Origin of the sequence: Mesorhizobium sp. B2-9-1 (assembly GCF_006439455.1) — a bacterium.
GTDB lineage: Bacteria > Pseudomonadota > Alphaproteobacteria > Rhizobiales > Rhizobiaceae > Mesorhizobium.
The window spans coordinates 167,388-221,910 of the sequence record NZ_VFTP01000006.1 but is presented as its reverse complement, the minus strand read 5'-3'; the positions used below and the strand labels follow the sequence as shown (position 1 = coordinate 221,910).

The following is a 54,523-nucleotide window of genomic DNA, read 5'->3' as shown; positions in this document are numbered from 1 at the left end:
TGGTCGGTGTTGTCGGCCAGCGAGACCGGACCGTCGATCGAGATGTTGTTGTTGTCCCAGAAGACGATCAGCTTATTGAGCTTCAGATGCCCGGCCAGTGCGATGGCTTCGTGGGAGACGCCTTCCATCAGGCAGCCGTCGCCGGCCAGCACATAGGTGTAGTGGTTGACGAGGTCGTTGCCGAAGGCGGCGTTCATGATGCGCTCGCCGAGCGCAAAGCCGACCGAATTGGCGAGGCCCTGGCCGAGCGGGCCGGTGGTGGTCTCGATGCCGGCGGCATGGCCGTATTCGGGATGGCCGGCGGTCTTGGAGCCGAGCTGGCGGAAATTCTTGATCTGGTCGATCGTCATGTCCTCATAGCCGGTGAGGTAGAGGAGCGAATAGAGCAGCATCGAGCCGTGGCCGGCCGACAGAATGAAGCGGTCGCGGTCGGCCCAGTGCGGCGCCTTGGCGTCGAATTTCAGGAAACGGCTGAACAGAACCGTGGCGATGTCGGCGCAGCCCATGGGCAGGCCGGGGTGACCGGAATTCGCCTTCTCGACGGCGTCCATGGAAAGGAAACGGATCGCGTTGGCCATCCGATCATGTTGTTCACGCGAGGTCATGCTTCCTCCGGAAGTGAGTTGGAGCCTGGGGAGAACCCTTGGAAAAGGATGCCGCGACACATAGCAGGCGCGGTCTTTTAGTCAACAAATCGGGATGGATTTTGCCGGGCTTGTGATGGCACCCGGCGCCTACATTAGCGATAGCGGGGGACAGTCGCGAGAGCTTTGTTGACGCGCCCTTCACCCGGCGCCTAATCTTTCGCAGGTAACGCATTCTGAACGCGTGCGATTCGGTGATGGGCAGGGCATAGGACGAGGCCATGACCGGGGAAACGACCCTCAAGGAAGTCATCGCCAGGCTGGGCAAGGCCATGGAAGGGCTGGAAAACGCCGTGGCGGCGAAGCTCGAGCATGAGCGCGATTATTCGGAAGCCGAGGCCGAGGTGCAGCGCATGAACGCCGACCGTTCGCGCCTGGCGCAGGAGCTCGACAATTCCGAAGCGCGCGCCGAGCGGCTGGAGGACGCCAACAAGGAAGTGTCGCGGCGGCTGGTGACCGCCATGGAAACCATCCGCGCGGTCCTGGACAGGTAAGGCAATGGCACAGGTCACGGTTTCCATCGACGGCAAACAGTATCGCATGGCCTGCGACGAAGGCCAGGAAGAGCATCTGATCGACCTTGCCGAGCGCTTCGACCGCTATGTTTCGCACCTGAAGGATTCCTTCGGCGAGATCGGCGACCAGCGGCTCACCGTCATGGCCGGCATCATGGTGATGGACGAGCTCTCGGAGCTCACCAAGCGTGTCAAAGGCATGGAGAGCGAAGTGCTGACCTTGCGCAAGACGCGCGACGAGGCGCTGACCAAGGCCGACAAGAGCGACAGCGTGCTCACGACCGCGCTCGGCGCGCTCGCGCAGCGCATGGAAGACCTCACGGCGACGCTCGCGATAAGGAAAGCCTGAGCGGCCCCACCTCTCGCAAAAAGTGGAAGAATCCTGCCGAGGATCGCCGCGCCCGCGAAAAAAATTCGGCTGCAGCGGGCTTGGGTACGGTTCCCGGCGTTTGACCGATGCCGCGATGGTGGTAGCTTAGAATGCGTGCCGGCCGCGCCGGCCACCGTTTCAAAACAGGGTAGGGATAGGTCATGAGTCTTCGTATCAACGATGTCGCGCCGGATTTCACGGCCGAGACCACGCAGGGCACCATCAAGTTCCACGACTGGATCGGCGACGGCTGGGCGGTGCTGTTCAGCCATCCGAAGAATTTTACGCCGGTCTGCACCACCGAGCTCGGCACCATGGCCGGCCTCGAAGGCGACTTCAAAAAGCGCAATGTCAAGATTATCGGCATCTCGGTCGATCCGGTATCGAGCCACGAAAAGTGGCAGGCCGACATCAAGACCGCTACCGGCCAGACGGTGAACTATCCGCTGATCGGCGATAAGGACCTCCATGTCGCAAAGCTTTACGAGATGCTGCCGGCGGGTGCCGGCGAGAGCTCGGAGGGTCGCACGCCGGCCGACAACGCCACCGTGCGTTCGGTCTATGTCATCGGGCCGGACAAGAAGATCAAGCTGGCGCTGACCTACCCGATGACCACGGGCCGCAACTTCGACGAGATCCTGCGCGTCATCGATTCCATCCAGCTGACGGCCAAGCACCAGGTGGCGACGCCGGCCAACTGGAAGCAGGGCGACGACGTCATCATCACCGCCGCCGTCTCCAACGAAGACGCGATCAAGCGTTTTGGGGCGTATGAGACGGTTCTTCCTTACCTCAGGAAGACCAAGCAGCCGACGGCATGAGCCTTTTTTCCTTCTCCCCGTTCAACGGGGAGAAGATGCCCGAAGGGCGGATGAGGGGCGGCGCGGCGTTCGAAGATAAGCGCGCCGGCCCTTTGAAGCGATTGTTGCCCGGACGATGACCTTGCAGCCTCGGCGCTGCCCCTCATTGTCCTGCCGGACATTTCTCCCCGTATAGCGACGGGGAGAAAGGGCTGGTCCGCCGCTTTCGCCAAATAAAACGGCGGCGCCAGAATCTGGCGTCGCCGTTTTGTTGTTGCTCAGTGCGCGGGTGGCTTTACGCCGCCGGCTGCGCCTCGATGGTACGCAGCGCCTGGGTCTGGCGCTTGGCGGCCGCCTTGACCGCGTCCTGCACCTTCTCGAAGGCGCGCACCTCGATCTGGCGCACGCGCTCGCGGCTGATGTCGAACTCGGCCGACAGTTCTTCCAGCGTCAGCGGCTCCTCGGCCAGGCGACGCGCCTCGAAGATGCGCCGCTCGCGGTCGTTGAGGACCGACAGGGCGCCGGACAGCATGGAGCGCCGGTTTTCCAGCTCGTCCTGCTCGATCAGCATCTCTTCCTGGCTTTCGTGATCGTCGACCAGCCAGTCCTGCCATTCGCCGGATTCGCCTTCGCTGGCCCGGATCGGAGCGTTGAGCGAAGCGTCGCCCGACAGGCGGCGGTTCATCGACACCACTTCGGCCTCGGAAACGTTGAGGCGGGTGGCGATCTCGGCGATCTGGTCGGGCTTCAGGTCGCCATCGTCGAGCGCCTGGATCTTGCCCTTCACCTTGCGCAGGTTAAAGAACAGACGCTTCTGATTGGCGGTGGTGCCCATCTTGACTAGGCTCCACGAGCGCAGGATGTATTCCTGGATCGAGGCCTTGATCCACCACATGGCATAGGTGGCGAGCCGGAAACCACGCTCCGGCTCGAATTTCTTCACGGCCTGCATGAGGCCGACATTGCCTTCCGAGATCACCTCGCCGATCGGCAGGCCGTAGCCGCGATAGCCCATGGCGATCTTGGCGACGAGCCGCAAATGGCTGGTGACGAGCTTGTGGGCAGCCGTAGTGTCCTGATGCTCGGCATAACGCTTTGCGAGCATGTACTCTTCCTGCGGCTGAAGCATCGGAAAGCGACGGATTTCTTCCAGGTAACGGGCGAGACCGCCTTCACCGGAAACGATACTGGGTAATGATTGGGCCATGATAGCGCCCCTCTCTCTTTGGAGTGGATGCCCCCGAAACGCGGCGGGCATGCGTCACGGATGCCAAAGGCTCATCCGCGACAACCTGTGTATATAGGAACAAAACCAGAAAAGACAGGCATTTGTTCAACGCTAAACAGTCTGTCACGTTGAAGTGAACAACGCCGGTCAGGTTTTTGGCTGGTTTGCAGCTTGTTCGTGGCGGGTCGGTTCAGAGTTTCCGGAAGTCGCCGACGAGTTCCTCCATGTCTCCCGGTATCGGCGCTTCGAACCTCATCGTTAGATGGGTGGTCGGATGCCGGAATTCAAGGAGCCAGGCATGCAGGGCCTGCCGCGGAAAGGCGTTGACCTTGGCTTTCAAGGGTTCGGGCAGCCGATTGGCCTTGGTACGGAACGCCTGCCCGTAATCCGGGTCGCCGATCACGGGGTGGCCGATATGAGCCATGTGGACGCGGATCTGGTGGGTCCGGCCGGTCTCCAGCCGGCATTCGACCAGGCTTGCCGTGGCGAAAGCCTGCTGTCCTTCGCCAAAACGTTCGACGACGCTGAAATGTGTAACGGCATGGCGGGCGTCGTCGCGGCTTTCAGGCACCACCGCGCGGCGGACGCGGTCGGCGGCGCGGCCCAGGGCAGTCTCGATGGTGCCGGTCGGTCGCTGTGGAATGCCCCAGACCAGCGCCAGATAGGCGCGTTCGAGGTCGCCGGTGCGGCCGTGATCGGCAAAGGCTTCCGACAGCGCCTTGTGGGCGCGATCGGTCTTGGCCACGACCATGACGCCGCTGGTTTCCTTGTCGAGGCGATGGACGATGCCAGGACGCCTAACGCCGCCGATGCCGGACAGGCTGTCGCCGCAGTGATGGATTAGCGCGTTGACCAGCGTGCCGGTCCAGTTGCCGGCGCCGGGATGGACGACCAGTCCCGCCGGCTTGTTGATGACGATCAGCTCGTCGTCCTCGTAAAGAATGTCGAGGGGAATGTCCTCGCCCTGCGGCTCTGCCGGCTCCGGCGCGGGCACCAGGATCTCGATCGTCTCACCGACCGTCAGCTTGCGCTTGGCTTCCAGCACCTTCCTGCCGGCGATGGAGACCGCGCCTTGCTTGATCAGCGCCTGCACCCGGCTGCGCGAGAGCTCCGGACCGAGCTTGGCGGCAAGCCACTGGTCGAGGCGCTGGCCGGCGGCATCGGCGCCGGCTTCCAGCACGGTGGCTTCGCCTGCGGCCAACTCATCGTCCGTCAGTTCCTCCCCTATCAATGTCGAACTCTCTTCGTTATGAGCGCTCATCGAAACCCGTTGCGGATTGTTTAGCCATGGCCCGGCCGATCGCCGAAGAAGATGAGGAAAAGCCGCTCGACCCCGCGGCCGAGAACGTGCGCCGCAAGCTCGTCCGCTTCATGATCGTCAATCTCGGCCTTCTGTTCCTCGCCCTTATGGTGGTGATCGGGGCGCTTGTCTACAAAGCCCGCAACGCGCCGGTGACCGGATCGGCGCCCGCGGGCGATGTCCAGGCTCCGGCCGGTGCGCCGCTCGCGGGCGACATCGTGCTTCCCGTCGGCGCCAAGGTGATCAGCCAGTCGCTCTCCGGCAACCGCCTGTCGATCGACGCCGAGCTTGCCGATGGCGGCCGTTCGATCTTCGTCTACGACATCGCCGAGCACCGCATCATCGGCCAATTCGCGGTTCGCAACAAATGAGCGGCTTTGCCGAGCAGCGCAGCATTGCGACCGTCGCGCTCGTCGTTGCCAATTACGACGAGGCGATCGCCTGGTATGTCGAGCGGCTCGGTTTCCTGCTCATCGAGGATGTCGATCTCGGCGGCGGCAAGCGCTGGGTCACCGTCGCGCCGGCGAAGGGCAAGGGAGCGCGCTTGCTTCTGGCAGAAGCTTCCGGCGAAGAGCAGGCAAGCCGCATCGGCAATCAGACCGGCGGCCGGGTCTTTCTCTTCCTCGAGACCGACGATTTTTCCCGCGATCACCAGGCGATGCTCGCCAAGGGCGTCGAGTTCCGCGAAGCGCCGCGCTTCGAGGTCTATGGCACGGTGGCGGTCTTTGCCGATCTCTACGGCAATCTCTGGGACCTGATCGAGCCGAAACGGCAGGGCTGACCCGTGACGTCCGGCAAAGCGCGCGAAGCGGTCGAAACCCCAAGCGGAGCACTCGTTTGGCAAACCAATGAATGCTCCGCTTAGGCTTCTTGTTTTGTCGGAATTCTTGTCGGAAAACCGTACGACACTTTTCCGGAATCTGCTCGGTTGCTTTTTCGCGGCCGCCAGCCTATGTAGCCGGTTCTTGAGCGCGCCCATCGTCTAGCGGTCAGGACACCGCCCTCTCACGGCGGGAACAGGGGTTCGATTCCCCTTGGGCGTACCAAGCTTTTAAGCGTTTAGCTGTTTAATAACGGTCTAATAAAGACCATTGCCGCCCTCATTTTCGGAGAGCCACAAGGCGCGCACAACCCTGTCTGCACCTGACCGGCCGAATTGCGCAAAGTTCTATAGCGTCGGATGTTGCCCCCTAGTTAAGCGCCCAGACGCTCCTCCGTATAATTATTGTCATCATTCTTTGTCTCGGTGGTGATTTTGGAGCGAACGGGCTTGCCGTGACTAAGGGGAATTTCGGCGTATGTTCCATCAGGGAATTCAGCTACGATTTTCATGTCGCCGCCAAGCCCTCGCACGTAGCGTTCCATAGTCTTGATCTGGACCGATGCGGGAGACTTCTCGATACGCGACACCTCGGCTTGCTTCAGACCTGTTCTAGCAGCTACGGTCATTTGCGTTACGGACATAGCCTTTCGAAGCTCGGAAAGATGTACAGCCCTTAGGATTTCGGCAGCGCCCTTTTCGATCTTGGCCCGACGCTCTGCTGGTAGAGCGTCAATGCGTTCGCGAACGGGGCGAAAATCTGATCGCTTTGCCATTAGTCTACTCCTTTTCTGCCTCAAGCCATTCATCAAACCGTTCGTCTGCGGTCGCGATGAGCTTCTTGTAAAACTTGCGCTGCGCCTTGCCTTCCTTGTTTCCACCACACAGGACAACGGCTTGACGGTCTTCGTCGAACGCGAAAGCAAAGCGCCAAACACCGCTCGCATTGAATCGGATTTCTTTCATTTTCTTGTGCTTGGACCCATTCAGCGTATCAACGAGAGGGCGCCCGAGATTGGGACCAACTTCCTCCAGAGCCAGCATCACTTCATCGAGCTTGTCCGAGACCTCATCATTGAGGTCTTCACGCTCCCGGACAAAGTCCGGATGTTCGAGAACCGTCCAAGCCATTGGCGGAATATAGGTTTAAACTGATATAGCGTCAATCTGATAATTTTTCGCTCCGCTCTTTAGTGGTTGCCCCCTCTATCCCGTGGGTGGCCCCGTGCTATTCATACCGCAACAACAGCGCGTACCCCAGGCGGGGGCTCTTTTGGTTTTTAGCTGACACCGCCAATTCCATTCGCGAAGCGAGCAGCAGAGGAAGATCAGAGCGGATCGGACAGCGGTGGCGGTTCCTACAGAGGGGTTTCCGAATGAGAAGTCACCAATGCTGGACGCGAGGCGGTGCATGTGATCGGAAAAACGCCGTACGGGGAGAACGCACATTTCGCGCTGATCCGGCAATCGCGAAAAAGCCTTTCCGCCTCCTAAAATCTCATCGTGAAAGAGATGGTCTCAGCCAAGGCATGTCGATGAGGTCTATGCCGCTCTTCCGCCGAAAGGATTTGCCACAGCGCAGCCCTCAAATCTTTGGAGGCAACCCGCTCCCTATCACTCTCCAACCCTGGTCGTGCTCGTTGCTTCTGGCGTGCGGCTGTCGAATGAATTAGCTTCGGAGCATGGATCCAAAGCGCGGCCGTGCGCAGGGCACAAGGGCGAGAAACTGCAAATAGTCATAAGCTCTCGGGGAGGAGTCCAATGCGGAAGCTGCAGTCGCAAGGCGTTCATCACATCACGCTGGTCGGCGCCGGGCGCCAGACCTCGATCGACTTCTGGGAGGGCGTGCTCGGCATGCCTTTCATCTTCGAGCAGCCCAATCTCGACAAGGCGAGCGAAAGCCATCTCTACTTCGATCCCGGCGACGGGCGGCTGATCACCGTGTTCACCGACGAGACCCGGGTCCCGGTCAAGCGGCGGACACCGACCGATATCGGCTGCGTCCATCACATCGCGTTCTCTGTGTCGCGGGTTACCTTCCTGCAGGCTGTCGCGCGGCTCGACGAGCGCGGCATCAAGCACAGCGGTGTCAAGGATCGCGGCTTCATGGATTCGATCTATTTTGAAGATCCGATCGGGCTGTTGATCGAGCTCGCGTCCTACCGCTTCGACCCGCCGGCCGGCTTCGCCCATGCCGACGTGCTGATGGAGGCGCACAAGATCCGCGTGGCGCGAGGCGACTACAACATCGCCGAATTGCATCTTGCCGACGCTATCCAGGCGCTGGCCGAGCGGTCGCGCGAAACACTGTCGGAAAACAGGGCGCCGAAGAATCCGTACTGAGCAAGCAAAGGGAGGGACATGAAATGGCAAAAGCTGCAACAAAGAGCGCGAAGAAAGCCGCTACCAAGGCCGCGCCGAAAGCAGCGGTAAAAGCCGCCGCGAAATCGGGCGCCAAGGCATCGGCGAAGGCGGCGGCCAAAGCGGCCGCGAAGGCGACCTCGAAAATGGCGAAGCCAGCTAAGAAGCCTGGCATAAAACTCAGTATGCTGAGGCCGAGCGTCAACAACATGACGGTGAGGGTGTTCGCGCGCGCGGCCGGGCTCGATCCGGCGGAGACCGATGCCTGGGGCCATACGCGCTCGCCCGAATTCCTGGCGCGCAATCCGGCGCATCTGACGCCGATGATCGAGGACAAGGGCCTGCCGCGCGGCGTGCTGTGGGAAAGCTGCGCCATCATGCAGTATCTCGCCAACAAGCACGGGCTGGACAAATTCTATCCGAAGGCGCCGGCCAAGCGGGCGATGATCGACAGCGCCATGTTCTATCTGGTCGGCACGCTCTATCCTTATGTCGCGCGCGCGACCTATCCGGCGCTCGGCTTCCCGCAATATGCCGGCGAAGTCGGCCACAGCGATGCCCATCCCGACAAGAAATCGGACGCGCAGAAGGCGGCGATGGCCGCGATCGCCGAGCCGCTCGAGGTGTTTCACTCCTTCTTTCGCAACGGCAAACCGTTCATCGGCGGCAACAACCCGTCGATCGCCGATATAAGGCTGGCGGCGACGCTGGAATTCCTGGCGGTCATCGACTACCCGCTGCCCAAATGGGCGAAGGAGTACGTGGCGGCGCTGGAGAAGAAGCTCGGCAAGGCCTATGCGGAGCCGGCCGGCGACGTGCGCGGCTACATCGCGCATGTGAAATCGCAGGCCAGGGCGTAACAGCCGGCTCAGGTTAAGGTTTCGTTTACCCAACGCCTGTCTACTGGTCACAGTCCTCGCCGCGACCACGGATGTACTGGCGCGAAGCGGAGGCGAAGGGAAAGGTCGGCCCAGCGCCGACCTTTTGCTTTTCCGGCGGTTGTATCGCCTCCCACGGCAATCACGACATACGACTTATCCGGTGCCAGACCGGTTGAAGTCCTATTGTCATCGGCGTGATTGATCCTACCATTATCTTGGGTTGCCAAGTGCGAGCCGGGCAAAAAGCGATGAGGACGGCGATGACAAGAATGATGAAACTTTCCGCGGTCGCGAGCGCGCTCCTGGCGAGCGCCACCATCACGGCCGAAGTCGCGCCGCTCAACGGTATGAACGAGGTTGGCGCCGCCCTGCTCGCCTGCTGGACACCGCCGGCCAATTCCGACAATTCCTCGGTGACGCTCAGCTTCAGCTTCAAACGCGACGGCACGCTGATCGGGCCGCCGAAGACGACCGCTATTCATGTCGGCGGCGACGACAAGGCGCGCAAGGCCTATGTCGACGCTGCGACCAAGGCCCTGAACGATTGTCTGCCGCTCAGCCTTTCGCCCACACTGGCGCAAGGCATTGCCGGAAACGTCTTTACGCTGCAGTTCAACTCGCCGAAGAAGTAAGCCACGGCGAAGGCGCCGAGCCTAAGGCGCGTCGCGATCTTTTTAGGTTCGCTCCATGCGCTTTAGGTTTTGATTTTAGGCATGTCTTTATCCCGAAACCGGTTCCCACTTTCGGGAGAGTCCCACTTTTCCCGGAATTGCTTTCAGGTTAAACCGCGTGCGCGCCTGATCTGGGCGTGCTTTTCCAACTCCGGCATCTCGAAGACATAATCGTTCCAGGCGGAGTCCGGGATCTGCCCGGCCAGGTAGCAATCCAGCAGAAGGCTTTGTTCGGGGGTAAGGGCTCTCGGCGCATGCTCATGATCCAGCCCAAGCGAATGGATCAGGTTTCTGGTCAGGCCAGAGACGGTGAAGTGAATGGACATCTTCAGTCTCCTCTGCGCTGCGCGCGTCACATCAACGCCAACAACGCCCGTCACCGGGCAAAGGTTTCATCAGCGATCCGTGATCGCACCGCGGTCGAGGCCGGGCTGAATCTGTCGGGTTGTCTTTCTGCATCCGGGCAGTGGATCGAGCCGGCATCGACCGGCAGATTGAGGCAAAGCTACTCGCAGACGACGCGGTAGCGCTTGCCGGTTTCGCCGACATTCCTGCAGGTAAGGGGGGGCCGCTCGCCCGAAGACTGATCAGCCAGATTCTGGTTATAGGAAGGCCTTGCCGGAAACCTGGAATAGCGCCGGACCGGCGGGCCTTGCGGCGCGCCCGGCGGCGGCAAGGGGAACACGTCCGACGCGATCTGCCGCGACGCGGTCGTTCCCGGCGGCGCCTTGTCCCAGACACGCCTGACGTCCATCCGGCTCGGGACGATCACCGTGCCGTCGTCGCTGCGCGCGCAACCGCCCGCCGCAAGCAGCGCCGGGCACAGGATGAAAGCCGCGATTCGACCAAACATTAGCAACACCTCAGTCACCTTATAATGCGTTGTTGCCATGATCGCCAACGGGCGGATTACCGCAGCCGGCGCCAGGGTCGGAATCTGGCTCAACGTCACCGGGCGGCAGGCGGTTGCAATCATTATGGTTAGCGGATCGTTAATGCTTGTCGGGCACATTCCGCCGATGGACCGGCACAGTTCGGCCTTGGGGGTAGGAATGGCGGATACGGACGGGACTGTCGAGGCGGACAACAAGGCGGACAGGCGCGGCAACGAGGCCTTTCTCGGCGACGTCCACGATATGGCCGGGACCTCGGAAGCGCTCGCCAATCTCAGGCTGATGGTCGATTCGATGCCGATCGGCGTCATCGTTCTCGATGCCGAATTGCGGGCGGAGGTGGTCAACCGGGCATTTTACGACTTCTGGCAGATCGATCCGCGGCGCGCTCCGGCCGGCAGTCGCTTTCGCGACCTCATGGAAGCCAGTCGTGATGCCGATCCGTTCGGCGCCGAGGAACAGGCGTGGCAAAGCCATGTGGCCGAACGGGAGGCCGAAATCCGGGCTGGAAGCGCAGGATCCAGGCAGTTGCCGCGCAAGGACGGCCGCACGCTGATCGCCTCGCTGGCGCCTCTTCCAGGCGGCAAGCGGCTGATCTCCTATGTCGACATCACCGACATGAAACAGCGCGAGACCGAGGCAGAGGACGCGCGCAAGAACCTCGTCACCGTGCTGGAGTCGCTGCCGGCAGGGGTCATCATCTACGATCGCGACGACCGCTTCGTCTTCGCCAACCGTAAGCTGCAGGATACGCTGCCGGCGCTGAAGCCGGCCTGGCAGCCTGGCCGCACGTTCCGCGAGGCGTTGGCGCTTGGCCACTCCGTCGGCTACTTCCGCTCGAGCGGCGACCCCGGAATCGACGGCCTGTATGGCGTCGACACAGAGCGCTGGCTTGACGCCATGCTCAAGCGGTACCGTTTGCCGAGCTCGGCCTACGAACGCCTCAACGCCGACGGCCGCTGGTACCAGGTCTATGACATGCGCACCGACGACGGCACATTCATCGGCGTGCGCGTCGATATCACCGACATCAAGGCGCGCGAGAAGGCGTTGCGCGATTCCATGCGCCAGATCGACCTTTATCGGCATGTGATGGACGAACTGCCCGTGGCAGCCTTCATCAAGGCCGACGATCTCAGCATAGAATTCGTCAACAAGGCCTGGTGCGCGCTGACTGGACTGCCCAAGGACGAGGTGCTCGGCAAGACCGATCGCGAGCTTTTCGCGGCGCAAGAGGCGGACGGTTTCAGCAATGACGACAACGAGGTCGTGGCGACCGGCGCGGGGCGCGAGGTCGAGGAGGCCGTCACCCATCGCGACGGCACGGTGCGCCAGCTGATGACGCGCAAGAGCCGGCTGGTGGCGATCGACGGGTCGGTGCATCTGGTCGGCTCCAGCACCGACATCACCGACGTCAAGGCGCGCGAGCAGGCGCTGCGGCAGAGCATGAGCGAGAACGAGGTGTTCCGCAGCCTCATCGACAATGTGCCGGTGTCGATCTATGCCAAGCGTTCGGACCTCAGGCAATTCTACGTCAACAAGGGCTGGTGCGATCTCACCGGCTTCAGCAAGGAAGAAGCCGTCGGCAGGACCGATGTCGAGATTTTCGGCGCGGACGGCGAAGCCTTCGTCGCCGGCGACCTTGCCGTGCTGCGCACCGGCGAGACGCAGGAGATCGAAGAGACGGTGACGATGCCGGACGGCAGCGTCAGGCACCAGTTCGCGCGCAAGGGCGCGATGATCGCGTCGGACGGCTCGCTCTATCTCATCGGCTCCACCACCGACATCACCGAGCTCAAGCAGCGCGAGGCCGAGCTCAGCGAGGCGCGCCGGCGCGCCGTGCTTGCCGACCGGGCCAAGTCGGAATTCCTCGCCAATATGAGCCATGAGATCCGCACGCCGATGAACGGGGTTCTTGGTATGGCAGAGCTGCTGGCAAAGTCGGACCTCGATCCGAAGCAGAAGACGTTCACCGATATCATCGTCAAATCCGGCAATGCGCTGCTCACCATCATCAACGACATCCTCGACTTCTCGAAGATCGATGCCGGCCAGCTGGTGCTCGACCCTGCACCCTTCAATCTCGCCGAGGCGATCGAGGATGTGGCGACGCTGGTGTCGACGCGCGCCAAGGAGAAGGACCTCGAGCTCATCGTTCGCATCCAGCCGGGCCTCGACGGCCAGTTCGTCGGCGATGTCGGCCGTGTCAGGCAGATCGTCACCAATCTGCTCGGCAACGCGGTGAAATTCACCGACAAGGGTCATGTCCTGGTCGACGTGACGGGTGAGCGGGTTCCGGCGGGAACGAGGCTCACCATTTCCGTGACCGATACCGGCATCGGCATTCCGGAAGACAAGCTGAAGCAGGTTTTCGAAAAATTCAGCCAGGTCGACACCTCCTCGACCAGGCGGCATGAGGGCACCGGGCTTGGCCTTGCCATCACCTCGCGGCTGGTCGAGATGATGGCCGGCGAGATCGGTGTCGACAGCGCCGAAGGCAAGGGTTCGACCTTCTGGTTCACGATCACGCTGCCCAAGGCCGAGCAGGGCGGTCAGCGCATCATGCCGGTCGACGTCACCGGCGCGCGCGTGCTCATCGTCGACGACAATGCCGTCAACCGCTCGATCCTCAGCGAGCAGATGGCGTCATGGACGTTCGATTCCTGCGCGGCCGAAAGCGGCGCCGAAGGGTTGAAGGTGCTGATTGCCGCCGCCGCCTACGGCGTGCCGGTCGACTGCGTCGTGCTTGACTACCAGATGCCGGGCATGACCGGCGCCGAGATGGCGCGCATCGTGCGCAATACGGCGGGCCTGGCGCATACGCCCATCATCATGCTGACCTCGGTCGACCAGTCGCTTGCCGGCACGGCCTATCGCGACCTCGGCATCGATGCGCAGCTGATCAAACCGGCGCGCTCCTCCATTCTCCTGGAAACGCTGGTCTCGACCATCCAGCGCCACCGCCACAGCAGCGCGGCGGCGCAACCCGCCATTGGCGCCGGCAGCCCTCCGCAAGCCGCTCCGGCGCAGACGGCGGCATCGGAGCGCGCCATGCTGCAACCGCCGCCGGCGCGGGCGCGTCCGCGCCCCGCCGATGCCGAGCGCGAGCTCGACATCCTCGTCGCCGAGGACAATGAGGTGAACCAGATGGTGTTCACCCAGATCCTTGGCGAGACCGGTTACCGCTTCGAGATCGTCGGTAACGGCCGCAAGGCGCTCGACGCCTTCGGCAGGCTCAATCCGCGCATGATCCTGATGGATGTATCGATGCCGGAAATGAACGGGCTGGAGGCGACGGGCGCCATCCGCCGGCTCGAGCAGGACATGGGCACGCATGTGCCGATCGTCGGCGTGACCGCGCATGCCCTGAAGGGCGACCGCGAACGCTGCCTGGAAGCCGGCATGGACGATTACCTGCCGAAGCCGATCAGTCCGCGGGCGCTGCTCGAAAAGCTCGAGCGCTGGCTGGGCTCCGACGTCGAGACCCGGCGCAACGCCGGTTAAAACGAATTTGGCGGGCAAGAACGGCGGCAAGAGGCTGACGCATGCGTATGGTGCGATCGCACCATACCAAAGCAAGCGCCAAGTTCGGACAATCGTGACATTGATTCCGCTCTTCGGTTACGGGCGGGAGCAGCGACCGCCAACAAGAAACAGCGTCGACTCTACCCCAACGGACCCTGTTTTCGGCGATGGCCAGGCCATGATCCGCTCTGGCTTACAGGCAACGCACTCTCGTCCGGCTTTTATTTCCCGGCGGCCGTCATCCGGCCGCCGGGGATAAATTTTGTTTCAAAAGTCAGACAAGTTGCTGATTTCCGCGGCAAACTCCGGCCGGCCCTGCGAGGCTGACGCGGACCCTTCCGTGCATCCCCCTTCAGGCGTTACCGGGCTGACACGAAACTGTCATGCGACTGTAATAATCGAGGGCTATTGCGCTGACCGGGCGCCGATACACGGGTGCCGAAAGACCATCTTCCGAACAGGAGCAGGCCACATGAGACATTTCATCCGCTCGGCGGCCGTTGCAATTGCAATGGCTGCGGCATCAACCCTTAGCATGGCCGCCGCGATGGCAGCCGACATTTCCGGCGCCGGCGCCACCTTCCCCTATCCGATCTATGCGAAGTGGGCCGACACCTACAAGAAGGAGACCGGCATCGGTCTCAACTACCAGTCGATCGGCTCCGGCGGCGGCATCAAGCAGATCAAGGCCAAGACCGTGACCTTCGGCGCTTCCGACGCGCCGCTGAAGGGCGAGGATCTCACCTCCACCGGCCTCGCGCAGTTCCCGATGGTGATGGGCGGCATCGTGCCGGTCGTCAACCTCGAAGGCGTCAAGCCGGGCGAGCTGGTTCTGGACGGCCCGACGCTGGCCGACATCTTCGCCGGCAAGATCACCAACTGGAACGATGCGGCAATCAAGAAGCTCAACCCCAAGATCAAGCTGCCCGACCAGGCGATCGCGGTCGTGCATCGTTCGGACGGCTCGGGCACCACATTCAACTTCAGCTATTACCTGGCCGACGTCAGCGCCGACTGGAAGTCGAAGGTCGGTGTCAACACCGCGCTCGAATGGCCGGTGGGCATCGGCGCCAAGGGCAATGAAGGCGTCGCCAACAACGTCTCGCAGACCGGCGGCGCGATCGGCTATGTCGAATATGCCTATGCCAAGCAGAACAAGCTCACCTATACCGACATGGTGAACAAGGACGGCAAGAAGGTCGAGCCGACCGCGAAGGCGTTCTCGGCCGCCGCGGCCAATGCCGACTGGAACTCGCAGCCGGGCTACGGCGTCATCCTGGCCAACCAGGCGGGAGCCGAATCCTGGCCGATGACTTCCGCCACCTGGATCCTCGTCTACCAGAAGCCCGATGATGCGGCAGCCACGGCCGAAGCGCTCAAGTTCTTCGCCTGGTCCTATGCCAAGGGCGACAAGATGGCTGCTGAGCTTGACTACGTTCCGATGCCCGACAAGGTCGTGAAGAGCGTCGAGGAAATGTGGGGCAAGGACATCGTCGACAAGGACGGCAAGCCGGTCTACTCCGGCATGTAATTCCCGCTGAATGAGGAGGGCGTCTACGGCGCCCTCCTGTCTCTTTCGAAATGCGAGGGGCTAAATGACAGCCGTTTCCGAAGCCGCGACATCGTCCGCCATGCGGACCAGAGAAGCGACAGTGCGCCGCTTCGCCGTCACCGACATGGTCTTCCGGACGGCGACGCGCCTTTCCGCCATGCTCGTGCTCGTTCTGCTCGGCGGGGTCGCGATATCGCTGGTCGCCGGATCGTGGGAGGCGCTGTCGAAGTTCGGCTTCTCCTTCCTGACCACCGAATCCTGGAACCCGGTCACCGAGAACTTCGGCGCGCTTGCGCCCATCTACGGCACCATCGTCACCTCGGCCATCGCCATTCTCATCGCCGTGCCGATCGGCATCGGCATCGCCGTCTTCCTGACCGAGCTTTGCCCGCGCCCGCTCAGGCGCCCGATCGGCATCGCGGTCGAACTGCTCGCCGGCATTCCCTCGATCATCTACGGCATCTGGGGCCTGTTCGTCTTCGCGCCGTTCCTGCAGACGACGGTCCAGCCCTTCATCATCTGGCTGTTCAAAGGCATCCCCGGTCTCGACAGCCTGTTTGCCGGTCCGCCCTACGGCATCGGCCTGCTGACCTCGTCGCTGATCCTCGCCATCATGGTGCTGCCCTTCATCACGTCGATCACCAAGGACGTGTTCGACACGGTGCCGGCGGTCCTGAAGGAATCGGCCTACGGTATCGGCTGCACGACGTGGGAAGTGACCCGGCGCGTGACCATCCCCTACACCCGCGTCGGCATCATGGGCGGCGTCATGCTGGGCCTCGGCCGCGCGCTCGGCGAGACGATGGCCGTCACCTTCGTCATCGGCAACGCGCACCGCATCAGCGCCTCGCTGTTTGCGCCGGGCACGACGATCTCGGCGACTATCGCCAACGAATTCACCGAAGCCGACGGCAACCTCTATACATCCTCGCTGGTATCGCTCGGCCTGATCCTGTTCATCATCACCTTCATCATCCTCGCGCTCGCACGCTACATGCTCTTGCGCATCGATAGCCGCACGGGAGCCTGACCGATGTCGACTGCCCAATCGCTTCACCAAAGCCGCAAGCGCAAGAATGGCGTGATGATGACGCTGTGCGTCGTCGCGGCGGGCATCGGGCTGGCCTGGCTGGCGCTGATCCTCGGTGCCCTGCTCTACAAGGGACTTTCCGGGGTGTCGCTTTCGGTGTTCACGGAAATGACGCCGCCGCCCGGCGATGCCGGCGGCCTGCTCAACGCCATCTACGGCAGCATCGTCATGACGATCATCGGTATCTTCGTCGGCACGCCGATCGGCGTGCTGGCCGGCACCTACATGGCCGAATACGGGCGCTTCTCGAAGCTCACGACGGTGGTGCGCTTCATCAACGACATCCTCTTGTCGGCGCCGTCGATCATCATCGGCCTTTTCGTCTACGAGCTGATGGTGCGGCCGATGGGGCACTTCTCGGCGATCGCCGGCGCGGTCGCGCTGTCGATCCTGGTGATCCCCGTCGTGGTGCGCACCACCGAGGACATGCTGAACCTTGTGCCCAACGCGCTGCGCGAAGCAGGCACCGCCATCGGCGCGCCGCGCTGGGTGGTGATCCGCTCGGTTGCCTATCGCGCGGCGCTCTCCGGCATCGTCACCGGCATCCTTTTGGCGATCGCCCGCATCTCCGGCGAGACGGCGCCGCTTCTCTTCACCGCGCTCAACAACCAGTTCTGGTCGAGCAATCTCAATGCGCCGATGGCCAGCCTGCCGGTAACCATCTTCCAGTTCGCTCTCAGCCCCTACGAGGAATGGCAGCAACTGGCCTGGACGGGCGCACTCATAATCACCCTGACGGTTCTCGGGCTGAGCATCATCGCCCGCAGCCTAACCGGACGCAGAGAGGACAGATGAAACCGATGTTGTCCACCGACCTGAACGCAGCCGATACGACCGTCGAGAAGGCCAAGATCGAGGTCAAGAACCTTAATTTCTACTATGGCCAGTCGAAGGCGCTGAAGGACATCAACCTGTCCCTGCCCGAGCGCAGCGTGACCGCCTTCATCGGCCCGTCGGGCTGCGGGAAGTCGACGCTGCTGCGCGTGCTCAACCGCATCTACGAGCTCTATCCGAAGCAGAGCGCCGAGGGCCAGGTGCTGCTCGACGGCAAGAACATCCTCGACCGTTCGCAGGACCTCAACCTGCTCAGGACCAAGATCGGCATGGTGTTCCAGAAGCCGACGCCGTTCCCGATGTCGATCTACGAGAACATCGCTTTCGGCGTCAGGCTCTATGAGAAGATCAGCAAGGCCGAGATGGACGGCCGCGTCGAGCAGGCGCTGAAGCGCGCCGCACTCTGGAACGAGGTCAAGGACAAGCTCAACGCCAGCGGCCTCAGCCTCTCGGGCGGCCAGCAGCAGCGCCTGTGCATCGCCCGTACCGTGGCGGTGAAGCCGGAGGTCATCCTGCTCGACGAGCCGGCCTCGGCGCTCGATCCGCTGTCGACCGCCAAGATCGAGGAATTGATCGACGAGTTGCAGGCCGACTACACGATCGTCATCGTCACCCACAACATGCAGCAGGCGGCGCGCGTGTCGCGGCAGACGGCGTTCATGTATCTGGGCGAGCTGGTGGAGTTCGACCGGACCGAGAAGATCTTCACCTCGCCCCGCGAAAAGCGCACGCAGGACTACATCACCGGCCGCTTCGGCTGAGCTCATACGAGGACATCATCATGGCCGAACATACCGTCGCTTCTTTCGACGAGGATCTGAGACAGATCAGCCGGCTCATAAACGACATGGGCGATCTCGCCAGCTCGATGGTCGGCGCTTCGACCAGAGCCCTGCTCGAGACCGACAATGCCATGGCGCAGCGCGTCGTTTCCGACGATGCCATCATGGACGCGCGCCAGCGCGAGCTCGACGACCGCGCCATCACGCTGATCGCCAAGCGCCAGCCGATGGCCGATGATCTGCGCAACGTGGTCGGCTCGATCCGCATGGCGGGCGACCTCGAACGCATCGGCGATCTCGCCAAGAACATCGCCAAGCGCGTCGGTTCGGTCGGCGTCAGCGCCGCGCCGCGCGATCTCACGCATTCGATCGATTCCATGGCGCAGCTGGTACTGATCCAGGTCCAGGCTGTGATCCAGGAATATACGGTGGGCGACGCCACGGCGCTGGCCAAGCTTCGCAACGACGACGAGCGCATCGACGTCAAATACACATCCGTCTTCCGCGAGCTCCTGACCTACATGATGGAAGACCCGCGCAACATCACCGCTTGCACGCATCTTCTGTTCTGCGCCAAGAATCTCGAGCGCATCGGCGACCATGTGACCAACATCGCCGAGAACGCCTATTATGTGCTGACCGGCACGCAATTGCCCGCGAATCGTCCCAAGCAGGACGAGACGACAATGTCGGCGCCGGCGGCCTGACGAAGGGTATCTGCCAATGATCGCGCCACGCATCATGGTGGTGGAGGACGAGGAGCCGCTTGGGGTGCTGCTCCGCTACAATCTCGAATCCGAGGGTTACCAGGTCGAAGTGGTGACCCGCGGCGACGAGGCCGAAATCCGCCTTCAGGAAAACGTTCCCGATCTGCTCGTGCTCGACTGGATGGTGCCGGCAGTTTCCGGCATCGAGCTCTGCCGGCGCCTCAGGATGCGGCCCGAGACCGAGCGGCTGCCGATCATCATGCTGACCGCGCGGGGCGAAGAAAGCGACCGTGTTCGCGGCCTCTCGACCGGCGCCGACGACTATCTGGTCAAGCCGTTCTCGACGCCGGAGTTCATGGCGCGCGTCAAGGCGCTGCTGCGCCGCGCCAAGCCGGAGGTGCTGTCCAGCGTGCTCAAGGTCGGCGACATCGTGCTCGACCGCGAATCGCATCGCGTCTACCGCAAGAAGAGCGAGATCAGGCTCGGCCCGACCGAGTTCCGCCTGCTCGAATTCATGATGCGCCACCCCGGCCGGGTTTTCTCGCGTAGCCAGCTGCTCGACAATGTCTGGGGCGAGACGATCTATATCGACGAGCGCACCGTCGACGTCCATGTCGGCCGCCTGCGCAAGGCCGTCAACAACGGCCGCATGCCGGATGTCATCCGCACCATCCGCGGCGCGGGTTACGCGATCAGGGAAGATTAGGCCCAGGGCGCCGCAGTCCTGACGGGCCATGCACTTCCAGCATCCACGCTGGTGAGTAGCCGAGACGCTTGTGCCTCGTCATCCACGGGCGGAGCAAGGAGCGAAGCGACGCAGCGCAGACCCGAGGATCCATTCCGTGACGTCGACGCGCCGCGGCGGTCCAGAATTTTGCACCGCTGCGCTCGACGCGTGAGGTAACGGCATGGATTCCAGGGTCTCCGCGACGGAGCTTCGCTCCTGCTCCGCCCTGGAATGACGAAGCTGTGGGGCCTTCGCTAATTTCAAGCGTCTGCTGCTGTCCCCGGACCTCTTCAAGGCTGCCTCAGGCCACGTTCTTGCCTGCGGCACCCGCTCTCGCCTGGCCTCCCGGCGCGAAAATTTCCTGGTCGACGAAAGTCAGCGCGCGCATGGCGCAGCCTTCGCGGATCAGCGGCAACTCGTTCGGCTCGGTGTCGAAGGAGATCGATTCCGAGTGCTGGCCGCCGGCGGTCTGGGCGATCGCCTCGCGCAGCGCCGGCTCGATCAGGTCGAAGGCGGCCGCGCTGACGCCGACCATGGCGACGGGCGCCGGATCGATGAGGGCGAACAGGCTGCCGAGACCGAAACCAAGCGCTTCGCCGGCCCGGCGATAAGCCTCCCGTTCGGGGCCGTCCCTCTCGCGCGCCTTCGCGGCAAGGGCCCGCATGTCGGCGTCGCCGACGTCGACCGGCTCGGCGTCCTCGCTCATTTTCATGGCGCTGCGCCAGATCGCATAGTTGCCGGCATAGGCCTCGACGCAGCCGCGGCGGCCGCAGCGGCAAAGCGCCCCGCCCGGGCGGTGAATCATGTGGCCGAACTCGCCGCCGGAGGAATGCGTGCCAGTGAACAGCGCACCCTTGAGCACGAGACCCATGCCGATGCCGTGCGACAACAGGATGGCGATGAAGTCGTCGCGATAGCGCTCCGGGTCGCGCCATTGCAGCGCCACCGCCATCATGTTGCAGTCGTTCTCCATGGTGGTGGAGATGCCGAATTCCTTCTCGAGGATGTCGGCGAAAGGAATGTCTGTCAGCGGCGTTATCGGCGACCAGAGCATGGCGCGAGCATTAGAATCGGTGATGCCCTGAATGCCCATGGCGATGCGGGCGACGCTGCCAATGTCGAGGTCGGGATCCTGCAGCCGGCGCCGCACGATCGCCACGCATTCGCCGATCAGCTCGTCGCGGGGCATGACAAGCGTGTCCAGGCGCTGCTGCTCCTCGGCAACAACCTGACCGGCATAATCGATCACGGCGACCGACAGAAAGTTCAGCGACAACACCACGGTCAGCACCGCGGCGGCTTCAGGGTTCAGCGCCAGGCCGATCTGAGGCCGACCGCGTTTCAACGCCGTCGGCTCGCTGGCCTTGCTTTCGGTGAGAATGCCCTCCTGGATCAGGTCGGCGGAGATCGCCGAAATGGTCGAGTGGCTGAGACCGGTGGTGGCGGCAATTTCGGTTCGTGATGGCTGACCGGCGCGGCGTACCGCCGAAATCACCATGGCGCGGTTGCGCCGGCGCAAATCGTCGTGGCGGATTCCGACCGACATCGTTTCGCACGTCCTCCCCGGTCATCGCGGCCTTGTGATAATGCCATGGCCTGTCGCTGACACGCTAGGGATTGTGGCAGAAGCCAGGGGCTATGTCATTATTTATTGCGGATGCCGAAAAAAATGCCTGAGCCCATCAAAACCCATCAGAATCTCGGTTGACAGCGTCGTTGTGCTGGACCACTATTTTTTTGAGGCTCGAAAAAAAGCCTCTATGCCGGCCTTCGGGCCAGTCTGGGTCGCGCCGCACGGGCGCAGGGAGGATATCATGAAGAAATTTGCAGCCGCCATTCTGGCGGGCGTTGCCATGTCGCTGACGCTGGCGTCCGTAGCCGAGGCGAAGGACAAGGTGATCGGCGTGTCGTGGTCGAATTTCCAGGAAGAGCGCTGGAAGACCGACGAAGCAGCGATGAAGGCCGCCATCGAGGCCGCCGGCGACAAGTATATTTCGGCCGACGCGCAGTCCAATCCGGGCAAGCAGCTGACCGACGTCGAAAGCCTGATCTCGCAGGGCGCCAACGCGCTGATCATCCTGGCGCAGGATGCCTCGGCAATCGGCCCGGCGGTGCAGAAGGCGCTCGATGAAGGAATCCCGGTCGTCGGCTACGACCGCCTGATCGAGAACAAGGACGTGTTCTACCTGACCTTCGACAACAAGGAAGTCGGGCGCATGCAGGCCCGCGGGGTGTTCCAGGCCAAGCCGGAAGGCAACTATGTCTTCATCAAGGGCTCGGGTTCCGATCCGAACGCCGACTTCCTGTTCGCGGGCTCCATGGAAGTCCTGAAGGACGCGATCGACAGCGGCAAGATCAAGAATGTCGGCGAGGCCTATACGGACGGCTGGCTGCCGGCCAACGCGCAGAAGAACATGGAGCAGTTCCTGACCGCCAACGACAACAAGGTCGACGCGGTCGTGGCTGCCAATGACGGCACCGCCGGCGGCGTTGTCGCGGCGCTGACGGCGCAGGGGCTGGCCGGCACCGTTCCGGTCTCGGGCCAGGACGGCGACCACGCGGCGCTCAACCGCATCGCGCTCGGCACGCAGACCGTGTCGGTGTGGAAAGACGCGCGCGAGCTCGGCAAGAACGCCGCCGAGATCGCCTCGCAACTCGCCGACGGCAAGAAGATGGGCGACATCGCCGGCGCCAAGGACTTCACGACGCCCGGCGGCAACACCGTCAAGTCGCTGTTCCTGACGCCGATCGCGATCACCAAGGACAATCTCAACGTCGTCATCGACGCCGGCTGGATCAAGAAGGACGAGGTCTGCGCTGGCGTGCCTGCCGGCAGCGTCAAGGTCTGCAACTGAGCCTTGCCGGCCTTCGATCAAAAATACCTGCGCCGCGGCCAGGAGCGGTTCAATGAACCGCTCCTGGTTTTTGTTGCCGCAATCCCGGACGGAAAACCGCTACGCACTTTTCCTGGGATTGCTTTAAAGCCGCGGCGTTTTCTCAAAAGATTTTGCCGTTCTGCCTCGGGCGGGTAGCTTCTAGGCTGAGTTCCGGCATCCGCACCAGACGGCAAGCCGGCGGGAGGAAATCATGACCGACACGACGTCTACCCAACCGGCGGACACCGCGCGCGCGTCGGAACTCGGCACTGTGGCCCGGTTCCTGAAGGCGACCGAGCTCGACACCCGCATGCTGGGCATGATCGGCGCGCTGCTCCTGATCTGGATCGGGCTGCATGTGATTTCCAGCCTGCGGCTTGGCGTCAACCCGCTCGACTTCGACAGCCGCACGTTCCTGACGCCGCGCAATCTCTGGAACCTGTCGGTTCAGTCTTCGGCCGTGGCGATCATGGCCTCCGGCATGGTGCTGGTCATCGTCATGCGCAACATCGACCTGTCGGTCGGGTCGGCCGAAGGGCTGATCGGCATGGTCATGGGCTTTGCCCAGGCGCATTTCCTGGTTCGCTTCGTCGGGCTTGAACTGGGAAATCCCTGGATCTGGGTTCTGGCGTTGCTGATCGGCCTGGCGCTCGGCCTCATCATCGGCGCCTTCCAGGGCTTCGTCATCGCCTATCTCGAAGTGCCGGCCTTCATCGTCACGCTGGGCGGATTGCTGGTATGGCGGGGCGCTGCCTGGTGGGTCACCAGCGGCCAGACCGTTGCGCCGCTCGACGCCACATTCCAGTTGATGGGCGGCGGCCCGGCGGGCTCGATCGGCGCCAAATGGAGCTGGGCCGTCGGCATCGTCGCCTGCCTGGCGGTCATCTTCATGCACTTCAACGGCCGCGTGCAGCGCAAGCGCTTCCGCTTCCCGCTGCGTCCTGTCTGGGCCGAGACGTTGCTTGCCACGGTCACCTGCGCGGTCATCCTGGGCGCGGTGTGGCTCGCCAATTCCTATCCGTGGCCGGTCGGCATCGTGAACCGCTACGCCGCCGCCAACAACATCACCGTGCCCGAAGGCGGGCTGTTCATCGCGCATGGCATCGCCATTCCGGTCCTGATGGCGGTCGCCGTCGGCCTGATCATGACCTTCGTCACCAAGCGCACGCGTTTCGGCCGCTACGTCTTTGCTATCGGCGGCAATCCGGAAGCCGCCAATCTTGCCGGCATCAACACGCGCTGGATCACCATGAAGGTGTTCATGATCATGGGCGTGTTGGCGACGATCGCGGCGGCGATCTCGTCGGCCAGGCAGAACTCCTCGACAAACGCGCTGGGGACGCTGGATGAGCTGCTGGTCATTGCCGCGGCGGTCATCGGCGGCACGTCGCTCGCAGGCGGTTCCGGAACCGTGCTCGGCGCCATGCTGGGCGCTTTGCTGATGCAGTCGCTGCAATCCGGCATGGTGCTGCTCGGCGTCGATTCGCCGCTGCAGAGCATCGTCGTGGGCGCCGTGCTGGTCGTCGCGGTGTGGCTCGACACCCTCTACCGCAAGCGCGTCTGATAGGAGGAGAAGGACCATGGCTGAAAAATCCGCTCCCGCCGGCGTTCCGCTGGTCGACATGCGCAACGTTTCGATCGCCTTCGGCGGCATCCGCGCCGTCGACGACGCATCCGTCGATCTTTTCCCCGGCGAAGTGATGGCGCTGCTCGGCCACAATGGCGCCGGCAAATCGACGCTGATCAAGATCTTGTCCGGCGCCTATAAGCGCGACAGCGGACAGATATTCATCAATGGCGAGGAGGCTTCGATCTCCAATCCGCGCGACGCCAAGAAATACGGCGTCGAGACGATCTATCAGACGCTGGCGCTGGCCGACAATGTCGATGCCGCGGCCAATCTCTTCCTCGGCCGCGAGCTGATGACGGGTTGGGGCACGCTCGACGACGTCGCCATGGAAGCCGAGGCGCGCAAGGTGATGGGCCGGCTCAATCCGCGTTTCCAGCGCTTCAAGGAGCCGGTGATCAAGCTGTCGGGCGGACAGCGGCAGTCGGTGGCGATCGCGCGCGCGATCCTGTTCAACGCCCGTATCCTGATCATGGACGAGCCGACGGCGGCACTCGGCCCGCAAGAGACGGCGCAGGTCGGCGAACTGGTCAAGCAGCTCAAGGCCGACGGCATCGGCATCTTCCTGATCAGCCACGACATCCACGACGTGTTCGAGCTCGCCGACCGGGTCTGCGTGATGAAGAACGGCCAAGTCGTCGGCACCGCGCGCACGAGCGACGTCACCCAGGACGAGGTGCTCGGCATGATCATCCTCGGCAGATGCCCGCCAGGCGCCATTCCGGGCCCGGGGGCGCTGAAGATCGCGGCATGAAGTCGAACTGGTAGCCGGCTAATTAACGGCTGCGTGATGTGCCAGCCGCGGTGATGGTTTGACCGCGCCATTGTGTTGGCGCCGAGACTTGCCCATAAAGATCGTCGACCGTCCACGGGCCGCATCCTTGATTTGAAGAAGCTCTTTCCGATCGTTGCCTTTGTCGCCGTCGCGCTGATCAGCCTGACCATGGCAGGGTTCGCCTATTTCGCGACGCAGGAAGCGGCGCGAATCAAGTTCGAGGGCACGGCCGACGACGCGCTCAACCGCATCGAGAGCCGCGTCGACCTGCATCTGTCGCTGCTGCGTTCGACGCAGGCGCTGTTCGATGCCCGCAACGGCGACATCTCGCGCGGCGAATTCAAGGCCTTCTTCAGCGCGCTCGACATCGACGACAATTTCGCCGGACTGCGCGGCATCGGCTTCCTGAGGCTCGCCAAGACCGGCGACGAGGCGGCGGTGGAACGCGACATCCTGCACGATCATGGGTCGGCGCATCCGATCTATCCGGCCACCAGCGAGCAGCAATGGCGAACGCCGATCGTGCTTTTCGAGCCGCTCGATACGTCCAACCAGTCGTTCATCGGCTTCGATATGTTCAGCGAGCCGGCACGGCGGACGGCTATCGAGAAAGCCATGGCCGACGACCAGCAACATGCCAGCGGCCTTATCCAACTCGGCCAGGCCATGGGCGCGAAGCAGACCTTTCCGGGGTTCCTGGTCTTCGTGCGGCTGAACGTGGAAACGGCGCCGGACGTCATCAATGCCAGCCGCTCCTCGACCGCTGGCTTTCTCTACGCCGCTTTCCGCGCGCACGACTTGTTCCAGGTCGCGCTCAGCCACGCACCGCTGCTGCCGGTCAATGTCGAGGTCTATGACGGCAAGCCCGAGGCCGGCAATTTGCTATTCCGGTCGGAAGCTCCTCCGGCGGAACGCATCGGCGCGAGGTTTCTGGCACGCCGCGATATCGTCGTGGCGGGCCAGCCGTGGACTTTGCTGTTCAGGCCGACAAGCGCCTTCGAACCGCCGTCCTCGCGCGCCATTCCGGTGATGCTCGGACTGTTCGGCCTGCTGCTTGCCGGTGCCATCGCGTTGGTGGCACGCTACCAGGAGCGCACCTATGAGGCGAAATCGGCGCTGCACGAGGCGACCGAAAAGAGCCTGCTGGAAAAGGATCTGATCCTGCAGGAGATGAAGCACCGCATCAAGAATTCGATCACCCGCGTGCTGGCGATCGCGCGGCAGACGGCCTCGCAAGCCACCGACGTGAAGGAGTTTTCGGCATCGTTCTCGGCGCGCCTGCAGGCCATGGCCGCATCGCAGGACATGCTGACGCGTTCGCGCTGGCAGAAAGCCGATCTCGGCGACCTGCTGCGCATCGAGCTCGGGCAGGTGTTCGGCAAGGACCTTCCCGACGGCGTGTTGTCAGGGCCGGAAGTGCTGCTGGACGAGACGACGACGCAGGCGCTCGGGCTGACCTTCCACGAACTTGCCACCAACGCGCTGAAATATGGCGAGGCCGGCAGTTCGATCAATTCGGCCAAGGGAAATTGGGCTCTCAAGGTCGACTGGAGAGTCGAGGGCCGCGGCCGCCAGCGGACGCTGGTTCTGAACTGGCGCGAGGCGGGTCAGAAGGAACTGGAAGCGCCAGTCAAGACCGGCTTCGGCACCAAGTTGATAGATCTCAACGTCACGCGCGAATTGCGCGGCACGATCGCGCGCGACTACCACGCCGACGGATTGAAGGTGGAGATCAGGATTCCGCTGGCCGCGTAAGGTAAATCAGCGAGTTTGAATTTGAATTCAAAACAAACCGGAGGCCGGCTGCCGGCCCCCGGTCTTTCCCGTGCTGAACTAGTTGCAGCGAGCCGTGTAGATCCGGCCGCGATGATCGCGATACTGGCAATAGCCGTTGCGCAGGTTGCGAACCAGAAGGCCCGACCCGGCGCCGACGGCCGCGCCGATCAGCGCACCCTTGCTGCCGCCGACCAAGCCGCCCACGCCGGCGCCGATCAGGCCGCCGCCGACGACGTCCTGCTCGGTCGTTGTGCAGCCGCTGACAGCGACCACGGCAACCATGGCAATCATCATCTTCCGCATAGAATTGCTCCTCACTTTTGTCCTCACTTTCGGCAGTGCCAGCAACCATTTAGCATGAAAAAAGGTGGTTTGCCTGCCCGATTTTACTGTTGCCTAACGTAGTCTTTTCGGGGCGCTCGCCGTTCGACACGACAAGTATGCCAGGCACCTCCAGCATTGCGAACTCAGTGCCGTCGGGCCGCATGTTCCCGACGATCCGGTCACAGTCGTCCAGCGCGGGATCCGCAGTGGCTGAGGGTCAAAGCCGCATGCGGGGTCAGAACAATTGCCAGGCCGCGGTCAGCGCCACGGCGGCCAGAAGCGCGATCGCGCCCAGGCGGAGCGAAAGATGCGACGACCGCGGCGCCGGCGGCAGCTCGGCATCCTGGAAGCCGCTCATCGAGACGCGGGCGGCCTGCTCCAGCCTGTTCATGTCGGCAACCATCATTTCGGTCTCCCCAGGTCGCGCCGGGGCGCGGATGGGTTTCCGGCGCATCGTCAGCCGGGAGCACAGGATCGGACTTTATGGTGAACAGCCGGTTAAGGGCCTCCGCCGGCAAAGCGCTCCCGTCTCCGTTTTTACGCAATACGGACGGAAGGCTACGGCGAAGCCGCCTGACCGTTGCGCACTTTGCCTGGAATGCTCTTACGCCATCGGCGGCGCTCTCAATCCGTCTCGAAATTCCCGTGCGGGACGGTGAGACGGTATTCCATCCGGTCTCTGCCGATTTCTAGCGTTGCGGAGCCATTCAGCGACATCGGCACGACGCGTTCCAGCGCCACGCTGCCGAAACGCTTCTCATTGCGCGTCGCGTCGCCGACCGCCTCCGTCCAGGTCAGCAAGAGGTTGGGCGAGGTTCCGTCTTCGGCCTCGAGCCTGGCGCGGACCTCGACATGGCCGTCCGGCCGCGACAGTGCGCCATAGCTCACGGAGTTGACGGCCAGCTCATGCATGGCGAGACCGATATGCAGGGCGGCGTTAGGGTTGAGGTAAGGATTTTCGCCCGCGAACCGCAGGCTTTGAGCCAGATCGCTGCTGTAGCGGCCGACCTGGCCGGATACGAGCTCGTGCAGCGCGGCTCCTCGCCAGTTGGAGGATGTGACGAGATCCTGCGAAGACGCGAGCGATTGCAGCCGGCCGCGAAACCGCGCCAGGAACTCGCCGAGCGTCTCCGTGTAGCGCCCGGTCTGCGTGGCGATGCTCTGGATGATGGCGAGGAGATTTTTCGATCGATGGCTGACTTCGCGCAGCAATGTCTTCAGGGTCTGCTCGCGGCGTTTCTGCTCCGTCGTCTCCACCATCGTCGTGACGACGCCGAGGACATCGCCGGCTTCCCCGCGGTCTGCATCGATCCAAAGCTGGAACCAGCGTACGCCCTGGTGCCCCGGAATGCTGAGCTCGAGCTGGTCCGGGTTGCCGGATTCGATCACCTTGAGTTTGGCGGCCCTTATGCGTTCGGCCTGCGCCGGCGAGAGCAAGTCCTTGCCGTCGGCTGTATCGGACGCCCAGGGCGCGTTCATGTTGCGCGCCCAGACCGTTTCCATCTGCCGATCCTGGTAGAGAACCGAAATCCCGGCATTGTGCAGGGCATGAAGCAAGGCACGCCCGACCTGCATCCCGCTTTCCGAAGGATGCATCGCGATCACTTCGCCGTCTTGCTTTTCAAGCCTGTCTTGCGTGGGACCTTGGGAAGGCATCGGAAATCCCCCACTCGGCCCTTGAACGGCCCAATCCGCAACTTGTTCCGCACGAGCCGACACCCTGAAATTATAGGGCTCTCCAAAAACGGTCCGCCGGACGGTGCTCTTTCGAGGCGCCGTCCGGCGGTGGCTGGAAACCGTTTGAGGGGTGCGGCTTCCAGTGTTGCGGTCAGGCTCTCCTGAAGAGGCCTGCAATGAGCGAAATCACCAGGAAGGCGAGAAAGATGAAGAACAGGATTTGCGCGATGCCTGCCGATGTGCCGGCGATGCCGCCGAACCCAAGCGCGCCGGCGATGATCGCAACTACGAGAAATACGAGCGCCCAGTACAGCATGATGCGTCTCCTTCTTATGTCGGGAAAAGAACGTGGCCAGATGGCGTTTGTTCCACCATTTGCTGAAAAAGACGATCCCCTTGAGCGGGCTTTTCCGACCGCACACAGCCAAGCGTCACGCACGGCGCAAAGCCCCCGCATGACGTTCGAAGTCGAGCTTCGGAAGGGATCAGGCGGCGGCCTTGGCCTGACGGTCGAAGAACAGGGCCTGGCTGATCAAAGCCTTGACCATGTCGGGATTGAAAGGCTTGGTGACCAGGAAGGCCGGCTCGGGCCGTTCGCCGGTCAGCAGGCGTTCAGGGAAAGCGGTGATGAAGATCACCGGCACAGGCGTCGAGGACAAAATCTCGTTGACAGCTTCGATGCCCGAGCTCCCATCGGCGAGCTGGATGTCGGCCAAAACCATTTTCGGCCGCGTCCTGCCGAACAAGGCCACAGCCTCGGCATGCGTGCGCGCCGTGCCGACGACGCGGTGGCCAAGGCTCTCGACCATCTCCTCGATATCCATGGCGATCAGCGGCTCGTCCTCGATGATCAGCACGTCGGTCGCAACTTGCCGGGAAATCTCGTTGCTCGCCTGGGCAAGCAGCTCCGAGAACTCATCCTCGTCGACGTCGAGGATCTCCGCCGCCTCGTCCTCGCTGAAGCCCTCGACGGCAACCAGAAGGAAAGCCTGCCTCGGCAGGGGCGCGATCGCATTCAGATTGGCCGCGGCCCGCTGCTCCCAGGCGGTCTGCGCCTGTTCCTGCGGCACGCGGATGGCCACGGAGGTGAACAGCCTGGCGAAAACCTTATACAGCGCAATACGGTCGCTCGAGGCTTCGGGGAAGATATTGGTATCGGCGATAATGGCTTCCAGCATCGCGGCGACCAGCGCGTCACCGCTCTCCTGCGATCCCGACACCGCGCGCGAGAAGCGGCGAAGGAACGGGAGATGAGGAGCGATGGTTGCGGACAGACTCATTATTGACGTCTCCCTCAGATGACGTTTCATGTTCAAGGCCGCATTGGTTGCAAGCCCCTCTGCATCAAACGCCGGCTTTCGGAAAAAGTTCCGCCGGCCGCGGAACTAAATTAGCAGGCGAGCGTTTCGGGTCCAGGGATGGGCAACCAGACGAGGGTTCCGCTTGCGTTGTGGTTTGAAGTCGAAGAGCGGTTCGGGTGCTGGAAATTAGGGCTATTATGAAGGAAATGTCAAAAAAACAGATGGCTGATGCCGCAAGCCGGCATCGGAACGGGGATGGCAATCCGCTTGGTGCAAACTCCGAAATCGCTCGCAAGCTCAAGCAGTATTATGACGAACTGGTCTCGGATCATGTGCCGGACCGTTTCGCTCAGCTGCTCAGCCAGCTGGAACAGACCGAACCTGCCCAGAAAAAGGACTGAGGCATGGCGGCGGTATCCCAGAGCTTCAAGACCGAGCTGCTCGGCGCGATTCCGAGCCTGCGGGCTTTCGCCGTGTCGCTCACACAGAATGCCGACCGGGCCGACGACCTCGTCCAGGAAACGCTGGTCAAGGCATGGGACAAGCATGAGAGCTTCCAGCCGGGCACCAATTTGAAGGCCTGGCTGTTCACCATCCTGCGCAACGAATTCTATTCGCAGATGCGCAAGCGCGGCCGCGAAGTACAGGACAGCGACGGCATCATGACGGCCAGGCTTGCCGTTCATCCGGCCCAGCATGGCCAGCTCGATCTCAAGGATTTCCGCGGCGCGCTCGAGCAACTGCCCGAGGACCAGCGCGAAGCCATCATCCTGATCGGCGCTTCCGGCTTCTCCTATGAAGAAGCCGCCGAGATCTGCGGCTGCGCGGTCGGCACGATCAAAAGCCGCGTCAGCCGGGCGCGCGCCAGGCTGCAGGAGATCCTCAAGATTTCCGGAGAGGACGAGTTCGGGCCTGACGCGATCTCGGCGCAGGTCACAGGTTCGAACGCGGCTTAACTTTCGGGACGCGAAGGCGACAAGTTCCTGCTCGCGCTATTGGGCGTCGTCATTCGGCGCGCTTGACGTATCCGGCATTTCCTTGAGGAACCCGGATTCGCACCGGCCATGATGTGAGCGCGCAAGGCGGCCTGAGATCGCCTCGGCGGCGGCCGTCAGGCCGCCGGAGCGGCCCGTCCGCAGGCGATCGCCACGGCTTCGACGAGATCGTCGCCCGAGTAAGGCTTCGTCACCAGTCGAATGTCGGGGAACGAGTTCTTGACTTCGTCCGAATCCGCATAGCCGGAGGCGAATACGAACGGCACGCCCTCTGCGCGCAACCGCGCGGCGAAATCCAGGGTCGATACCCCGCCAAGCATCAGATCGACAACTGCCGCGTCGAAGCTCCAGGGCAGCGCCTGCCCGTCGATGTCGGCGATCTCTCGCGCGATCGTCACATCCGCGGCGCCGTGGTCACGGCAAAGCTGCTCGACATCCATCGCTATCAGGAACTCGTCTTCGAGGACGAGAATGCGCAATCCGTCAAGCAATGCTGTCACTTATGGGGTGTCTCCTTGGCAGCCGCACTCATGCGCGCAATCCGTCACGATGTCATTTAAAAAAGACATGGGCGTGACGCCCGGCGGAACCGCTGCTCCCCTCAAACGTTTCCTTGTGCCCCTAGGGCAGGGATTTCGAAGAGGGGTCGAATGTCCGCGCGTTTGGTTGCCACTCGCCAATATCCTTGCGAAAAATGCCCGCTGCGGCCACTGCCGGCCTTCCGCGAATTCGACGAGCAGGAATTGTCATTTATCGACACCTTCAAGCGTGGCGAATTGGCTGTCGACAAAGGTGCGACCGTGCTGGTCGAAGGCAGCCACAGCGCGCATCTTTACACGGTGCTGTCGGGTTGGGCGTTCCGCTACAAGCTTTTGCCCGACGGGCGCCGGCAGATCCTCAATTTTTCCATGCCTGGCGACCTCATCGGCCTGCAGGGAAGTCTGATGGGCGAAATGCAGCATTCCGTCGAAGCCCTGTCGCCGATGCTGCTTTGCGTTTTCGAACGCGATCAGCTGCAGGAACTCTATCGCAACCATCCCGGCCTTGCCTATGACATCACCTGGATCGCGTCGCGCGAGGAGCGCATGCTGGATGAGAACCTGCTCAGCATCGGCCGCCGCACCGCGCTTGAACGCGCCGCCTATCTTATCGCCTTCATCGCCCGCCGGGCTCGCGGCGCCGGGCTCAATGGCAAGACACCGGTGCAGATCCCGATCACGCAACAGCACATCGCCGACACGCTCGGCCTCTCGCTGGTCCATACCAACAAGACGATCCGCAAGCTGATGGACCGCAAGCTGATCATGTGGCGAGACGGCGGCTGCGAAGTGATCGACTATGACGGGCTGAAGAAGCTTGCCCGCTGGGAGGGGCTAGGCGAGGAATGCAGGCCGCTGATCTAGGTTTGGCTTGCGACGACCGGAACCATGGCGCCGAACGGGCGTTGAAACCAACGCAAACACAAGGAGTTAGAGAATGGCAACCGCCGCAGGCAAATCCGCCGCAGACGAAGCAACCGCCGCCGATCTGGAGGCCGATATCGAGCAACTGAAAGCGGACATCCAGCGACTCACCGAGCAACTCGCCACGACCGGTCAACACGGCTACGGCGCGGCCCGTCGCGCCGCCGCGGACGGCGTCGAGCAATTGCGCGCGCAGGGCGAAGCCGCGTTCGAGAGCATGCGCGGAAGCGCCGAGGATATCGAAGCGCAGCTGATCGCCAAGGTGCGCGAGAAGCCGGTGACCTCGCTGGCCATCGCGGCGGGCGTCGGTTACCTGTTCGCCCTGCTTTCCCGCCGCTAGCCGCAGATGGGGGCGCTTGTCTCGCTGATCTCGGCCCTCGCCTCGGGCGAGGCGATGGCCGCTTTGCATAGGGCGCGGACCGCGGCAATCCTCTACGGGCTTGCCGCCATTTTCGCCTTGTGCGGTGTCGGCTTCCTCATCGGCGCCGCCTACATCTGGCTGGCGGTCCGCTACGGGCCGATGGCGACCAGTCTCGGCTTCGGCATCGGCTTCCTGGTGGTTGCCGGGCTCATCCTCGTCATTCACAAGCTGATGGCCGGCATGCGCAGCAAGCGCCGCGCGCGGCGACGCCAGGCCGATATGACGGCGGCGGGCGTTACCGCCGCACTTGCCTTACTTCCGGCCCTCGCCAAGAGCAAAGGCGGGCTTGGAGCCATTGTCGCGCCTGCCCTGGCGGTCGTCGCGTATGCTATCTATCGCGAGAATACCAAGTCCGGGCCGTCGAAGCCGGACCCGGAAGACTTGCCTTGAGCAGTGCCGGAGCGCTCATTTCAAGGACGACTCGAGCGGCATCGATATTTCGGCGAAGACGCCCTCCGGGCGAAATTCGTGGGTCACCTCGCTGTCGATGACCTTGGCAAGGCTGCGGCGGATCAGGATCGAGCCAAAACCCTGGCGATCCGGAGGCTCGACCCGCGGCCCACCGCTTTCGCGCCAGGTCAGCACCAGGCGGCGCGCGCCTTTGCGGCCTTGCGTCTTCCAGTCGAGATCGACTTTTCCCGACGGCGCGGAGAGCGAGCCGTATTTCAGCGCGTTGCTGGCGAGCTCATGCAGGATCAGGCCGAGCCCGACCGCTTGATCGGGCGAGAGCAGAAGCTCGGGACCCGAAATCGCGATACGCGACTGGCGGCCCGTGTCGAAAGCCCTGACCTCGATGCGTGCCAATTCGCCGATGCCAATGCCGCGCCATTCGCGGTCGGACAGCAGGCTATGGGCGGCGCCGAGCGCCTGCAGCCTGGCACCGAAGGCCTCCAGGAACGCACTTGGCTGGCGAGCGTGGCGGACGGTCTGCGTCGCCAGCGCCTGCACGGTCGCCAATGTGTTCTTGACGCGGTGGTTGAGCTCACGCAGCAAGAGGCGCTGCCGCTCGTCGCCGAGCTTGCGCTCGGTGATGTCGTAGTTGACGCCGAAGATCAGCGTCGGCTTGCCCTCCCCATCGCGTTCGATCACGCGTCCGCGCGTGGCGATCCAGCGGGGTGGATGGGGCCCCTTGACCCGGTACTCGCCAAAATAGTCGTCGCTGCCGCTCAGCGCGTCGCGGAAACGCGTCTCGGTCTGGTAGACGTCGCGCGGGTCGATGGCGCGCAGGATGTCGCGCGCCTTCAGCCGGTTCGAAGGCGGCAGGTTGAAAAGCTCGGCCAGAAGTGTGTCGCATTCGATCATGTCGGTGCGTATGTCCCACGCCCAGCTCGCCAGCGAGGCGGCGTCGAGCGCGATGGCGCGGCGCTTTTCCTCGCGCGCCAGTTCCGCCTTGGCGATGGCGCCGTCGCGGGTGGCGTCCTTCAGCGTGAACAGGCTGGCCGCGAGGTCGGCCAGCGTCCTCAACTTCGCCAGCTTGTCCTCGGCCGAAAACGGTCTCGGCTGGCGATCGAGCACGCAGAGCGTCCCGATCCTGGCACCGGCCACCACCATCGGCACGCCGACAAAAAAACGGATGTGCTGCTTGCCCGTGACCAGCGGATTGTCGGCGAAACGCGGATCGAGCGTGGCGTCGGTCACCACCATGGGATCGTCGCCGGCGGCGATGGCGTGGGCGCAGAAGGAAGTGCTGGTCGGCGTCTCCTTCTCGTCGAGACCGATGCGCGCCTTTAACCGCCGGCGACTGCTGCCGATCAGGTTCACCAGCGCGACGGGCGCTTCGGCGATTGCCGCAGCGAGACCGGTGATACGGTCGAAGTCCGGATCGGTTGCCGTATCCATGGCGCCCAGGCCCTGAAGCAGGGCGAGCCGCTCCGCATCGATCACGACGCGGCTGACGTCTGCCGGCAAACTATCCACCTTGCTGCTCACCATTCCCTCAAAACGCCACGCAATCGACCATCATATACACGCAATCGGTTGCCGCATGCTTGCTGGGCGTCTTTCCCGACACGGAACCTTCCCGAACAGGATCCGTTACCGACCATGTCGTGCCTGAAGCGCCCGCCGCCGCGCAGCATGGAGGCCAATCGTGACCAAGATCGTACCTGAAGACAAAGCTCGCCAGGGGCATTGGGGCTGGCATGCCCTCAGAATCCTCATCGCCGGGCTGCTGCTCGCCTTCATCGCGTGGGGCGCGGTCGAGATCTACGGCGAGCTGATCAAGTCGCCGACGACCCAGCAGAACGTGCCGACGGCGCCGCCCGCCGAGCAGAAATCCACTCAAGGCAGCTGATCTTTCCATCACGCCGCCTTTGCCTGCGCATTGCGGGAGGGGACAAGCACGTTCAGCGCGCCGGGGTGACTCTCGACCGTGGTTTCCCTCTCCAGCCGGATCAATTCGCCGTCCAGCACCGCGCTGAACTTCCTGGTGGGCGAACGGATTTTCAGCACGACCTTGCCAGCCTGATGCACTTCGACATGCGCGCTCTGGCGCAACCTGCCGCGCAGCATGTCCAGCAGCAGCTTCGCCAGATGATGACGCCGGCGCGCGACGCTGACATAGATGCCGAGCACGCCGCCAGCTGGGTTGTCGGCATAGGGCAGGTGGCCTTCGCCGAACAGATTGTTGGAGATGCCGATGCCGGTCGTGCGGGCGACGATCTCGGCCTTGCCGATGCTCAGGCTCACCTTGAGCGCCGGCGGGTTCTTGATAGCCGCCCACGCCGCGCGCACGGACGCCTGCATCTTTCCAAGGCGCGAGCCGAAATCCATTTTCTCGCGCAGCTGGACCATCTTGGCGTGCATGCCGACGGAGAACTGATGCACGAAAGGCTGGCCGTTGGCGCTCGCCATATCGACGGCGATCACCTCGCCGTCGGCAAAAGACTGCAACGCCGCTTCCAGTGTCTGCGGGATGCCCAGGCCGCGCGCAAACAGGTTCATCGTGCCGGCCGGCAAGATGGCCAGGGCCTTCTTCTTGTTCATGAGGAGAGATGCCGCGGTGGAAATCGTGCCGTCGCCGCCGCCGGCGAGAACAACGTCGATATTTCGCCTGGCGATTGCCTTTTCCAGCGCTGTGGCGACGTCGCGACCGGCAACGATGTCGATCTCGACCGAATGCCCCGCCGCTTCGAGGGTCTGATGCAGCTTTTCGGAAAACACTTCGATGTCGATGGTACGGAGGGTGCCGCCGTCCTGGTTCAGCACCGCAGCAAACCGCATATCCTGCTCCGTGTCGGGTCACTTTGAGCCGGCAGACCCTCAGCCGCAGGCTGAAACGAGGACGCCGCCGCAAAGGTTCCACCGGGAGGTCAGCGATCCACGGACGCGTGAACGCGTTGCGGTTGGAACAACCCTCCGGTCACAACGTTGTGAACCTGTAGACATTGCCGCTTCCGACCTGCCGTCAAGAGGCTGGCCAACGGAGCGTCATGCACAGATCAGGCACGAGGAGAGACCACCATGATGATCCGCACTCTTTTTGCGACGACCGCGATCGCAACCCTTCTAGCAACGGGCGCTTTCGCGCAGACGACGCCCGCCCCGGCTCCACAGCCCCCAGCAGCCGAGAATCCGGCGCCGGTCCCGCGCGCCGATGGCGCGCTGATGAGCAATATTATCGGCGAGTCCGTCTATAACGGCACGGGGGACGATGCACAGAATATCGGCAAGGTTGACGATGTCGTCTTCGATGCCAGCGGCAATGCCAAGTCGGCCATTATCGGGGTCGGCGGGTTCCTTGGCGTCGGCAAGAAGGACGTCGCTTTCGACTACGGCAAGCTGGAATGGGCAGAGAAGAACGGCGACCGCTGGCTGGTCGCCAAGTCGACCAAAGAGGAGCTGAGCGCTTTGCCGGCATTCGACCGCAAGCCTTATGATCCGGCGCCGGCGCAGTCGACCGGCGCTACGCAGCCCGCCAATAACACGACGACAGCCCAGGCTCCCGCGGCCGCACCGGCCGAGCCGGTGAAAAAGGCGGAGGGCAACCTCGCCACCAACATCATGGGCGAGTCGGTTTATAACGGCACTGCGGACGACGCCCAGAAGATCGGCGACGTGAAGGACATCGTGCTTGCCAAGGACGGCAAGGCCGAGTCGCTGGTGATCGGCGTCGGCGGCTTCCTCGGCATCGGCACGAAGAACGTCACTTTCGACTTCGACAAGGCGAAATGGGCGGAAAAGAACGGCGACCGCTGGCTGGTGGCCGAGACGACGAAGGAGCAGCTGCAGGCCCAGCCGGAGTTCGACCGCAAGCCCTATGATCCGGCGCCCGGCACGACGACGGCCGCGAACAACGCGCCGGCAACGACCACGCCTGCGGTGGTCGCTTCGGGCACGACGTCCGATAAGGGAGCGAAGCCGGCAGAGCCCGCCAAGCCGACGGCCGAAAACAAGCCTGCGACGCCGCCGGCCCAGGGCACGGCTGAGAACAAGCCCGCCGATAATAGCGGCGCTGCCACCGACCAGACCAAGACCGCTTCCATCGACAAGTCGACACTGACCGAGATGCCGATGGGCAACATGCGCGTCGACGACCTCAAGGGCACGACGGTCTATGGCGCAAACGACGACAAGATCGGTTCGATCGGCGATGTCGTGCTGACGCCCGACAACAAGCCTGACGCGGTCATTGTCGACGTCGGCGGCTTCCTCGGCATCGGCGCCAAGGAAGTGGCGATCGGCATGGATAAGCTCAAATTCATGACCGACAAGAACGGCAAGAAGTATCTCTACACCAACTTCACCAAGGAACAGCTGCAGGCGCAAACGGCCTATGACAAGAGCAGTTATGCCGCCAATCGCGACCAGCAGAGGATGATTCTGAAGTGACGATCAGCCAGTAGGCAGTAGGAATTAGGCAGTAGGGTATAGGGAAAGAGGCTATTGCCTCCGGCCATCCAACGCGGACCATCTCCTACTGCCTACTGCCTACTGCCTACTGCCTACTGCCTACTGCCTACTGCCTACTGCCTACTCACGTACCCCACCACTCCATCTTCCGTTAGTTCCGCCAGGGCAAGGGACTGATCGAGGTGAGCGGCACGCCAGGCAAGCATCTTCTCGGCGAACTCGAGCCGTACCGGGACATAGGCCGGGTCGTTCGCCACATTGTTCAGCTCGCCTGGGTCCTTCGATAGGTCGAACAGAAGCGGCGGCAGGCCGCCGCCGAAATGGACATATTTGAAGTCCATGGTACGGATGACGGCGAGGTTGCAGGCGTTCGACGCGATACCGAAATGGCGTTCGGCTTCGCCTTGGGCGACCGTGCGGAAATCAAACTCCCAATGCGCGGCGTCGCGCCAGGCTTCCGGTTCGGTTCCGTCCAGCCAAGGCGCGAGCGAACGACCGTCGAGGTGGCGCTGCGGGGCGGCGCCGATCAGGTCGAGCACGGTCGGGAAGATATCGACAGCTTCAGTGAAGCGATCCACGGACGAACCGGCCATGGCTCCCCGCCGCGGATCGCGGATGATCAACGGAATGTGGTAGCTGGCGTCGAAGAAGCCGCCTTTGCCGAGCATGAAATGATCGCCCATCATCTCGGCATGGTCGGAGGTGAGCACGATCACGGTGTCGTCCCAGGCGCCCGCCGATTTGATGGCCTGCCAGATGCGGCCGAGCTGCGCGTCGACCTCGGAGATCATGCCGTAATAGATCGCGCGGATGCGGCGAAAGTTCTCCTCGCTCCAGTCGGGCATGTTGCCCTCGATGCCGGGGACGAATTTTGTCCGCTTCTGCCCGGCCAGATCGTAGGCGAGATAGGGATGGCTCCCGGCTTCGGCCTGCCAACTTGCAGCGCGTTTGAACGCGGGCCCTTCGGCCGGATCGTACATGCTGTTGTAGGGCTCCGGCACGATGAAGGGCGGGTGCGGGCTGATGAAGGAGATATGCGCGAACCACGGCGCGCGCCTCTCCTGCTCGCCAAGCCAGCGGATGAATTCGCCGGCCAGGAACGCGGTCGGCGTCTGGTCTTTCGAATAGATCGGCGGCGCGTTGGTCACATCGCGTTCCGCCTGGCCGCGGGCCGGACGGTGGATGTCGGGGCTGCCTGCGCCGGTGTCGATGCCTTGGGTCCCCAGCCATGACAACCATTGCTTCTGATGCTCGGGCAGGGCCTGGCGCACGGTGAATCCCGGCAGCACGCCTTCATAGCTGCGCAGGCGCGGATCCCCGGCCGCCAGCCGGCGCGGATCGAGCGCGACATCGGTGTAGCCGAACAGGGTGGGATCATAGCCCGCCGCGCGCGCCGAAAGCGCGATGTTGCCATGGCGCGCGTCAAGCGGCGTGCCGTTGCGGCAGACGCGATTGTTCATCTGGTAGAGCCCGGTATAGAGGCACGCGCGGGCAGGCGAGCAGGGTGCCGCCCCGCCATAATGGCGGCGGAAAAGCACGCCTTCCGCGGCGAGCGCATCCACATTCGGCGTCTTCACCACCGGATGGCCGGCCGCCGACAGGCAATCGCCACGCCACTGGTCGCAGGTGATGAGCAGGACGTTCGGGCGGTGCGTGCGATTGTCCAAGATCGTCTCCTTGTGGAAGCGTTCAGATGGAACGGAAATCACCCGTGTTGCAAGCCAAGCTTGGCGACAGATTGGTGAACACATTTCGAACAGGCGTTCACTTTTATGATACAGTCCATTCTTTGTTTGCCCGCTTTGCCGCCGGCCCGCTCATCCTCATATTGGCGTGGACAGCGGCAAGGGTCGCACAAGGACAAGGGAAGGAGCACGACTATGCTCAATCAGATACAGGGGCTGCATCACGTCACCTCGATGGCGAGCGACGCGCGCCGCAACAATGAGTTCTTTACGAAAAAGCTTGGCCTGCGCCGGGTGAAGAAGACCGTCAATTTCGACGCGCCGGACGTCTACCATCTCTACTATGCCGACGAGGTCGGCACGCCGGGTTCGGTGATGACCTATTTCCCGTTCCCCGATATCGCCAAGGGCCGGCACGGCGTCGGCGAGGTGGGCTCGACGGTGTTCTCGGTGCCGGAAGGCACGTTGGCCTATTGGCAAAAGCGCTTCGCCGATGAAGGCGTGGGCAACGTCGCCCGCGCGGAAGCTTTTGGCGAGAAGCGGCTTACTTTCACCGGTCCCGACGGCGACAGTTTCGCGCTCGTCGAGGACAAGGCTGACAAACGCGTGCCGTGGATCAAAGGCGGCGTTCCCGGCGACGAGGCGATCCGCGGCTTTCACTCGGTCTCGCTCCGGCTGAAGGACGGCGGCGCCACCGAGGAGCTTTTGAAGTTCATGGGCTATGAGGAGGTCGACAAGTCCGGCAATATTCGCCGGCTGGCGATCAAGAACGGCAACGGCGCCGATGTCGTCGACATCGAATCGCTGCCGGGCGCCGGCTTTGCCAATCTTGGCGCCGGCTCGGTGCACCATGTCGCCTTCGCGGTCGAGAATCGCGCCAAGCAGTTGGAAGTTCGAAAGGCGCTGGTCGACACGGGCTATGGCGTGACGCCGGTCATCGATCGCGATTATTTCTGGGCGATCTATTTCCGCACGCCGGGCGGCGTGCTGTTCGAGGTTTCGACCAACGAGCCGGGCTTCGACCGCGACGAGGACACCGCGCATCTCGGCGAGGCGCTGAGGCTGCCGGCGCAGCACCAGCATCTGCGGCCCTATCTCGAACAGCATCTGCAGAAGCTGGAAGACTGAGCCATGAGCAAGGACGCTTACATCCACAAGGTGCTGCCCGGTTCGCCGGGCAGCCCGCTGCTCTTCGTCCTCCACGGCACCGGCGCCGACGAGAACCAGCTTCTCGGCTTCGGCCGCGAGCTTATGCCTTCGGCGACGATCGTCTCGCCGCGCGGCGATGTGTCGGAGCACGGTGCTCCCCGGTTCTTTCGCCGCACCAGCGAGGGCGTCTACGACATGGACGACCTGGCGCGCGCGACCTCGAAGATGGCGGGCTTCGTCAAGGCGCATGTCGAGACCGCAAAAGCCTCGGCGGTGTTCGGCCTCGGCTACTCCAACGGCGCCAACATCCTGGCCTCGGTGGTGTTTGGCGAGCCGGGCCTGTTCGACGCCGCGGCGTTGATGCATCCGCTGATCCCGTTCGAACCCCGCGTCCAGGGCAGCCTTGCCGGCCGCCGCATCCTGATCACGGCCGGCAGGCGCGACCCGATCTGTCCGCCCAATTTGACGTCGCGGCTCGAGGCCTATTTGCGCGCCGACGGCGCCGATGTCACAGTGGAATGGCACGACGGCGGGCACGAGGTTCGGCCCAATGAAATCGAGGCGGCGCGGCGGCTTTTTGCGCCGGCGCCGGTTGCCGGAGGAGGCAAATAACATGGCCGACCAACTGCCCGAGATCGAACTGGAAGACCGCGGCTCCAAGGGACGTTACGTGCTGCGCGGCCCGGGCGGCGCCGAGGCCGAGATGACGTTCACCAAGATCGGCGAGCACCAGCTGATCATCGACCACACCGAGGTGCCGGACGTCTTTCGCGGCCAGGGCGCCGGGCTTCGGCTCGTCACGCGCGCGGTCGAGGATGCGCGCGCCGCCTGCAAAAAGATCATCCCGCTCTGCCCCTTCGCCAACGCCCAGTTCCGCCGCCACCCGGAATGGGCGGATGTGCTGAAACAGTAGCACCGTCTTTCCCTTCTCCCCCTGTGGGAGAAGGTGGCTGCGCAGCGGCCGGATGAGGGGTGTTCCAGGAAAAGCCAGCGTCTCACTCCGCTGGAACACCCCTCATCCGTCTCGGCGCTATCGCGCCGATCCACCTTCTCCCACAAGGGGAGAAGGGGAAGCTCTTGGCATTTGCACCGTCCGGTCATCTTGCCTAAGTTGACGGTTCGCCCGGACGAAATCTGTCGTCCCGCCCGTCCCCGATTTGAATGGCTCCCTGATGACCGATACCGACCTGATCCCCGTTTTCGACGGACATAACGACACGCTGCTTCGGCTCTACCAGTCGAAGGAAGCCGACGTCGAAAAGCTGTTCATCGAGGGGACGCCGGGCGGGCATATCGATCTGCCGCGCGCGAGGAAGGGCGGCTTTGCCGGCGGCATGTTCGCGATCTTTCCGCCGCCGGTCGAAAAGTCGAAACGCAGCGCCGTGCCGCCGGCGCCGAGCGACAATGAACCGCTGCCGCCGGAACTGCCCCAGGCCGAGGCGATCACCTCGACAATCGGCATGGCTTCGATCCTGTTCCGGCTGGAGCGCGCCGGCGCTCTGACCGTCTGCCGCAGCGCCGGCGATGTGCGGGACGCGATGGCCAAGGGCTCGATCGCGGCGGTGTTCCACATCGAAGGGGTCGAGGCGATCGATCCGGGGCTTGCCATGCTCGATGTGCTGCATGCCGCAGGGCTGCGCTCGCTGGGCATCGTCTGGAGCCGCCCCAACGCCTTCGGCAACGGCGTGCCGTTCCGCTTTCCGTCCTCGCCCGACACCGGGCCTGGTCTCACCGATGCCGGCAAGGCGCTGGTCAAGGCGTGCAACCAGCTCAGGATCATGATCGACCTCTCGCATCTCAACGAGAAGGGTTTTCGTGACGTGGCCGAGCTTAGCGATGCGCCGCTGGTCGCGACCCATTCCAATGTGCATGCGATCTGCGGCCATTCGCGCAACCTGACCGACTGGCAGCTCGGCGCGATCCGCGAGTCCGGCGGCATGGTGGGCCTGAACTTCGCCACCGGCTTCCTGCGCGAGGACGGCCGCATGAACGCCGACACCAGCATTGATATCATGGTGCGCCACATCGACTCGCTGTTGCAGGCGCTGGGTGAAGACGGCGTCGGACTGGGCTCGGATTTCGACGGCGCCATGATCCCGGCCTCCATCGGCGACGTCGCCGGTCTGCCGAAGCTCATCGATGCGCTGGCGGCACGCGGTTTCGGGCGCGCGCTGATCGAGAAGATCGCTTATCGCAATTGGTTGAGCGTGCTTGAACGCACGATCGGCTGAGACCCTGTCGATATTCAGGTGATGCCGGCCTGCAAACAGCGGCTCTCTGCGCTTCCGGTGCTCACGTACTTTAAGTACGCTCCGCTCCGGTTCTCGAGAGCCACTGTTTTCGACTTGGCCTGACCTGAATCTCGGCAGGGTCTTGGCGCGCTGTCAGCGGTGGCCCATGCGCTTCAGCCATTCCTTGCCGACGCTGCGGTCGCGGATGATTGGCAGGGGATCCTCATGGTCGAGCCGGGCGCAAATGCGGTAGACCTCGAGCGTCTCGGCGTTCATCTCGCCGCGCTTGAAGAAATACATCGCCGCCGCGTAGCGGGTGCGGCCGGACCACATCTCGCCGAGTGGCGTGTTGACCAGTTGCCACTGCTCGGCGGCTTCCGCTTCCAGGTCTTCCGCTTCGCTTGCCATAGTCAAAAGTCCGCGGGCGGGTTGGCGGTGCGGCGGTCGAGCTTGATGAAGGGCCTCGGCACCAATTTCGCCTTTTTCATCAGCTTCTGGTACTGCAGCTCGCGCATGGCGTAAATCTCGACCCAGAGGTCGTCGACGATTGTTTCGCCATAGGGTCGCCGCAGCGAGGCGAGCGCGATGTTGCGCTTGGCCATGGGCGACCACATCGCCGCGCTGACCAGCCCGACTTCCCGGCTCTTCTTGTAGTAGACGATCGCATGCTCGGCCGGGATGTTGCCGTCGATCTCCAGGCCGACCAGCACATGGCGCAGCTTCTTCTTCGTCCGGGCTTCGAGGATGGCGCGGCGGCCGTTGAAATGGCCTTTGTCCGGATCGATCATGAAGCCGAGGCCGATCTCGTCCGGCATGCGCAGGCGGTCGGCGCGGATCGCGTGCTCGGCAGCTGTGAAATCGGCATTGGCGACGATCAGCCCCGCCTCCAGCCGGGCGCGGTTCAGCGCGGTATAGCCAATAGCGCGAATGCCGCGCAGCTCGCCCGCCGCCATCAGCCGGTCCCACAGGCACAGCGCCTTGTCGGCCGGCACGAACAATTCGTAGCCGAGATCGCCGGTGAAGCCGGTGCGCGAGATGGTCACCGCAGCGTCGTCATGCGCGAACTCGGCGACGTCGAAGATTTTCAGCCGCTCGACGCCTGCAAAGCCCGCTTCGCGCAGGATGGCGAAGGAGGTCGGGCCCTGGAGCGCCAGTCCGGCGACCGCTTCGGTCTCTTCCTCGACACTGATCTCATAGCCGATCGCGCTGTCGAGCAGCCAGGGCAGATGCCTTTCCTGCGAGCACAGTCGGAAGCGTGTTGCCGACAGCCGGAACAGCGTGCCGTCGTCGAGCACGAAACCTTCGTCGTCGCACCAGGCGGTGTAGTGGACGCGGCCGGGTTTCAGCTTTGTCACGTCGCGCAGCGTGACGCGGTCGAGATAGGCTTCGGCGTCCGGACCCTCGATCCGGTATTTGGTCATCGGCGAGATGTCGAACAGCGCCGCCTGGCTGCGGATGGCGAAATATTCGAGCTTCTCGTCCCACAGCGAATGCGGCGCGCGGTAGCCGGCCCAGTTGTACCAGTCGTTCGTCAGCGCCAGCGCGTCGATGCGCGGCTGGAAGGGCGTGCCCATGCGCAAAGTGCGGAAGTGGGATTGGGCGAGGGTGCGGGTGTCGGTCGACGGCTTTATGGTGGGATGATGGTTCATGACGGCGTTCCTTCGCGCCCCCCTCTGCCCTGCCGGACATCTCCCCCACAAGGGGGGAGATTGGACGTCACGCTGGCTTTCGCCAATCTCCAACGTCGCAAGAAAAGCGCCGACAGATCGAGCTGCTGATCTCCCCCGTCGTGGGGGAGATGGCCGGCAGGCCAGAGGGGGGCGCCATGGAGCGCGACTTCAGCGATTTGCAAAAGCATCTTCATGCCCTCATCGCGATGATGCGGCGCGCGGCGTTGAGGCCGGGCGCGCCGGAAATGCCGCCGCCCGGATGCGAGCCGGCGCCGGCAAGGAACAGCCCTTCGAGCGGCGTGTCGTAGCCCGACCAGCCGGAGACCGGCCGTGACATCAGCATCTGGTCGGCCTGCAACTCGCCGTGGTGCCAGTGGCCGCCAGGCATGCGGTAGCGCGCCTCGATGTCGGCGGGCGTCAAAAGCTCGGCATGGCGGACGGTTGCGCCGATGCCCGGCGCATAGGTCTCGAGCTGCGCCATCATCGCCTTGAGGAAGCGCGGCTTGCCGGCGGCCCAGCCCTCTCTCAATGCATAAGGCGCGTATTGCACCACGGCCGAAAGCACGCAGGCGCCGGATGGGGCGAGCGATGGGTCGGCCAGGCTGGGCAGCGTGATCTCCATCACCGGCTCGGGCGAGAACTCGCCATATTTCGACGGATTGAAGGCGCGCTCGACATGGTCGGGCGAAGGCGCGACGACGAGGCGGCCCTTGTGGCCGGCGGCGTCGACGCCCGAAAATTGCGGCGGCCGGTCGAGCGCCAGATGGAGCTTGGCCGCATCGCCCTTCATGCGGATGTTCTTCACCTTGCGCACGAAGCCGGTGTCAACCTCGCGCGGGCCGACAAGATCGAGGATAGTCGTCGCCGGGTTGATCGCGGAGACGACGATCTTGGCCTGCAGCGTTTCGCCGCCCTGCGTGACGACGCCGACGGCGCGGCCCTTCTCGACGATCACCTTGGCGACTGGCGAAGCCGGGCGGATCGAAACGCCCGCCCTATCCGCCGCCGCGCGGATGGCGGCGACGACAGCGCCCATGCCGCCTTTCGGCTGGATCTGCGCGCCGGCAAGGCCGCCTATCTCGCCGGCAAGCTTGTAGTAGAGGCCGAGCAGCGAAGTCGGCGAGCGCGGCCCAAGATGTGAGCCGAGCGTCGCGTCGAAAGCAAGCAGGCCCTTCAGACGGTCGTCCGACAGCTGCTCGTCGAGCAGGTCGTAGACATTCATCAGAAGCACGCGCAGGAAGTCGCGCATGTCTTCCCTGCCGAGCCGCTTCAGCGCCAGCGCGGTCTGGCCGAGCCCGGTCATCTCGGCCAGCGACATGCCGCCAAGATCAGGCGGTCGGCGCGACAGGAAAGGCTTCAGTACGCCGGCATAGCGCAGCAATTGCGCGCGCAAATCTTTCCAGGCGGACTGTTCCGAAGGGCTGGCGCCCGTCAGCACCTCGCCATAGGCGCCGTGCAGCACCAGCGGACCGTCTCTCGACAGCGCAACCGACGGCACGAAGTCGCCGCACTCTACCGTCAGTCCCTGGCGTTCCAGCTCCAGCGTCTTCACCACATCGGGATGCAGTCGATTGAGCAGATGCGCGACCGCGGAGACGCGGAAGCCCGGCGCGAATTCCTCGGTGCGCGCGGCGCCGCCGACCTCGTTGCCGGCCTCGAGCAGCAGCACCTTGCGGCCGGATTTGGCCAGCGTTGCGGCGGCGACGAGGCCATTATGGCCGCCGCCGATGACGATGGCGTCCCAGCTCAAATCAGATGACGTCATGGGCAGGGCTCATATGCAGGGTTGGCTTGGCAAGATCGCGCAGGATCTCGGCGGCGGCATTGCGTCCGGGCGCGCCCATGACGCCGCCGCCCGGATGGGTGGAAGAGCCGCACATATAGAGCCCACTGAGCGGCGAGCGGTATTGCGCGTAGCCCGGCACCGGGCGGTTGAAGAGCAGCTGGTCGAAGGTGAGCTCGCCCTGAAAAATGTTGCCTTCGGTGAGGCCGACCTCGGCCTCGATCTCGCGCGGCGTTCGCACTTCCATATGGACGATGCGGTCGCGGAAGCCGGGCGAATAGTCGGCGATCTGCGCAATCACGCTTTCGGCGAAGCCGTCGCGGTCGGCATCGGTCCAGTCCGCCCCCCTTATCCTCGGCGGCGCGTATTGGACGAAGCAGCTCATGAAATGCTTGCCCGGCGGCGCCATGGTCGGGTCGAGCGTCGTCGGGATCATCATGTCGAGGAAGGGGTCGGCCGACCAGTGCCCGGCCTTCCAGTCGTCATAGGCGCGCTCCATGCGCTCGATGGAATCGGTGAAATGCATGTCGGCGCGGTAGACCGGCGAATCCTTCGGCAAAGCCGGGAATTCGGGCAGGGAATCGAGCGCGATGTTGACCTTGCCGGATGAGCCGCGAATTTTGAAATTGCGGACGCGGCGCAGGAAGATGTCGGGCAGTTCCTTCTCCTCGACCAGCTTCAGGAAGGTGCGCTTGACGTCGGCATTGGAGATCACGAGCTTGCCGTAAATCTCCTCGCCGCCGGCAAGCACGACGCCCTTTGCCCTGCCGTTCTTCACCAGCACGTGGTCAACCTCGGCGCCGGTGCGGATGGTGCCGCCCGAGGCCTTGAAGGAAGCGGCCAGCGCCCTGGTGACGGCACCCATGCCGCCGCGCGCATAGCCCCAGGCGCCGACCGAGCCGTCGACCTCGCCCATATAGTGGTGGAGGAGCACATAGGCCGTGCCCGGCGACATCGGGCCGAGCGCCGTGCCGATGATGCCGGACAGCGCGAAGTTCGCCTTGATGACGTCGGTCTCGAAATATTCGTCGAGGAAGTCCGAGATCGACATCGTCCAGAAGCGCAAGGTCAACGCCATCTCCTCGGCCGAGAGGCCGGCGAATTTCCTGCCGAGATAAAGCAGCTCGCCAAGGTCGCGCGGCCTGAAGCTCGTCGGGTCGGGCGCGGTGCGCATCAAGAGCGGCTGGATGAAGCGGCACTGCCTCGTGACGTCGCGCGAATAGCGGTCATAGGCCTCGGCGTCGCGCTTCGAAAAGCGGGCGAACTCGCGGCGATGCGCGTCATGATCGCGGTAGTTGGCGAGGTAGTCGCCGTCGCGCGTGAACACCGCGCCGCCTTCATAGGAGATCACCTGCAGGCCGAAGCGCGGCAGCTCCAGGTCGCGCATGATCTCGGGCCGGAACAGCGAGCAGACATAGGAACAGTTGGAATAGAGGAAGCCCGGCGTCAGCTCGCGGCTGGTGGCCGCGCCGCCGACCCAATCGTTCTTCTCGACCACCAGTACGTCCAGCCCGGCACGCTGCAGATAGCAGGCGTTGACCAGCCCGTTATGGCCGCCGCCGATGACGATCGCGTCCCATGCCTTCATGCGCGCCGAACCTCCAGCCGGTTGCCCTATCTGCTTGTTTCTCCGCAATTCCGGAAAACCGCGTCACGCTTTTCCTGGAATTGCTCGGTGCGTCTTGTTCCCGATTGCCCGAATTTGGCACGGATCACAGTTTTTTGTCCAGCCATATTGAATGAATGTTCAACAAATGGTGTTGCGTTTTCCCATTGATGCGCTAGGCTTTGCCTTGATTTCTGGATTGATCCGCATCGGCATTTGAGGTTGAGGATCCGATGATCGAAACGGCCGACGCCGAGCCGGAATATGACGACACCGCCATCCGCTTCCTCGAAGCGCTGTGGGGCGAAGGCTACCTTTCGCCGGGTGGCCCGGAGGAGGTCGACCGCGTGGTCGAAGGCCTCTCCCTCAAGGGCAAGACGATCCTCGATATCGGCTGCGGCGCCGGCGGCATCACGCTGCATCTGGTGGCAACGCACGGCGCGGCTCGGGCCACCGGCTTCGATGTCGAGAAGCCGGTGATCGAGACTGCGAGGCGAGGGGCGATCAGACAGGGCCTCGATGACCATGTCGACTTCGTCCAGGCGCCGCCGGGGCCGCTGCCTTTCACGGACGCCTCCTTCGACGTCGTCTTCTCCAAGGACGCGCTTTTGCATGTGCCGGGCAAGGACGCGCTGTTCGCCGATATCCTTCGCGTGCTGAAGCCTGGCGGGGTGTTTACGGCGTCGAACTGGATGATTTCGCATGACGGCGAGCCGTCGCCTCAGATGAAGGCCTATGTCGCGGCCGAAGGGCTCTCCTTCGCCATGGCCTCGCCGGCGCGCTATGCCGAAGCGATGCGGTGCGCCGGCTTTACCGACATCACCATCCGCGACCGCAATCCGTGGTACCGCGAGGTCGCGCGCGAAGAGCTTTCGCGGCTCAAGGGGCCGCTCTATGCGCAGGCCGCGGCAGCGGTCGGCGCGGCCTATGTCGACAAGAACATCAAGACCTGGGAGGCGATGCAGAAGGTGCTTGACAGTGGCGAGCACCGCCCCACTCATCTGCGCGGTTGGAAGCCGGTCGGATAGCCGGCAATGCTGGAGATCGTCACACCCATGAAGACTGCAGAGGCGAGCGATGCTCTCCCCGAAACGGCGCGGAAAGGCGACGCCGAAAAGCGTGGCCGCAAGGCCTCGAAAGAGGTCCGGCGACTGCAGCTGATCGAGGCGACGATCGATTCCCTGGCCAAGCGCGGCTATGCCGAAACGACGATGGCTGACGTGGCCGACGGCGCGGGCCTGTCGCGCGGCATCGTCAACTTCCATTTCGAGAGCAAGGAAAAGCTGCTGATCGCCACGCTGCAGCACATGTATGACGAATATTCGGCGCATTGGCGCACTTCCCTGCAGAAGGCGGGCGACGATCCGGCGAGACAGCTGCAGCATCTGGTATGGGCCGATTTCGACCGCTCGATCTGCAACAAGCGCAAGCTTGCCGCGTGGCTTGCCTTCTGGGGCGAGGCCAAGTCGCGGCCGACCTACCAGGCGCTGAGCAGCTCGCGCGACGCCTATTACCAGCAGGTCTTCATCGATCTCTGCGCGACGCTCAAACAGAGCGGCAACTATACCTATGACCCGCAGGTCATCGCGCTGGCGCTCAGCGCCATGCTCGAGGGCTTGTGGCTGCGGCTGATGATGGGGACCGAGGACACCACGCGAGAGACCGCATTGCAGGCGGCGAATGCGTTCTTGGCCGCCGCCTTCCCGAAACACTTTGGCTAAGCAAAAGATGGGGCTAGCAAAAACCGGGGACAGCAACAGCCGGCCAACAAGACCGGCAAACCAAAAGAGGATGGAACAGCATGAAGAAACTCAGCCGACGCCTGACATTGACCCTGGCGCTTGGGAGCGCGCTCGCCGCTTCGGCGGCGGCGTTCGCGGTCGCCGCCGACAAGGATCTGATCGTCTTCGACTGGTCCGGCTATGAGGATCCGAGCTTCCACGGCAAGTATGTCGAGAAGAACGGCGATTCGCCGACCTTCGCCTTCTTCGGCGACGAGGACGAGGCCTTCGAAAAAATCCGCTCCGGCTTCAAGTCCGATCTCGGCCACCCATGCTCGCAGAGCGTGGTGAAGTGGCGCGAGGCGGGGCTGCTGCAGCCGCTCGACACGTCCAAGATCGCAGGCTGGAAGGATCTCAACCCCGGCATCATGGCGATGAAGGACCTTGCCACGACGTCCGACGGCAAGGCCTGGTTCATGCCGTGGGACTGGGGCAACACCCAACTTACCTACAATTCCGACAAGATCGCCGAAAAGGACGTGCAGTCGCTGAAGGCGTTCGCCGATCCGAAATACAAGGGCAGGGTTTCGATCGGCGACAATGTCGACGACGCCTACGCGCTGGCCAGCCTCGCCATCGGGCTCAAGGACTGGACCAAGATGACGGACGACCAGTTCCGCCAAGCATCCGATTTCCTGCGCCAGGTGCACAAGAATGTCCGCTCCTACTGGACCGACACCACCGACATCGTGCAGCTGCTTTCCGGCGGCGAGGTCGACCTCGCCTGGGCCTGGAACGATGCGACCGTGCAGTCGGTCAAGGCCGGCGTGCCGATCAAATCCAAGAAGGACACGGACGAAGGCATCTCGACCTGGGTCTGCGGCTACGTGCTGTTCAAGGACGCGCCCGGCAACATCGACAAAGCCTATGACTATCTCAGCGCCGTCAACGATCCCGAAGTCGCCAAGACGCTGGTCAAGGACTGGGGCTACGGCCAGGCCAATGCCAAGGGCATGGCCGGCGTCGATCCTGCGGTCCTGAAGGAAAAAGGCTACGACGACGTGGAAAAGTGGGTGAACAAGACGCTGTTCCAGCAGCCGCTGCCTTCGGAGCTCAAGCTCAAGATGATCGCCGAATTCGAGAAGATCAAAGCCGGCTATTGAGTGCTGTGGAAACGACCGACCGCTCTTGATTGAAACGGCGTAGCGCCGGCGGCTGGAGCCCGACCAGGCGGGCTCGCCAAAACCGGGGAATTCTCTTAACCTCCCCCATACATTCGCGATGGGGGAGTTCTCGCGCCATGACATCCGTGCTTCGCCGCCTCGCCTTGGCCGCCGTCGTCACCACCGGCGCGGGCTCCGCCTATGCGCTTGCCGAAGGCGGCGGCGATCTCGTGGTCTTCGACTGGTCCGGTTACGAGGACCCGCTGCTGCATCCGGCCTATACCGCCAAACACGGCGCCGAGCCGACCTTCTCCTTCTTCGGTGATGAGGACGAGGCCTTCGAAAAGATGCGCGCCGGCTTCAAGGCCGATATCGCGCATCCCTGCTCGCAAAGCGTGGTGAAATGGCGCGAGGCCGGTCTGCTGCAGCCGCTCGACACCTCGAAGATCGCCGGCTGGAAGGATCTCAATCCGGGCATCATGGCGATGAAGGATCTCGCCACCACCGCCGACGGCAAGGCCTGGTTCATGCCTTTCGACTGGGGCAACACCTCGCTGCTCTATCGCACCGACAAGGTGACGGCGGACGAGGCGCAGTCGCTGAAGATCTTCGCCGATCCGAAATTCAAGGGCCGCGTCACCATCGGCGACAATGTCGATGACGCCTATGCGCTGGCGAGCCTGGTCATCGGGCTCAAGGACTGGACCAAGATGACCGACGAGCAGTTCAGACAGGCTTCCGCCTTCCTGCGCGACGTGCACAAGAATGTCCGCTTCTACTGGACGGACGACACCGACCTCAACCAGGCCTTCACCGGCAACGAAGTCGATCTGGTCTGGGGCTGGAACGAGACCTATGGGACATTGAAAGGTCAGGGCCTGCCGATCGCCATGAACCGCGACACCAAGGAAGGCATCTCGACCTGGGTGTGCGGCTATGTGCTGCTCAAGGATGCGCCGGGCAAGCTCGACCAGGCCTATGATTTTCTGAGCGCCGTCAACGCGCCGGACGTTTCGGAGTATATGGTGAAGACCTTCGGCTACGGTCACGGCAACAGCGTGGGCATGGCGGCGATGGACCAGAAGCTGCTCACCGAACGCGGCTTCGACAACCTCGACAAGTTCCTCGACAAGACGCTGTTCCAGCAGCCGGTGGCGCCGGATCTGAAGCAGCGCATGGTGGCCGAGTTCGAGAAGATCAAGGCCGGCTATTGAGCAGCGTCATCGAAAGGACCGACATCGTCATCGTCGGCGCCGGCTTCACCGGCCTGTCCGCCGCGCTCGAATTGAAGCGCGCCGGCATCGATTTCCTTGTGCTCGAGGCGCGCGACCGCGTCGGCGGCAGGGTAGAGGCCGTGCGCAATGGGCTCGGCGAACTGGTCGACAGCGGCGGCCAGTTCTTGTGCGTGGACATGCCCGAAGTGATGGCGCTGGCGAGGGCCCACGGCAAGACCTTCGTCGAGACCTATGTCGAGGGCGAATTCATCACCTATCCGTCGATGACGCCGGCGGGGGCGGAGCGGAGCTATCATGTCGCGAGGGCAATCCGCGAGCGCATGAACGGGATCGAGCCGGACGATCCGTCGATCGCCGGGTTGACAGTGGCGACATGGCTCGAGCGCCAGGCGGACACGGCCGACGCCAAGGCAGCTTTTCGTTCGATGATCGAGGGCCTGTGGTGCCTGCCGCTGGACAAGGTGCCGTTGTGGTACCTGATCGACAATGATCGCCGCATCACCAACGAAGTGTTCGAGCTGCAGTATTTCCTGCGCGAGACGATGCAGTCGCTGGCCGATGATCTGGCGGCAGATCTCGGCGACCGCCTGCGGCTGGGCGAAGCCGCGACGCGGATCGAGCGCCGGCGGCAAGGCATTCGCGTCGTCTCGATCGGCGGCGTTGTCGAGGCGGGCGCGGCGCTGGTCGCCTTGCCGCCGGCGACGGCCGCGAAGCTCGATTTCGCGCCGTCTTTGCCGACTGAGCTGGCGAGCGCGCTCGGCGTCTGGGAAAGCGGCGCGGTGATCAAGATCTTGGTGCGTTACGCAAAACCTTTTTGGCGCGAGCGCACCTTGAGCGGCATGGTCATGTGGCGCGACCAGCCGGGGCTGTTTGCCTGCGACGCCAGCACGGATGCCGACCATGCCGCGCTTGCCGTCTTCGTCGGCGGGCCGCTGGCGCTGCGCTGGCATGCGCTCGGCGAGGCGGCATTGCGTGCGGAAATCACCGCGAGGCTTGTCCAGGCGCTCGGCCCGCGGGCCGCCGACATCGTCGATTTCAGCTCGCGCGACTGGACGCATGACCGCTGGAGCGGCGGCGCCTATAGCGACCTCATCACCAATGTGACCGCACGCGATGCCGAGCGCGTGATCCTTGCCGGCGCGCCGCCGGTCTATTTCGCCGCTTCGGAAGTGTCGCCGTCTTTCCCGGGCTATGTCGAAGGCGCGATCGTGGCGGGGCGCATCGCTGCTGCAAAGATTCAGTCCGCCATCGCCACCAGCGCCTCGGGGTCGTAGGCGAGGCGGATCGGCGCGCCGACCGGAATGTCGTCGGCGCCGAAATCGTTGGTCTCGGTCACCGAAAGCGGCTTTTCCAGTCCGGGGATCTCGACGATCAGATGCGTGATCTCGCCGAAATAGTGACGCTCGACGACCTTGCCTGAGACCTCGAACTTCGCCGTCGCGTTGTCCCATAAAACACGCAGCCGCTCGGGCCGGATGCCAAGCGTGGCCGCGCCGCCATTGCGCACGAAAGCCCTTGGCTTGTCGGCCCTGACACGGCCGAAACCCAGTGTGTCGAGCACCAGCGAAGCGCCGTTTTCCTCGACGATCTCGGCCTTGACGAAATTCATGCCGCCGAGGAAATCGGCGACCTGGCGGTTGACCGGGCGCTGGTAGATTTCCTTCGGCGAAGCGACCTGCGCGATCTTGCCGCCGAACATCACGGCGATGCGGTCCGACATCGCCAGGGCCTCGTACTGGTCGTGCGTCACCAGCACGAAGGTGATGCCGACCGCCTGCTGCAGACGGCGCAGTTCGACCTGCATCTGCTCGCGCAGCTTCTTGTCCAGCGCCGAAAGCGGCTCATCAAGCAGCAGCACCTTGGGCCGCATGACCAGCGCGCGGGCCAAAGCCACGCGCTGGCGCTGGCCGCCGGAGAGCTCGGTGGCACGGCGCTTGCCGAGCCCGGTGAGCGAGACCTGCGCCAGCGCTTCCCCGACGCGGTGCTTCTCCGCGCCGGCGTCGAGCTTCAGCCGCTTCAGGCCGTAGGCGACATTCTGCTCGACATTGAGATGCGGGAAGATCGCATAGCTCTGGAAGACCATATTGGTCGGCCGGCGGTTGGCGGGAATGCCGTCCATCGGCTGGCCGTCGACGGCGATCGAGCCGCTGGTCGGCTTGTCGAAGCCGGCGATCATGCGCAAAAGCGTGGTCTTGCCGCAGCCGGAAGGCCCGAGCAGCGAGAAGAACTCGCCCTCCCTGATCGCCAGCGAGGCATTGTCCAGCGCCTTGAACGATCCGTAGCTGCGGGTAACGTCGCGGATCTCGATCATGGTGCGATCGGTTTGGGTGCGCTCGGACTGGACCCGCTCAAGCATAGAGGCCTCCCTCGTTCTGGGTGCGTCTCGCCGCGCGGCGGCGCAGGATTTCGGCAGTCGTCATCAGCAGGAACGACGCGAAGAGCAGTAAGGTGCCGAGCGCCAGCACGCCGGGAAGCTTGGCCGCGAACCGCAACT

At 63.5% G+C, this 54,523-nt stretch carries 58 protein-coding genes and 1 tRNA gene (2 of these 59 only partly in view); 36 read left to right on the top strand and 23 right to left on the bottom strand.

The features are described from left to right. Window positions 1-605, bottom strand: the 5' end (the start) of a protein-coding gene (gene tkt, locus FJW05_RS14605) for a transketolase (RefSeq protein WP_140633187.1). It extends 1,387 nt beyond the left edge of the window; 605 of the gene's 1,992 nt are visible here — the first part of the coding sequence; it begins with the start codon at window positions 603-605; its stop codon lies off the left edge, out of view. Window positions 606-865: 260 nt separating this feature from the next. Between tkt and FJW05_RS14600 the strand changes: the two genes are divergently transcribed. The 3 genes from FJW05_RS14600 (at window position 866) to FJW05_RS14590 (ending at window position 2,350) form a co-directional block, all read left to right on the top strand. Then, window positions 866-1,138, top strand: coding sequence for a DUF4164 domain-containing protein (locus FJW05_RS14600; RefSeq protein WP_023763725.1), 273 nt, complete (start codon window positions 866-868; stop codon window positions 1,136-1,138). Window positions 1,139-1,142: 4 nt separating this feature from the next. Further along, complete coding sequence (locus FJW05_RS14595; RefSeq protein WP_095767358.1) at window positions 1,143-1,508, top strand: cell division protein ZapA; 366 nt, start codon at window positions 1,143-1,145, stop codon at window positions 1,506-1,508. 182 nt (window positions 1,509-1,690) lie between these two features. Further along, window positions 1,691-2,350 (top strand): peroxiredoxin, encoded by a 660-nt coding sequence (locus FJW05_RS14590; RefSeq protein ID WP_140633184.1) that lies wholly within the window; start codon window positions 1,691-1,693, stop codon window positions 2,348-2,350. 274 nt (window positions 2,351-2,624) lie between these two features. On the opposite strand, the gene rpoH is transcribed toward FJW05_RS14590, so the two are convergent. Both rpoH and FJW05_RS14580 read right to left on the bottom strand, forming a co-directional pair. Continuing rightward, window positions 2,625-3,536: an RNA polymerase sigma factor RpoH gene (gene rpoH, locus FJW05_RS14585; protein WP_140545121.1), complete on the bottom strand. Its 912-nt coding sequence runs from the start codon at window positions 3,534-3,536 to the stop codon at window positions 2,625-2,627. 211 nt (window positions 3,537-3,747) lie between these two features. After that, a complete protein-coding gene (locus FJW05_RS14580) occupies window positions 3,748-4,818 on the bottom strand; it encodes an RluA family pseudouridine synthase (RefSeq protein ID WP_140633181.1) in 1,071 nt (356 codons plus the stop codon). Window positions 4,819-4,844: 26 nt separating this feature from the next. Between FJW05_RS14580 and FJW05_RS14575 the strand changes: the two genes are divergently transcribed. The 3 genes from FJW05_RS14575 to FJW05_RS14565 all read left to right on the top strand — a co-directional run bounded on the left by FJW05_RS14575 (window position 4,845) and on the right by FJW05_RS14565 (window position 5,903). Further along, the gene (locus FJW05_RS14575; protein WP_140633178.1) at window positions 4,845-5,228 is read left to right on the top strand and encodes a fimbrial protein; all 384 of its coding nucleotides are present in this window, start codon (window positions 4,845-4,847) and stop codon (window positions 5,226-5,228) included. Continuing rightward, on the top strand, window positions 5,225-5,638 hold the full coding sequence (locus FJW05_RS14570; protein ID WP_140633175.1) for a VOC family protein: 414 nt from the start codon (window positions 5,225-5,227) through the stop codon (window positions 5,636-5,638). The genes FJW05_RS14575 and FJW05_RS14570 overlap by 4 nt, the downstream gene beginning before the upstream one ends. A gap of 190 nt (window positions 5,639-5,828) precedes the next feature. After that, window positions 5,829-5,903: transfer RNA gene (locus tag FJW05_RS14565), tRNA-Glu, on the top strand. Window positions 5,904-6,051: 148 nt separating this feature from the next. Here FJW05_RS14565 and FJW05_RS14560 read toward each other — a convergent pair. Together FJW05_RS14560 and FJW05_RS14555 are read right to left on the bottom strand one after the other, a co-directional pair. After that, window positions 6,052-6,453 (bottom strand): helix-turn-helix transcriptional regulator, encoded by a 402-nt coding sequence (locus FJW05_RS14560; protein WP_181164948.1) that lies wholly within the window; start codon window positions 6,451-6,453, stop codon window positions 6,052-6,054. Between the two features lie 4 nt (window positions 6,454-6,457). Further along, complete coding sequence (locus FJW05_RS14555; RefSeq protein WP_140545131.1) at window positions 6,458-6,808, bottom strand: type II toxin-antitoxin system RelE/ParE family toxin; 351 nt, start codon at window positions 6,806-6,808, stop codon at window positions 6,458-6,460. Window positions 6,809-7,438: 630 nt separating this feature from the next. On the opposite strand from FJW05_RS14555, the gene FJW05_RS14550 reads away from it, so the two are divergent. From FJW05_RS14550 to FJW05_RS14540, 3 genes are all read left to right on the top strand, one after another. Further along, entirely contained in the window at window positions 7,439-8,020 is a 582-nt protein-coding gene (locus tag FJW05_RS14550) for a VOC family protein (RefSeq protein ID WP_140633172.1), read from the top strand. A 23-nt stretch (window positions 8,021-8,043) separates the two neighbouring features. After that, window positions 8,044-8,898: a glutathione S-transferase family protein gene (locus FJW05_RS14545; RefSeq protein ID WP_140633170.1), complete on the top strand. Its 855-nt coding sequence runs from the start codon at window positions 8,044-8,046 to the stop codon at window positions 8,896-8,898. Window positions 8,899-9,191: 293 nt separating this feature from the next. Further along, on the top strand, window positions 9,192-9,551 hold the full coding sequence (locus tag FJW05_RS14540; RefSeq protein WP_181164952.1) for a hypothetical protein: 360 nt from the start codon (window positions 9,192-9,194) through the stop codon (window positions 9,549-9,551). Between the two features lie 143 nt (window positions 9,552-9,694). Here the strand turns inward: FJW05_RS14540 and FJW05_RS14535 are convergent, their stop codons facing one another. Both FJW05_RS14535 and FJW05_RS14530 read right to left on the bottom strand, forming a co-directional pair. After that, complete coding sequence (locus FJW05_RS14535) at window positions 9,695-9,916, bottom strand: hypothetical protein (RefSeq protein ID WP_140545139.1); 222 nt, start codon at window positions 9,914-9,916, stop codon at window positions 9,695-9,697. A gap of 179 nt (window positions 9,917-10,095) precedes the next feature. Then, on the bottom strand, window positions 10,096-10,443 hold the full coding sequence (locus tag FJW05_RS14530) for a hypothetical protein (RefSeq protein WP_246673430.1): 348 nt from the start codon (window positions 10,441-10,443) through the stop codon (window positions 10,096-10,098). Window positions 10,444-10,642: 199 nt separating this feature from the next. On the opposite strand from FJW05_RS14530, the gene FJW05_RS14525 reads away from it, so the two are divergent. From FJW05_RS14525 to phoB, 7 genes are all read left to right on the top strand, one after another. Then, complete coding sequence (locus tag FJW05_RS14525; protein WP_246673428.1) at window positions 10,643-13,987, top strand: response regulator; 3,345 nt, start codon at window positions 10,643-10,645, stop codon at window positions 13,985-13,987. Between the two features lie 493 nt (window positions 13,988-14,480). Then, entirely contained in the window at window positions 14,481-15,539 is a 1,059-nt protein-coding gene (gene pstS / locus FJW05_RS14520; RefSeq protein WP_140633164.1) for a phosphate ABC transporter substrate-binding protein PstS, read from the top strand. 64 nt (window positions 15,540-15,603) lie between these two features. Further along, window positions 15,604-16,590 carry a phosphate ABC transporter permease subunit PstC gene (pstC, locus tag FJW05_RS14515; protein ID WP_140633161.1) on the top strand — a complete coding sequence of 329 codons (987 nt, stop codon included), beginning with the start codon at window positions 15,604-15,606 and terminating at the stop codon, window positions 16,588-16,590. Window positions 16,591-16,593: 3 nt separating this feature from the next. Further along, window positions 16,594-17,445 carry a phosphate ABC transporter permease PstA gene (pstA, locus tag FJW05_RS14510; protein WP_140545896.1) on the top strand — a complete coding sequence of 284 codons (852 nt, stop codon included), beginning with the start codon at window positions 16,594-16,596 and terminating at the stop codon, window positions 17,443-17,445. Further along, window positions 17,442-18,245 carry a phosphate ABC transporter ATP-binding protein PstB gene (gene pstB / locus FJW05_RS14505; RefSeq protein ID WP_140545897.1) on the top strand — a complete coding sequence of 268 codons (804 nt, stop codon included), beginning with the start codon at window positions 17,442-17,444 and terminating at the stop codon, window positions 18,243-18,245. Before pstA ends, pstB begins: the two co-directional genes overlap by 4 nt. Window positions 18,246-18,265: 20 nt before the next feature. After that, on the top strand, window positions 18,266-18,973 hold the full coding sequence (gene phoU, locus FJW05_RS14500) for a phosphate signaling complex protein PhoU (protein ID WP_140545898.1): 708 nt from the start codon (window positions 18,266-18,268) through the stop codon (window positions 18,971-18,973). A gap of 16 nt (window positions 18,974-18,989) precedes the next feature. Continuing rightward, window positions 18,990-19,679, top strand: coding sequence for a phosphate regulon transcriptional regulator PhoB (gene phoB, locus FJW05_RS14495; RefSeq protein ID WP_010911896.1), 690 nt, complete (start codon window positions 18,990-18,992; stop codon window positions 19,677-19,679). Between the two features lie 322 nt (window positions 19,680-20,001). Here phoB and FJW05_RS14490 read toward each other — a convergent pair whose 3' ends face one another. After that, window positions 20,002-21,246: an ROK family protein gene (locus FJW05_RS14490; RefSeq protein WP_140633158.1), complete on the bottom strand. Its 1,245-nt coding sequence runs from the start codon at window positions 21,244-21,246 to the stop codon at window positions 20,002-20,004. 268 nt (window positions 21,247-21,514) lie between these two features. On the opposite strand from FJW05_RS14490, the gene xylF reads away from it, so the two are divergent. From xylF to FJW05_RS14470, 4 genes are all read left to right on the top strand, one after another. After that, window positions 21,515-22,555 carry a D-xylose ABC transporter substrate-binding protein gene (xylF, locus tag FJW05_RS14485; RefSeq protein ID WP_140633154.1) on the top strand — a complete coding sequence of 347 codons (1,041 nt, stop codon included), beginning with the start codon at window positions 21,515-21,517 and terminating at the stop codon, window positions 22,553-22,555. A 232-nt stretch (window positions 22,556-22,787) separates the two neighbouring features. Beyond that, the gene (locus FJW05_RS14480) at window positions 22,788-24,140 is read left to right on the top strand and encodes a sugar ABC transporter permease (protein ID WP_140545901.1); all 1,353 of its coding nucleotides are present in this window, start codon (window positions 22,788-22,790) and stop codon (window positions 24,138-24,140) included. A 16-nt stretch (window positions 24,141-24,156) separates the two neighbouring features. Beyond that, window positions 24,157-24,957: an ATP-binding cassette domain-containing protein gene (locus FJW05_RS14475; RefSeq protein ID WP_140633151.1), complete on the top strand. Its 801-nt coding sequence runs from the start codon at window positions 24,157-24,159 to the stop codon at window positions 24,955-24,957. A 132-nt stretch (window positions 24,958-25,089) separates the two neighbouring features. Then, a complete protein-coding gene (locus tag FJW05_RS14470) occupies window positions 25,090-26,733 on the top strand; it encodes a CHASE domain-containing protein (protein ID WP_140633148.1) in 1,644 nt (547 codons plus the stop codon). Between the two features lie 78 nt (window positions 26,734-26,811). Here FJW05_RS14470 and FJW05_RS14465 read toward each other — a convergent pair whose 3' ends face one another. The 5 genes from FJW05_RS14465 to FJW05_RS14450 all read right to left on the bottom strand — a co-directional run bounded on the left by FJW05_RS14465 (window position 26,812) and on the right by FJW05_RS14450 (window position 30,035). Then, window positions 26,812-27,057: a YMGG-like glycine zipper-containing protein gene (locus FJW05_RS14465; protein WP_095767375.1), complete on the bottom strand. Its 246-nt coding sequence runs from the start codon at window positions 27,055-27,057 to the stop codon at window positions 26,812-26,814. A gap of 256 nt (window positions 27,058-27,313) precedes the next feature. Then, window positions 27,314-27,484 carry a hypothetical protein gene (locus FJW05_RS27445; protein WP_181164947.1) on the bottom strand — a complete coding sequence of 57 codons (171 nt, stop codon included), beginning with the start codon at window positions 27,482-27,484 and terminating at the stop codon, window positions 27,314-27,316. Window positions 27,485-27,702: 218 nt separating this feature from the next. Continuing rightward, on the bottom strand, window positions 27,703-28,734 hold the full coding sequence (locus tag FJW05_RS14460; RefSeq protein WP_140545904.1) for a sensor histidine kinase: 1,032 nt from the start codon (window positions 28,732-28,734) through the stop codon (window positions 27,703-27,705). 172 nt (window positions 28,735-28,906) lie between these two features. Beyond that, window positions 28,907-29,071 (bottom strand): DUF1328 domain-containing protein, encoded by a 165-nt coding sequence (locus tag FJW05_RS14455; protein ID WP_018429836.1) that lies wholly within the window; start codon window positions 29,069-29,071, stop codon window positions 28,907-28,909. A gap of 169 nt (window positions 29,072-29,240) precedes the next feature. Beyond that, on the bottom strand, window positions 29,241-30,035 hold the full coding sequence (locus tag FJW05_RS14450) for a response regulator (protein ID WP_095767378.1): 795 nt from the start codon (window positions 30,033-30,035) through the stop codon (window positions 29,241-29,243). Between the two features lie 218 nt (window positions 30,036-30,253). On the opposite strand from FJW05_RS14450, the gene FJW05_RS14445 reads away from it, so the two are divergent. Both FJW05_RS14445 and FJW05_RS14440 read left to right on the top strand, forming a co-directional pair. Continuing rightward, window positions 30,254-30,457 (top strand): NepR family anti-sigma factor, encoded by a 204-nt coding sequence (locus tag FJW05_RS14445; protein WP_095767379.1) that lies wholly within the window; start codon window positions 30,254-30,256, stop codon window positions 30,455-30,457. A gap of 3 nt (window positions 30,458-30,460) precedes the next feature. Further along, window positions 30,461-31,012 carry an RNA polymerase sigma factor gene (locus FJW05_RS14440; protein ID WP_040985057.1) on the top strand — a complete coding sequence of 184 codons (552 nt, stop codon included), beginning with the start codon at window positions 30,461-30,463 and terminating at the stop codon, window positions 31,010-31,012. Window positions 31,013-31,167: 155 nt separating this feature from the next. On the opposite strand, the gene FJW05_RS14435 is transcribed toward FJW05_RS14440, so the two are convergent. Next, window positions 31,168-31,551 carry a response regulator gene (locus tag FJW05_RS14435; RefSeq protein WP_140633145.1) on the bottom strand — a complete coding sequence of 128 codons (384 nt, stop codon included), beginning with the start codon at window positions 31,549-31,551 and terminating at the stop codon, window positions 31,168-31,170. A gap of 150 nt (window positions 31,552-31,701) precedes the next feature. On the opposite strand from FJW05_RS14435, the gene FJW05_RS14430 reads away from it, so the two are divergent. From FJW05_RS14430 to FJW05_RS14420, 3 genes are all read left to right on the top strand, one after another. After that, complete coding sequence (locus FJW05_RS14430) at window positions 31,702-32,454, top strand: Crp/Fnr family transcriptional regulator (RefSeq protein ID WP_095767381.1); 753 nt, start codon at window positions 31,702-31,704, stop codon at window positions 32,452-32,454. 73 nt (window positions 32,455-32,527) lie between these two features. Continuing rightward, window positions 32,528-32,854, top strand: a complete 327-nt coding sequence (locus FJW05_RS14425; protein WP_140633142.1) for a DUF883 family protein — start codon at window positions 32,528-32,530, stop codon at window positions 32,852-32,854. A gap of 6 nt (window positions 32,855-32,860) precedes the next feature. Next, window positions 32,861-33,325 (top strand): phage holin family protein, encoded by a 465-nt coding sequence (locus tag FJW05_RS14420; protein WP_140633139.1) that lies wholly within the window; start codon window positions 32,861-32,863, stop codon window positions 33,323-33,325. A 15-nt stretch (window positions 33,326-33,340) separates the two neighbouring features. Here the strand turns inward: FJW05_RS14420 and FJW05_RS14415 are convergent, their stop codons facing one another. After that, on the bottom strand, window positions 33,341-34,867 hold the full coding sequence (locus FJW05_RS14415; RefSeq protein ID WP_140633136.1) for an HWE histidine kinase domain-containing protein: 1,527 nt from the start codon (window positions 34,865-34,867) through the stop codon (window positions 33,341-33,343). Window positions 34,868-35,024: 157 nt separating this feature from the next. Here FJW05_RS14415 and FJW05_RS14410 point away from each other — a divergent pair, with 157 nt between their 5' ends. After that, window positions 35,025-35,228 (top strand): hypothetical protein, encoded by a 204-nt coding sequence (locus tag FJW05_RS14410; protein ID WP_095767385.1) that lies wholly within the window; start codon window positions 35,025-35,027, stop codon window positions 35,226-35,228. A gap of 8 nt (window positions 35,229-35,236) precedes the next feature. Here FJW05_RS14410 and FJW05_RS14405 read toward each other — a convergent pair whose 3' ends face one another. Continuing rightward, entirely contained in the window at window positions 35,237-36,157 is a 921-nt protein-coding gene (locus FJW05_RS14405) for a diacylglycerol kinase family protein (protein ID WP_140633133.1), read from the bottom strand. Between the two features lie 243 nt (window positions 36,158-36,400). Between FJW05_RS14405 and FJW05_RS14400 the strand changes: the two genes are divergently transcribed. Then, window positions 36,401-37,765, top strand: coding sequence for a PRC-barrel domain-containing protein (locus tag FJW05_RS14400; RefSeq protein ID WP_140633264.1), 1,365 nt, complete (start codon window positions 36,401-36,403; stop codon window positions 37,763-37,765). 134 nt (window positions 37,766-37,899) lie between these two features. On the opposite strand, the gene FJW05_RS14395 is transcribed toward FJW05_RS14400, so the two are convergent. Then, window positions 37,900-39,453: an alkaline phosphatase family protein gene (locus tag FJW05_RS14395; protein WP_246673427.1), complete on the bottom strand. Its 1,554-nt coding sequence runs from the start codon at window positions 39,451-39,453 to the stop codon at window positions 37,900-37,902. A 213-nt stretch (window positions 39,454-39,666) separates the two neighbouring features. Here FJW05_RS14395 and FJW05_RS14390 point away from each other — a divergent pair, with 213 nt between their 5' ends. The 4 genes from FJW05_RS14390 (at window position 39,667) to FJW05_RS14375 (ending at window position 42,851) form a co-directional block, all read left to right on the top strand. Further along, window positions 39,667-40,599 (top strand): VOC family protein, encoded by a 933-nt coding sequence (locus FJW05_RS14390; RefSeq protein ID WP_140633127.1) that lies wholly within the window; start codon window positions 39,667-39,669, stop codon window positions 40,597-40,599. 3 nt (window positions 40,600-40,602) lie between these two features. Further along, the gene (locus tag FJW05_RS14385; RefSeq protein WP_140633124.1) at window positions 40,603-41,232 is read left to right on the top strand and encodes an alpha/beta hydrolase; all 630 of its coding nucleotides are present in this window, start codon (window positions 40,603-40,605) and stop codon (window positions 41,230-41,232) included. A gap of 1 nt (window position 41,233) precedes the next feature. Continuing rightward, on the top strand, window positions 41,234-41,533 hold the full coding sequence (locus FJW05_RS14380) for a GNAT family N-acetyltransferase (RefSeq protein WP_140633121.1): 300 nt from the start codon (window positions 41,234-41,236) through the stop codon (window positions 41,531-41,533). A gap of 259 nt (window positions 41,534-41,792) precedes the next feature. Further along, complete coding sequence (locus tag FJW05_RS14375; protein WP_140633118.1) at window positions 41,793-42,851, top strand: dipeptidase; 1,059 nt, start codon at window positions 41,793-41,795, stop codon at window positions 42,849-42,851. A gap of 153 nt (window positions 42,852-43,004) precedes the next feature. On the opposite strand, the gene FJW05_RS14370 is transcribed toward FJW05_RS14375, so the two are convergent. The 4 genes from FJW05_RS14370 to FJW05_RS14355 form a co-directional block, all read right to left on the bottom strand. After that, entirely contained in the window at window positions 43,005-43,259 is a 255-nt protein-coding gene (locus tag FJW05_RS14370) for a hypothetical protein (RefSeq protein WP_140633115.1), read from the bottom strand. A 2-nt stretch (window positions 43,260-43,261) separates the two neighbouring features. Beyond that, on the bottom strand, window positions 43,262-44,500 hold the full coding sequence (locus FJW05_RS14365) for an aminomethyltransferase family protein (protein ID WP_140633112.1): 1,239 nt from the start codon (window positions 44,498-44,500) through the stop codon (window positions 43,262-43,264). Window positions 44,501-44,711: 211 nt separating this feature from the next. Next, complete coding sequence (locus FJW05_RS14360) at window positions 44,712-46,286, bottom strand: NAD(P)/FAD-dependent oxidoreductase (RefSeq protein WP_140633109.1); 1,575 nt, start codon at window positions 46,284-46,286, stop codon at window positions 44,712-44,714. Further along, window positions 46,273-47,892: an NAD(P)/FAD-dependent oxidoreductase gene (locus FJW05_RS14355; protein WP_140633107.1), complete on the bottom strand. Its 1,620-nt coding sequence runs from the start codon at window positions 47,890-47,892 to the stop codon at window positions 46,273-46,275. The genes FJW05_RS14360 and FJW05_RS14355 overlap by 14 nt, the downstream gene beginning before the upstream one ends. A gap of 251 nt (window positions 47,893-48,143) precedes the next feature. On the opposite strand from FJW05_RS14355, the gene FJW05_RS14350 reads away from it, so the two are divergent. From FJW05_RS14350 to FJW05_RS14330, 5 genes are all read left to right on the top strand, one after another. Then, entirely contained in the window at window positions 48,144-48,938 is a 795-nt protein-coding gene (locus FJW05_RS14350; RefSeq protein WP_140633104.1) for a methyltransferase domain-containing protein, read from the top strand. Window positions 48,939-48,944: 6 nt separating this feature from the next. Then, on the top strand, window positions 48,945-49,631 hold the full coding sequence (betI, locus tag FJW05_RS14345; protein WP_140544267.1) for a transcriptional regulator BetI: 687 nt from the start codon (window positions 48,945-48,947) through the stop codon (window positions 49,629-49,631). An 80-nt stretch (window positions 49,632-49,711) separates the two neighbouring features. Next, window positions 49,712-50,794 carry an ABC transporter substrate-binding protein gene (locus FJW05_RS14340; RefSeq protein WP_140633101.1) on the top strand — a complete coding sequence of 361 codons (1,083 nt, stop codon included), beginning with the start codon at window positions 49,712-49,714 and terminating at the stop codon, window positions 50,792-50,794. Between the two features lie 137 nt (window positions 50,795-50,931). Further along, window positions 50,932-52,008, top strand: coding sequence for an extracellular solute-binding protein (locus tag FJW05_RS14335; protein ID WP_140633098.1), 1,077 nt, complete (start codon window positions 50,932-50,934; stop codon window positions 52,006-52,008). Further along, window positions 52,005-53,303, top strand: coding sequence for a flavin monoamine oxidase family protein (locus tag FJW05_RS14330; protein WP_140633095.1), 1,299 nt, complete (start codon window positions 52,005-52,007; stop codon window positions 53,301-53,303). Before FJW05_RS14335 ends, FJW05_RS14330 begins: the two co-directional genes overlap by 4 nt. On the opposite strand, the gene FJW05_RS14325 is transcribed toward FJW05_RS14330, so the two are convergent. Further along, the gene (locus tag FJW05_RS14325; RefSeq protein WP_140633261.1) at window positions 53,267-54,340 is read right to left on the bottom strand and encodes an ABC transporter ATP-binding protein; all 1,074 of its coding nucleotides are present in this window, start codon (window positions 54,338-54,340) and stop codon (window positions 53,267-53,269) included. The two genes, FJW05_RS14330 and FJW05_RS14325, sit on opposite strands and share 37 nt — an antisense overlap. A gap of 37 nt (window positions 54,341-54,377) precedes the next feature. Next, window positions 54,378-54,523, bottom strand: partial view of an ABC transporter permease gene (locus FJW05_RS14320; protein WP_140633092.1) — the 3' end only. The gene runs 676 nt beyond the window's last position; only the last 146 of its 822 coding nucleotides appear in the window; its start codon lies off the right edge, out of view — the gene reads right to left on this strand; the stop codon is at window positions 54,378-54,380.

Excerpts from the sequence above, each read along its gene's own strand:
- FJW05_RS14430 (WP_095767381.1), top strand. The coding sequence starts at position 31,702 with ATGTCCGCGCGTTTGGTTGCCACTCGCCAATATCCTTGCGAAAAATGC.
- FJW05_RS14590 (WP_140633184.1), top strand. The coding sequence starts at position 1,691 with ATGAGTCTTCGTATCAACGATGTCGCGCCGGATTTCACGGCCGAGACC.
- rpoH (WP_140545121.1), bottom strand. The coding sequence starts at position 3,536 with ATGGCCCAATCATTACCCAGTATCGTTTCCGGTGAAGGCGGTCTCGCC.
- FJW05_RS14375 (WP_140633118.1), top strand. The coding sequence starts at position 41,793 with ATGACCGATACCGACCTGATCCCCGTTTTCGACGGACATAACGACACG.
- FJW05_RS14365 (WP_140633112.1), bottom strand. The coding sequence starts at position 44,500 with ATGAACCATCATCCCACCATAAAGCCGTCGACCGACACCCGCACCCTC.
- FJW05_RS14595 (WP_095767358.1), top strand. The coding sequence starts at position 1,143 with ATGGCACAGGTCACGGTTTCCATCGACGGCAAACAGTATCGCATGGCC.
- pstC (WP_140633161.1), top strand. The coding sequence starts at position 15,604 with ATGACAGCCGTTTCCGAAGCCGCGACATCGTCCGCCATGCGGACCAGA.
- FJW05_RS14600 (WP_023763725.1), top strand. The coding sequence starts at position 866 with ATGACCGGGGAAACGACCCTCAAGGAAGTCATCGCCAGGCTGGGCAAG.
- FJW05_RS14545 (WP_140633170.1), top strand. The coding sequence starts at position 8,044 with ATGGCAAAAGCTGCAACAAAGAGCGCGAAGAAAGCCGCTACCAAGGCC.
- FJW05_RS14540 (WP_181164952.1), top strand. The coding sequence starts at position 9,192 with ATGAAACTTTCCGCGGTCGCGAGCGCGCTCCTGGCGAGCGCCACCATC.
- FJW05_RS14350 (WP_140633104.1), top strand. The coding sequence starts at position 48,144 with ATGATCGAAACGGCCGACGCCGAGCCGGAATATGACGACACCGCCATC.
- FJW05_RS14580 (WP_140633181.1), bottom strand. The coding sequence starts at position 4,818 with ATGAGCGCTCATAACGAAGAGAGTTCGACATTGATAGGGGAGGAACTG.
- FJW05_RS14360 (WP_140633109.1), bottom strand. The coding sequence starts at position 46,286 with ATGACGTCATCTGATTTGAGCTGGGACGCCATCGTCATCGGCGGCGGC.
- FJW05_RS14325 (WP_140633261.1), bottom strand. The coding sequence starts at position 54,340 with ATGATCGAGATCCGCGACGTTACCCGCAGCTACGGATCGTTCAAGGCG.
- FJW05_RS14465 (WP_095767375.1), bottom strand. The coding sequence starts at position 27,057 with ATGCGGAAGATGATGATTGCCATGGTTGCCGTGGTCGCTGTCAGCGGC.
- FJW05_RS14370 (WP_140633115.1), bottom strand. The coding sequence starts at position 43,259 with ATGGCAAGCGAAGCGGAAGACCTGGAAGCGGAAGCCGCCGAGCAGTGG.
- FJW05_RS14425 (WP_140633142.1), top strand. The coding sequence starts at position 32,528 with ATGGCAACCGCCGCAGGCAAATCCGCCGCAGACGAAGCAACCGCCGCC.
- FJW05_RS14475 (WP_140633151.1), top strand. The coding sequence starts at position 24,157 with ATGGCTGAAAAATCCGCTCCCGCCGGCGTTCCGCTGGTCGACATGCGC.
- pstA (WP_140545896.1), top strand. The coding sequence starts at position 16,594 with ATGTCGACTGCCCAATCGCTTCACCAAAGCCGCAAGCGCAAGAATGGC.
- FJW05_RS14560 (WP_181164948.1), bottom strand. The coding sequence starts at position 6,453 with ATGGCAAAGCGATCAGATTTTCGCCCCGTTCGCGAACGCATTGACGCT.
- FJW05_RS14480 (WP_140545901.1), top strand. The coding sequence starts at position 22,788 with ATGACCGACACGACGTCTACCCAACCGGCGGACACCGCGCGCGCGTCG.
- FJW05_RS14400 (WP_140633264.1), top strand. The coding sequence starts at position 36,401 with ATGATCCGCACTCTTTTTGCGACGACCGCGATCGCAACCCTTCTAGCA.
- FJW05_RS14570 (WP_140633175.1), top strand. The coding sequence starts at position 5,225 with ATGAGCGGCTTTGCCGAGCAGCGCAGCATTGCGACCGTCGCGCTCGTC.
- FJW05_RS14405 (WP_140633133.1), bottom strand. The coding sequence starts at position 36,157 with ATGCGGTTTGCTGCGGTGCTGAACCAGGACGGCGGCACCCTCCGTACC.
- FJW05_RS14535 (WP_140545139.1), bottom strand. The coding sequence starts at position 9,916 with ATGTCCATTCACTTCACCGTCTCTGGCCTGACCAGAAACCTGATCCAT.
- FJW05_RS14380 (WP_140633121.1), top strand. The coding sequence starts at position 41,234 with ATGGCCGACCAACTGCCCGAGATCGAACTGGAAGACCGCGGCTCCAAG.
- phoU (WP_140545898.1), top strand. The coding sequence starts at position 18,266 with ATGGCCGAACATACCGTCGCTTCTTTCGACGAGGATCTGAGACAGATC.
- FJW05_RS14415 (WP_140633136.1), bottom strand. The coding sequence starts at position 34,867 with ATGGTGAGCAGCAAGGTGGATAGTTTGCCGGCAGACGTCAGCCGCGTC.
- FJW05_RS27445 (WP_181164947.1), bottom strand. The coding sequence starts at position 27,484 with ATGATGGTTGCCGACATGAACAGGCTGGAGCAGGCCGCCCGCGTCTCG.
- FJW05_RS14385 (WP_140633124.1), top strand. The coding sequence starts at position 40,603 with ATGAGCAAGGACGCTTACATCCACAAGGTGCTGCCCGGTTCGCCGGGC.
- FJW05_RS14455 (WP_018429836.1), bottom strand. The coding sequence starts at position 29,071 with ATGCTGTACTGGGCGCTCGTATTTCTCGTAGTTGCGATCATCGCCGGC.
- FJW05_RS14530 (WP_246673430.1), bottom strand. The coding sequence starts at position 10,443 with ATGTTTGGTCGAATCGCGGCTTTCATCCTGTGCCCGGCGCTGCTTGCG.
- FJW05_RS14340 (WP_140633101.1), top strand. The coding sequence starts at position 49,712 with ATGAAGAAACTCAGCCGACGCCTGACATTGACCCTGGCGCTTGGGAGC.
- FJW05_RS14555 (WP_140545131.1), bottom strand. The coding sequence starts at position 6,808 with ATGGCTTGGACGGTTCTCGAACATCCGGACTTTGTCCGGGAGCGTGAA.
- FJW05_RS14390 (WP_140633127.1), top strand. The coding sequence starts at position 39,667 with ATGCTCAATCAGATACAGGGGCTGCATCACGTCACCTCGATGGCGAGC.
- FJW05_RS14490 (WP_140633158.1), bottom strand. The coding sequence starts at position 21,246 with ATGTCGGTCGGAATCCGCCACGACGATTTGCGCCGGCGCAACCGCGCC.
- FJW05_RS14355 (WP_140633107.1), bottom strand. The coding sequence starts at position 47,892 with ATGAAGGCATGGGACGCGATCGTCATCGGCGGCGGCCATAACGGGCTG.
- FJW05_RS14525 (WP_246673428.1), top strand. The coding sequence starts at position 10,643 with ATGGCGGATACGGACGGGACTGTCGAGGCGGACAACAAGGCGGACAGG.
- FJW05_RS14550 (WP_140633172.1), top strand. The coding sequence starts at position 7,439 with ATGCGGAAGCTGCAGTCGCAAGGCGTTCATCACATCACGCTGGTCGGC.
- phoB (WP_010911896.1), top strand. The coding sequence starts at position 18,990 with ATGATCGCGCCACGCATCATGGTGGTGGAGGACGAGGAGCCGCTTGGG.
- xylF (WP_140633154.1), top strand. The coding sequence starts at position 21,515 with ATGAAGAAATTTGCAGCCGCCATTCTGGCGGGCGTTGCCATGTCGCTG.
- pstB (WP_140545897.1), top strand. The coding sequence starts at position 17,442 with ATGAAACCGATGTTGTCCACCGACCTGAACGCAGCCGATACGACCGTC.
- FJW05_RS14445 (WP_095767379.1), top strand. The coding sequence starts at position 30,254 with ATGAAGGAAATGTCAAAAAAACAGATGGCTGATGCCGCAAGCCGGCAT.
- pstS (WP_140633164.1), top strand. The coding sequence starts at position 14,481 with ATGAGACATTTCATCCGCTCGGCGGCCGTTGCAATTGCAATGGCTGCG.
- FJW05_RS14450 (WP_095767378.1), bottom strand. The coding sequence starts at position 30,035 with ATGAGTCTGTCCGCAACCATCGCTCCTCATCTCCCGTTCCTTCGCCGC.
- FJW05_RS14335 (WP_140633098.1), top strand. The coding sequence starts at position 50,932 with ATGACATCCGTGCTTCGCCGCCTCGCCTTGGCCGCCGTCGTCACCACC.
- betI (WP_140544267.1), top strand. The coding sequence starts at position 48,945 with ATGCTGGAGATCGTCACACCCATGAAGACTGCAGAGGCGAGCGATGCT.
- FJW05_RS14420 (WP_140633139.1), top strand. The coding sequence starts at position 32,861 with ATGGGGGCGCTTGTCTCGCTGATCTCGGCCCTCGCCTCGGGCGAGGCG.
- FJW05_RS14460 (WP_140545904.1), bottom strand. The coding sequence starts at position 28,734 with ATGCCTTCCCAAGGTCCCACGCAAGACAGGCTTGAAAAGCAAGACGGC.
- FJW05_RS14440 (WP_040985057.1), top strand. The coding sequence starts at position 30,461 with ATGGCGGCGGTATCCCAGAGCTTCAAGACCGAGCTGCTCGGCGCGATT.
- FJW05_RS14575 (WP_140633178.1), top strand. The coding sequence starts at position 4,845 with ATGGCCCGGCCGATCGCCGAAGAAGATGAGGAAAAGCCGCTCGACCCC.